Genomic DNA, 57,671 nt, shown 5'->3' with positions numbered 1-57,671 from the left:
AGACCGGCCGTACGACGGCCGGCCTGGCGCCCGCGTCGTCGGCGGCGGCCGGCTGCGCGAGCGGGGCGGCGGTGGCGAGGAGGACGGCGGTTGCGCTTAACAGTGCCCTGGGGCGTCGGATCACGAGCTGGTTCCTCATTCTCGTTGCGGTTTCCGGCAGGAACCTTACAACGGCAAGATCAACTCTGTGGGGTGATGATCACAAATGGCCGCTGACCTGGGCATCAGCGGAGCCGTTCCTTGACCAGGCCCTCCACGGGGCCGGCCCGGCGGGTGTGTGACAAAGGCGACAGGCCGAGCGGGCGACGGCCCGGCGCCTGCGGATTGACGTCGGACGTACCGATCGGTACGGTGCTTAGTACCGATCGGTACGCATGGAGGAGCACGATGGGGCTGACACCGGCGGGAGAACGCGTCTGGGACGTCGCCCGCGAGATCTTCTACCAGGAGGGCGTCCGGAGCACCGGCGTCGCCGAGATCGCCGAGCGGTCCGGGGTGGGCAAGCCGAGCATCTACCGGGCCTTCGGCTCGAAGGACGAGCTGGCCGTGGCGTACCTGCGGGAGAAGGGCGTCTCGCCGCAGGAGATCGTCGAGACCGTCCGCGCGGCCTACCCCGGCGATCCGCGCGCGCAGCTGCGGCGCGTGGTCGCGGAGATCGCCGAGGCCATCGCAGCACCCGGGCATCGCGGGTGCCCGCTGGCGAACACCGTGGTGGAGTTCCCCGACCGGGCCCATCCGGTGCGCGTGGCGGCCCAGGAGCAGAAGCAGCGCTACCTCGAGCTCTTCACCGAACTCGTCGAGCCACTGCCCTTGGCCGATCCCGGGCAGGTCGCCTACCTCATCCAGATGCTGGTGGACGGCGCCCACATCACCAGCCAGGTCTTCGACGCCGGCCGCTCGGCCGCCGGCCTGGTGACGGCCGTCGACCGGCTCCTCGACACCTTCATCGACCAGGAGGAGAGCGATGTCCACTGACGTTCTGCCGCCCGAGTACGCCGAGCGGTTGATCCGCGATCGGCGTGCCGGGCAGCGCCGTCCTGACCGGCCGGGCTCCCCTTGAGGAGACCACCCGCTTCTGGACATGATCGTTCGCGTCATGCCAGACTTGTCTGGAAATATCAGCAAAAGCTGGTCAGCGCCTGGTCGGTCGGTGGAGTGCGCTGGCGTGCTCGCTCGGTCGCGGGCATGGCCGGTCACGCCTCCAGGCGGGGTCACGGTCGTGTACGCGCCGAGCCGTACACGAAAGGATCACCATGTCCACCGACCAGTTCGGGCTCGCCGGCGGCGGCTACGTCCCCGACCCTGATCGCGACACGACGCTGCTGCTCGACGCGTTCTACGACCAGCTCTCCGAGTACCCGACGGCTGCCATGCGGGCGCGTCAGGACGAGCTCGAAGCGGCCAACGAGCACCTGATCGTCGACGAACCCGCCCGGCACAACCTGCGCCTGACCCTGGCCCTCGTGGCCGCCTACGAGGTGCTCCTGCCCAGGCTGGGCCGGGAGCAGGCCATCGATGCCGTACGCGCGGCCTTCGTCGAACCGCTCGGCGACACCATGGAGCAGGGCACCCGGGCGATGCTCGACGCCGCGCCGGACGCCTTCCACGCCATGGTGGAGCTGAGCAGGTCGCGCGAGGAGTACGCGTTCGGGAAGGGGTTCGTCTTCGAGCGGCCGGTCGATGACGGCACCCGCTATCACCTCGACGTACGCCGGTGCTTCTACCACGACGTCCTGGTCGCCAACGGGGCGCCGGAGCTGACGCCGGCGATGTGCGCGTTCGACGCCAACTGGATCGAGGCCATCGATCCCGACCGGCATGGCTTCCGCTTCGAGCGCCGCACCACCATCGGCACGGGCGGCACGCACTGCCCGTTCCACTTCAGCCGCGACGACGGCTGACGTCCCTACGTCACTGCTCTGTCCGCTCTGTCCGCTCTGTCCGCTCTGTCGCCGCGAGCCCTCGCGGCGACAGAGCCGGTCATGACGATCGTGGCAGTGACCAGGAGCACGCAGCTCACCGCGATCGCCGCGACCACTCCGTGCACGCCGATCCAGGGTGCGGCGACCGGCAGCGCCGCGACCACGGCGGCGAAGGCCCACAACACCAGGGGAGGCACCGCAGGCCGCGCGGCGATCAGCCTGTACACCGCCCCGAGCAGCAGCAGGAACACCGCCACCGGGATCGCCACGGCGTACCCCGAAGTCAGCGGCCCGGCGACACCATGCCCACCCTCCTCGGTCGCCGCCTCCAGCCCGGCGCCCAGCGCGGCCAGCGCCGCGAAGATGCCGTAATGCCCGTACCCCCACAGATAGGACCGATCACGCCGCCCGCTGAGCCCGTCCCCGGCCTCCACCAGGAAGTACAGCCACCACAACGCGAACAGCACCACGAGCCCCGACACCGCGACCACCACGAACCGGCCGCCGACCTCGCCCGCCTCCATCGCCGCCGCCACCCCTCGGGACACCGCGAGCACGCTCTCACCGAGCAGGATGATCGTGAACAGCCCGTACCGTTCGGCGATGTGGTGCGGATGCCAGGTCGTGGGCCGCTCGCGCTCCGCCCACAGGGGCACCGCCAGCTCCAGCAGCGCCAGGACGACGAAGAGCGGCAGCTCGGCGCTCACCGGCGCGAGCACGGAATGGTAGAGCCAGCCCGCCGTGACGACGGAGATGCCGGCGGCGTACCGCAGCGCGGTGCGGCGCCGCGCCGGGTCCCCCGAGGCGGCCCGCAACCACAGCAGGACCAGCCCGATCCGCATGATGACGTAGCCGAGGGTGACGAAGCCGTAGTCGGCGTGCTCGGCCGCGACCGGCACCCCGGCGGCCAGCACCAGCACGCCGGCCATCTGCACCATGGTCAGCACCCGGTAGCCGACGTCGTCGGTGTCGTAGGACGAGGCGAACCAGGTGAAGTTCATCCACGCCCACCAGATGGCGAAGAACACCTGCAGGAACGGCGCGATCCCGCCGGCCGCGTGCCCCTCGACGATCGCGTGCGCGAACTGGGCGGTGACGGCCGCGACCGCGACCACGAAGGTGAGGTCGAACAGCAGCTCCAGCGGGCTGGCCACACGGTGCGGCTCGTCGATGGGCCGCGCCCGCATCCGAACCCTGATCCTCATGCCGTCTCCTGTCACTTTCCGGTACGTCCGTCCTGCCTCTTGAGACAGGACGGCGCCCCGAGTTGTGACAGCGCGGATGATCGGCGACCGGCCGGGAGGTTGGGTTTCAGAGAATCGGAGGTCAGACGCCGGCCGTCAGGGTGACGCCGGCGCCGACGGAACGTTGAGTGGTCACGTCGGTGACGAGGTTGCCCGAGGAGGCGACGGTGAGCTGGTTGCTGCCGCGCTGGTACGACGCGAGCCCCCGGCCGCGGCGCCGCGGATCGCGATCTGATCATCGCGTCAGGGGATCGGTTCCCGGCTGAGGCCCAGGTCGGTGCCCTTCGGCTCTTTGACGGCGGTGACGGCGGCCAGGGAGACGACGCAGAGCACCATGATGTACGCGCCCACGGACAGCGCCGACCCCGTGCCCTGCACCAGGGCCTGCGCGATCGTCGGAGCGAAGGCGCCGCCGAGGATGGCGCCGAGGGCGTATCCGATCGCCGCTCCCGAGTAGCGCACCGAGGCGGGGAACATCTCGGCGTACATCGCCGACATCGGCCCGTACGACAGGCCCAGGCCGACGGTCAGGACGATGATCGCCGCGGCGAACAGCCAGATGTCGCGGGTCTCCATCAGCAGGAACAGCGGCAGCATCCAGACGAACACCAGCGCGTACCCGATCTGGAAGGTCCTGACGCGGCCGATGCGGTCGGACAGCGCGCCGCCGTACAGGGTGAAGATCAACCACGTGGCCGAGCCGGCGACGGTGGCGAGCAGGACGGACGGGCGGGACAGGCCGAGCGCTGTGGTGCCGTAGCTGATGAAGTAGGCGATGAGCAGGTAGCCCGCGGCGTTGTTGGCGACGAAGATCAGGGCGGTGAGCAGGACGTTCTTGCTGTGGCCGCGGAACAGGTCGCGCAGCGGCGCGGAGGACGTCTTGGTGCGCTGCTGCAGCTCCTTGAAGACGGGGCTCTCCTCGACGGCGCGGCGCACGAGGTAGCCGATGACGATCAGGGTCAGGGAGAGCAGGAACGGCACCCGCCAGCCCCACGCCTGGAACTGCTCGGGGGTGGTCACCGTACTCATGATCCACAGGACGCCGGTCGCCAGGATGAGGCCGATCGGCACGCCGATCTGCGGGAATGTGCCCCACCAGCCGCGGCGCTCGCGCGGCGCGTGCTCCACCGCCAGCAGCGCCGCGCCGCCCCACTCGCCACCCGCGGAGAAGCCCTGCACGATGCGCAGCAGGATGAGCGCGACGGGCGCCGCGACCCCGATCGACTCGTACGCCGGCAGCAGGCCGATCAGCGTGGTGGCCCCGCCCATGAGCAGCAGGGTCATGACGAGCATGCGCTTGCGTCCCAGCCGGTCACCGTAACGGCCCGCGACGATCGCGCCGAGCGGGCGGAACAGGAAGCTGATGCCGATCGTGGCCAGCGAGATGAGGGTGGCCAGGCCGGGTGCCTGCTCGTTGACCGGGGCCAAGAAGAGCGGCCCGAACACCAGGCCGGCGGCTTGGGCGTAGATGAAGAAGTCGTACCACTCGATGGTGGTGCCGGCCAGGGTGCTGGCGAGGACCTTGCGGTCGTCGCGGGTCATGGAGCGCGGTTGGCTCGTCACGTCGACTCCGTTCGTGCTCGTGGGGGGCTGGTGGGGCTGTCATCGGCCACGGTGGATCACCCCGCCGCGTGGCCGGCGCCTGGCCACGATCACCATTCAAACCCGCGCATGGTGATGTGTCAGACCCCTCTTCGCCGGATCAGCGGTCAGCCTCCGCACCTTGGGGTCAGCGCCTCGACGCTGCTGTATCTCGTCCCCGCGCTGCTGCAATCGCGGAGACCGTCTTCTTCCTCGCCTCGCCCGGCGCCCGGCACATCTTCGGCCAGACCATCCACGTGAACGACGGCGCCTTCACGACCCGCTGAAAACATGACACGCCCTGTCGGGTTTCCTCGTTACGTTCAGCCGTATGAGCAACCTGAAGGGCAAGATCTGCCTGGTCGCGGGCGCGACGCGGGGCGCCGGCCGGGGCGTCGCCGTCGAGCTGGGCGCGGCCGGCGCCACCGTCTACGTGACCGGCCGCACCACCCGTGAGAAGAGATCCGAGTACGACCGCGCAGAGACCATCGAGGAGACCGCCGAGCTGGTCAGCGCGGCCGGCGGCCACGGCATCGCCGTACCGGCCGACCACCTCGACCGCGACCAGGTCAGGTCGCTCGCCGAGCGCATCGGACGCGACCACGGCCACCTCGACGTCCTCGTCAACGACATCTGGGGCGGCGAGCTCCTCGCCCAGTGGGACACCCCGCTGTGGGAGCACGACCTGGACGCCGGCCTACGCCTGCTCCGGCTCGCCGTCGACACCCACGTCATCACCAGCCACTTCATGCTGCCCCTGCTGATCAAGCGGCCGGGCTGCCTGGTGGTGGAGATGACCGACGGGACGAAGGAGTACAACGACCACAACTACCGCATCTCGTTCTTCTACGACCAGGCCAAGAGCGCCGTCATCCGGCTCGGGTACGCGCAGGCGCACGAGCTGCGCCCGTACGGGTGCGCGGCCGTGGCACTGACCCCCGGCTGGCTGCGGTCGGAGATGATGCTGGAGCACTTCAAGGTGACGGAGGAGAACTGGCGCGACGCCACGGCCCGCGAGCCGCACTTCGCCATCTCGGAGTCACCCCGCTACGTCGGCCGCGCGGTCGCCGCGCTGGCCGCCGACCCGGACGTGATGCGGTGGAGCGGGCGGTCGCTGTCGAGCGGGCAGCTGGCCCTGGAGTACGGCTTCACCGACGTGGACGGCTCCCGCCCGGACTGCTGGCGCTACCTGGTGGAGGTCCAGGACCCGGGCAAACCGGCCGACGTCACGGGCTACCGCTGACCGCGCCGGCCAGGGACGGCCCAGCGCCCGGTACGTCCAGCCGGCTCCACGCCACCGCTCGGCGGCCAGGATGTTGCGCGCGTCGATGATGGCGCGGGCCCTGACCAGCTTCCCCGCCTCCTCCGGGTCCATCTCGCGGAACTCACGCCACTCGGTGAGCAGCGAGCGTCTCGTGGGCCAGGTCGACGCGGTTCTGCTCGAGGGTGATCAGGCGGCGCGGGCCGGCCGCTCCAGCAGCGGCTCGGTGTCACCGCCGCCTGTGTGCCGCTCGGCGCGGTCGACCGGGCGGCGGGTGTCCTGGCCACCACGGCATGCCGAACACCTCGTCGCCCGGCCGGAAGAGGGTCACCCCGAAGCCGGTCTCCGCGGCCTCCCCCGAGACGTCCCAGCCCAGCACGAACGGCGGGTCGCCGAGCACCGCCGCCTGGTCACGGACGGTTGAAGCGGGGTGGGGTGAAGGAGATGTAGCGGGCGGCGGGGTCGGCGGTGCGGGCGTTCATCGCGGGCGCGGACGTCGCCGGCCACCTTCCCGTGCGCAGGCGGTCGAACATGACGGTCAGCGCGGCGTGCTGCTCCGCCGGTGTGAAGTCGCAGTGGCCGGCGCTGCGCGTGTACGTCTGGCGCAGCAGGGACGCCGATCCCGCCCGGCGTGCCTTCGCCTCGTACGACTGCTGCTGGGCGACGGTCGAGATCTGGTCGCCGATGTTCGACAGGGTGAGGACGGGGATGCGCAGCTTGCCGTCCAGGACGATGCCGCGGGCGAACCGGTCCACGGCGTCCTGGTCGGCGGCGATGCGAGGTGCCTTGGCCAGGGTCTTCAGGTCGTCCGTCAGCTTCAGCCCCGCCTGCTCGTACAGCTTCCCGACCGCGCGCCGCAGGGCGGGGTCGGCCCCACGAAGCTGCTCGGCGTAGTCCACGCCGGTGTTCCAGGACGGGTTGCCGCCCACCACCTGCATGATCTGGCGGCGGCTGCTCATGGCCTGCCCGACGTACGGCAGGGGGCCGCCGGCCAGCGCGAGGTACGCGCCCTGCTCCAGGCCGGCGGCGTCACCGGGGGCGGGAGGCGGCGGGGTGGTGCCGTCGGGGTTCCTGCCCCAGGCGGGGAGCTGGCCGATCGCGGCGGCCAGCGCTATCCGGGCCCGGCCCTCGGGGGTGCGCTGGGCGGCGGCGAGGGCGTCGATCCACGCCTGGCGGGCCGACTCGACGTCCTCCGGGATGTCGATGACCGGGAGTCCCGGCGCGACCAGCCGTTCGAGGACGAAGATCGTGTCGAGCTTCTGGTTCCACTGGGCGACCGAGCCGCTGAGCCCGCCGCACATGGGGACGGCAGCGTCGAACTTCCCGGGGTGGACCTGGGCGGCGCCGGCGGAGACGAAGCCGCCCATCGACGTCCCTGAGGCGATGGCTCTGCGGGCCTTGCCGTACGCCTGCTCGAACCGGGACAGGGCCTCGGCCTGGTTGTCGATGGCGGCGCGGATGTTCCAGCCGGTGACCGTCCGGCTCGTGCCGCCCCGGGCCACGCCGTCGGCCAGCAGGCGCGCGGTCAGCTGCTCGGTGCGGCCGGGGCCGGCGAAGTCGAGGGCGACGACCACGGTGCCTTTCCAGCGGGCGGGGACGACGAACTCGTACGGCGTGCCGTCGTCGAGGGTGCCGCTGATGCAGGTGGGACGGGACGGCGAGTCCGGCAGGCAGGGCGTGCCACCAGGGGCGCCGGCGGCGACGGCCGGCGTGGGACCGCTCTCGGCGATGGCGGGAAGGCCGGCGGCGGTGGTCGTCACCACGATGGCCAGGGAGACGATGGCGGCGCGGCGGATCACAGCGACAGTCCCTTCGATTCGACGGTCCAGCCGTCCTCGGTGCACAGCCCGCAGTCGGGGCCGATGAAGCGCGCCCCGGCGGTGCGGTCACCGCGCAGGACGTAGTCGAACCAGTCCGCGGCCACCTGCCAGCCCTTCGTCGCCTGGAGGCCCGCGATGAGGCCGACGTGCCCGGCCGTCGCGTCGGAGGCGAGCACGGCGGGGACGTCGAGGAGGGCGTAGTTGTCGATGCTGTTCTGGTACGCCACGTCGTCCGGGCCGCCGTTCACCAGGAGCGTCGGGGTGTGCAGGCCGGCGAGGCGGTCGCGCCCGAAGCCGCCGAAGAAGGGCTCGGGGAGGTAGCCGGTGTTGAAGCCGGCGACCGCGTCGATCATCGGGTCGGTTCCTGCGGCGAGGGCCTCGACGCCGCCGCAGCTGTGCCCGAGCACGCCGACGCGGGTCGTGTCGGCGCGTCCGTCGAACTGCTTGCGTGCCTGCTTCGACTCGGTGGCCCAGCGGGCGGCGGCGAGCAGCGCCTCCGGGTGCGCGATGGTCTGCTCAGGGGTGCTCGGGACGGGGAAGTCGGCCACGCCGCCGTTGGCCACCACGATGTATCCCTGGGAGGCCAGGCCGGTGAGGAAGGTGATGCCTTCGAGGTTGCTCGCCGCGCAGGCGCCGTTGCCGTGGACGATCACGGGGAGGCTGTTCTTGCGCAGTTTCGTCAGGTCGGCGGGACGGTAGACGGTGTGGCCCGGGAGGCCGTCGGCGGCCTCGCGGACGGTGGGCAGGATGGCCGGAGCCGGGGCCGGTGGTCCGGACGGTGGCGGGTTCTCGGGGGACGAGGCCGTCGCGGTGCCGGAGCCGGCCAGGACGACCGCTCCCAGGGTCGCCGCCAGCATGATCCGGGCGGTCTTGAAGGGGGCCGACATGGGTGGTTGCCTCCACAATCGATGGGCGAAGCCGGCACGAGGGTGCCGGAACGGGGGGTGGGAACGAAGGGCGTGGCGGACGACCGCGGGCCGGCGCGCCGGGGTCAGGTGCGGGGGACGAGGCGGAGCGGTGCGGACTTGGGGCCGAACTCGAGCCAGTTGAACATCTCCACCTCGCCATCCGGTTCGACCCGATCGGTGCCCGCGAGCAGCTCTCCGAGCGCGGCGGCCAGCTCCATGCGGGCCATCGCCGCGCCCGGGCAGCGGTGCGCGCCGCGGCCGAAGGCGAGGTGGCGGTTGGGCCGCCGGTCGAGGTCGAGCCGGTCGGCGTCGTCGAAGACCGTCTCGTCCCTGTTCGCCGAGGGGAAGATCATCGCGATCGGCTCTCCTGCGCGTACCGTCCGTCCGCCCAGCTCGACGTCGCGGAGTGCGGTGCGGGCGAACACGCGGTACGGGGCGTACAGTCGCAGGAGCTCCTCCATGGCCGCCGGCAGCAGGGTGGGGTCGGCGCGCAGCCGGTCCTGGAGCTCGGGGTCGCGGGACAGGTGGACGGCGGCGCTGCCGAGCACGGCGTGCGGCGCGCCGATGCCGGCCACGACGGTCTGCCGCACGGTGGCCACGACCAGGTCGGGCGGGATCGGCCGCTCGGGGTCACCGGACGCCTCCAGCAGGCTGGACACCAGGTCCTCGTCCGGGTCCTTGGGGTCGGCGCGGCGGTCCGCGACGATGGTGCGGGCGATGGCGTACAGTTCCTCGCTGGCCGTCATGATCCGGGCCCGGTCCATCTCCTGGATGGCGAAGCTGTACTCGACGCCGATCCGGCGGATCTCCAGCACCTGCTCGACCGGCAGACCGAGGAAGATCGCGAAGCACTGCGCCGCGTACGGCAGCGCGAACTCCTTGGCGTAGTCGCCGCCGCCGCGCGCCAGCAGCGGTTCCAGCAGTTCGCGGGCCGCCTGGGCGAAGGCCGGTTCGAGGCGCCTGAGCACGGCGCGGCGCAGCACCCGGTCCATGGGGGCGCGGTAGATCCCGTGCTCGGGCGGGTCGTAGTGCAGCGGCGGCCGGCGCTGGGTGCGCGGCACGTGCGGGACGACGTTCTGCGTGGCGGTGCTGAACGTCGCGCTGTCGCGGGCCACGCGCACGACGTCCGCGTAGCGGGTGGCCGCCCAGAAGCCGCCGAAGGCGTCGCTCCACGGCACGGGGCAGCGTCGCCGCAGGTCGGCGTAGACACCGTGGGAGCTGTCGAAGGTCTCGGGCGCGGTGGGGTCCCAGTCGGAGGCACGTTCACAGCCCGCAACGGGGTTCCGGTCCGTGGTCATGATGAGGTCCCTTCGTCGGCGACTCGTCCGGGGACGGTCACAGCAGGTGGCGGCGGGCGGTCCGGGCGAGGGTCTCGATGGCGTACACGACGACGGCGATCGCGATGACGATCGCGGCGGTGGTGTCGTAGCGGAGGGTGGCGATCGACTCCTGCATGAGGTAGCCGACACCGCCCGCGCCCACGATGCCGAGCACGACGGACTCGCGCAGCGCCAGGTCGGCGACGAACAGGCCGTTGCCGGTGAAGGCGGGCACGAACTGCGGCCACGTCCCGGCGGTGAACGCCTGCCACCTGCCGGCGCCGACCGAGGTCAGTGCCTCGCGCGGCAGGGGGTCGAGCTGTTCCAGGGAGTCGGTGAAGAACTTGGCGGCCAGTGCCGTGGAGGAGATCCACAAGGCCAGGAAACCCGCGAACGGTCCCAAGCCCAGCGCGGCCACGAAGAGCAGCGCGTACACGAGGTCGGGGATGCCTCTGACCACCACGAGCAGCACCCTGAGTGCGGCGGCGAGCGGGCGCCAGGGGGCGGTGCCGGTGGCGGTCAGCAGGGCCGCCACCAGGCCGCACGCGGCGCCGGCCGCTGCCGCGCCGAGCGCCATGAGCAGGCTCTCCAGCACCGCCATGAGCAGGTCGGTGGAGAAGGCGGGCGGCCACATGCCGGTGAGGACGCTCTGCAGGTTGGGCCAGGCGGTGGCCAACCGGCCCGGGTCGGGGCTCAAGGACCACAGCGAGGCCAGGAAGATCACGCCGGTGCTGGTCGCGCCGGCCACGCGCAGCACGCGGGCCCGGTCCCAGCCGACGTCGTACGGGGTCCGGCCGGCGGGCAGCGCCGTGCCCTCCGTCTTCCCGCTGGTTCGGCGGCGCAGGGCCACCGACAGCAGTTCGAGCAGCAGGACGAGGGCGACGATCACGCAGATGATGCCCGCGGCGCGGTGGTAGTTGAGGCTGCCGAGCGCGGTCTGCAGCGCCACGCCGATGCCGCCGGCTCCGACGATGCCGAGCACGGCGGAGGCCCTGATGTTGATGTCGAGCCGGTACAGCACGATGGCGACCAGCGCCGGGAACACGCGGGGCAGGACGGTGGCCGCGGCCACCTGCGCCTCGCGGGCGCCGCACGCTCGGGCCGCCTCGGCGGGTGCGGGGTCGGCCTCCTCGATGGCGTCGGCGAGCAGCTTCGCGATCATGCCGACCGAGTGCACGGCGACGGCGAGCGCGCCCGCCAGGGGGCCGAGGCCGAAGATCCGTACGAACAGGATCGCGAACGCCAGCGTCGGCACGGCCCTGGTCAGCACGATCACCGCCCGGGCGACCGGCCGCAGCCACGGGGTGCCTCGGTGGGTACGTGCGGCGATGAACGCCAACGGCACCGACGCCAACGTGGCGAGCCCGGTCCCGGCGACCGCGATGAGCAACGTCTCAACGATCATCGCCGCGACGTCCGCGGCGGCGGGCAGGGTGGGCGGCCACATCCGCCCCAGCAACCGCGCGGTGTCATCAAGCCCGGCGACGAGCGTGGCCGGCGACAACCCGATCCACCAGAACGCCACCCAGGCAACGGCCACCGCCGAGGCGAGCAACCCACCCGCCACGAGGCCCCGGACGCTCACGGGCGGCCGGAGGGGACCGGGGTCCTTGGGGGTGGGAGAAGGCGGGGCGGAGGCTGCGCCGGCGACCGGGCTCCGCTGCGCGGACGGCGCCGCAACGTCAGCCGCCCCGCTCGCTTGCGCGGACGCGGCGGATCCGGAACCGACCACCCCGCTCCCCTGCGCGGATCCCGGCGTGGGGGTGTCAGGCATCGTGCTCACCTGTCGGGCGGTAGATCTCGTGGAGGCGGGCCGGGGTGAGGGTGGTGGCGGGTTCGTTGAGGATCAGGTGGCCGTTCCGGAGGGCCACGATCTGGTCGGCGGTGGTGAGGGCGAGTTCTACCTGGTGCAGGCTGCACAGGACGGAGATGCCGTCCTCGGTGCTGATGCGCTTGAGGGTGTCGAGGACGAGGACGCTCGCGGCCGGGTCGAGGGAGGCGACCGGTTCGTCGGCGAGGATCAGTTCGGGGCTCTGCAGCAGGGTGCGGGCCACCGCGACGCGCTGCTGCTGGCCGCCGGAGAGCGTGTCGCAGCGCTGGAAGCGCTGGTCGGCCAGGCCGACGCGGTCGAGTTGCTCGACGGCGCGGACGCGCAGGGCACGGGGGTAGCTCATCACCCCGTAGCGGGGCAGGCGCAGCGTGGCGAGGGCGCCCATCAGCACGTTCTCCATCGCGGACAGGCGTCCGACGAGGCCGAACTGCTGGAAGACGAACCCGACCCTGGCCCGCAGGGCGCGCAGGCGGCTGCGGGAGCAGGCGGCCGGGTTCTCCCCCAGCGTGCTGACGGTGCCGCGGTCCGGCAGGTGCATGCCGTTGGCCAGCCGCAGCAGGGTGGACTTTCCGGCTCCCGAGGGGCCGGTCAGTGCGACGAAGCGGCCGCGCGGCACCTCAAGGGAGACGCCGTCGAGGACGGTGACGCCGTTGAAGCTCTTCCCGACGTCCGACAATCGCAGGACGGGCTCGCCCTTCACCAAGCCGCCACCAGGGCTGCTCGCCGAGCCGGTCTCAGGGCTGTTCACAGGGATTCGCTCAGCCACCGGAGGTGCACACCTCGGCCTTGGTGATCTCGCAGATGCGGGTGATCGGCTCGTACGTCGCGTCCGTGGCCTTGACGAACGTCCATGCGGTGGAGGTGCCGAGGGTGCAGGCGGGGGCGCCGGCGTGCTGTCCCCAGGTCTTCGGGCCCTTGATCTCGCCGCCCTTGCACAGCCCGGCGGAGGCGGCGCCGGCGGCGGTCAGGCCGGTCACGGCGGCGGTGATCTTGTCGCGCATGTCCTGCGGAAGCCAGGTGCCGGCGACGATCGGCGGCCCGGGGATGAGGGGTGAGGTCCACACCTTGGTCACCTGTCCCGGCTTGAGCTGGCCGCGGGCGGGGAGCAGCTGGTCGATGAAGACGTCGCCGACGAACGCGATGTCGCAGTCGCCGGCCAGCAGCGAGGCGACGGCGGTGTCGTGGCCGTGGGTGAACACGGTCTTGACGTCCTTGTCCACGTCCACGCCGGCCTCCCGCAGCGAGGCGAGGGGCTGCAGGTATCCGGTGGTGGAGCCCGGGTCGGTGAAGCAGACGTCCTTGCCGGCGACGTCCTTGAGCGAGGCGATGCCGCTCTCGTCGCCGCGGGTGACGCCGTAGGCGTAGGCGCCGGGCTCGCCGTCGGGTGCGGCGATCGGGACGGCGACGGGCTCGACGTCGGCGCGGGTGCGGGCCAGGTAGTAGCTGAAGGCGCCGTAGACGGCGACGTCCACCCGCTTGGCGACCTGCGCCTCGACGACGGCCGCGTTGCTGGTGACGGCCTGGAAGCGCACCGGGATGCCGAGCTCCTTGCCGAGCGCGGAGATGATCGGGGCGAACGACGCCTCCAGGTCGTCGCTCTGCTCAGAAGGGATGGCGGCGAAGACCAGCTCGGTGGGCCGGCCGCCGTCGCCGGACGCGCTGCGGGTGCTTCCGGGGCCGGCGCCGCAGGCGGGCAGGAGTGCGATCGCGGCACAGGCCGCGACGGCGCCCAAAGCTGACTTGCGGAACATCGAGGCTCCTCACATGCAGGTGGTCGGGCCAAAGTAAGCAGCACCGGCACCATTGTCAACACTTATGTGACGACCGTAGGATTTGTGTCTACTAACATCGGCGGCTCATTTTGGACGAGCGTCCAGCGATGTGTTGTCTTTCTCGCGTTGGCAGCTTCCCACCCTTGGAGGCGGACATCAATCCCCGTACAGTGATCAAACGGGCATCTCGCGCCATGACCGTGGCCTCGGTCGCGGCGACCGCGCTCGCCCTCACGCCACCGGCGTCTGCCGCAACGGGTGCGCTCAGCCTCTCCGGCGTGCACCCGGGCGGCGCCACGTACGCCATCGAGGTCCCGCGCGGCTGGAACGGCACCGTGCTGACGTTCACCCCCGGCTACGGCCGGGGCGCCGGCCCGGACCACCTGCCGGCCGACCTCGGCGGCGACGCCGCCTCGCGCGCGTGGCTGCTGGCCCACGGCTACGCGCTCGCCGGCTCCCGGCCCTACGGGGACGGCTGGGCCGTCGAGGAGACGCTCGAAGCCTCGGCCGACACCTTGGCGACGTTCGCCGAGAAGGCCGGCGACCCCGCCATCACCCTGGCATGGGGCGCCTCGATGGGCGGCGCCATCGCGGCCGGACTGGCCGAGCTCCGGCCCGACCTGATCGACGGCGCGCTGCCGTACTGCGCCTCGGTCGCCGGTCCTGTGGCGATGCTCAACCAGTCGCTGGACGCGGCGTTCGCGTTCAAGACCCTGCTCGCCCCCCGCGAGGACGCGATCAAGCTCGTCCGCCTGGCCTCGGCGGAGGAGGAGGCGCGCAGCACCACGGCCGCCCGCACCGTCCTGGACGCCGCCCAGCAGAGCGCGGCCGGCCGGGCCCGCATCGCGCTGGCGGCGTCCTTCGCCCAGGTCTCGGCCTGGTCCGTGCCCGGCACCGATGAGCCCGCGCCGCGCGACTGGGAGGCCCAGCAGGCCCAGGAGTACGCGGCCTTCATGCCGACCGTCTTCTCTCCCCGCCATCCGCTGGAGCAGCGGGCCGGCGGGAACTTCTCCTGGAACACCGGCGTCGACTACCGCAGGCAGCTGCGCGAGTCGGGGCGCCTGCAGCAGGTGCGCGCACTCTACGACCGCGCGGGCCTGAACCTGGACGCCGACCTCGCGGCCCTGGCGAAGGCGCCCCCCGTGGCCGCCGATCCCCGCGCGGTCTCCTACATGGAGGACTTCTTCACCCCGCGCGGCCGGCTCGGCGTCCCCGTCCTGACGATGCACGAGCGCGGCGACAACTACCCCACCGTCACCCAGGCCCGCGCGTACGCCGACGTGGTCCGGCACGCCGGGAGGAACCCACTGCTGCGGCAGGCGTTCGTGGACCGGCCCGGCCACTGCCGCTACACCGGGGCCGAGTTCGTCGCCGCCGTCCGGACGTTGCGCGACCGGGTGGCCACCGGCCGGTGGCCGGACACCGGCGCGCACCGGCTCAACCGGCTGGCCGCCGCGTACCCGGAGCTGGGCACGGCGGAGTTCACCGCCTACCATCCGGGCCGTTTCCTGCGCCCGCACGTGCCGCGGTGAAGGGGGTGCGCGTCATCGGTGAAGACGTAGGATTCACGCAAGCCGAGCCCGGCGAGCCCGCCCGTGGCCGGGACGGCCGTCCCGGCCGAGGAGCCTGACGATGGGGGGACACCTGGTGGCCGCGTCGCCGGAGCCCGGATCCCTGCCCAGAGCCCGCCAGGGCGCCGAGCCCCAGCGCCTGCTGACCACGCTGCTCGGCGACTACTGGTTCTGGCGGCAGGAGCACATCCCGTCGGCGGCGCTGGTGCGGCTGCTGGAGGAGTTCGGCATCACTCCGGCGGGCGCCCGCGCCGCCCTGCGGCGGGTCACCTCGCGCGGGCTGCTGACCAGCTCGCGCAACGGCCGCACGACCGCGTACGGGCTGCCGCCCAGGGCGCACGACGTGATCGTGGCGCACATGCGGCGGTTGCTGACGTTCGGCGCGGCCACGCCGCTGTGGGACGGGCGGTGGACGGTCGTCACGTTCTCGGTGCCCGAGGACCAGCGCGACGTCCGCCGCCTGCTGCGCGACGGGCTGCGCCTGCTGCACTTCGGCATGGTGTTCGACGCGGTGTGGGTGTCGCCGCACGACCGGGCGGAGGACGCCGTCGCGCTGCTGGGCAGGCTGGGCGTGCGCGGGGCCGCGGTGTTCCGCGCCCGCGAGGTCGCCGGCGGCGATCTCGAGCCGGTGCTGGAGCGGGCCTTCGACGTGGGCGCGCTGCGCGAGCGCTACGCGCGCTTCATCGAGGCCCATCGGCCGGTCGCCGAGCGGCTGGCCGGCTCGAGCCCGGCGCCCGCCGAGGCGCTGCGGCTGCGTACGGCGATCATGACGGACTGGCGGATGTTCCCCGCGCTCGATCCTGACCTGCCCGCCGAACTGCTGCCCGCGGGCTGGCCGCGCGACGAGGCCAGGCGGCTGTGCGTGCGGATCTACGACTCCCTGGGCAAGCCGGCGGAGGAGCGGTTCCGCGAGATCCTCGCCGGGTTCGACCCCGCTCTGGCCGGCCTGGCGGCGCATCACACCTTCGCTCAGGTGTCCGCCCTGGAGTCGCCGGCGGCCCACCGCCGCACGACCTTTGACGAGACGACGGACCGGGCTCGCCTCGACCTCCTCGCCGACGGCTGACCGCATCACAAAGCATGACAACATGGCAACGAGCGCACGCGTAAACGTTGTCAATATACTCGGGATGTGAATGACCGGAAACTGGCCGAAGCTGTAGACGTCGACTTTCCGCGCTACCAGGTGGGCGCGCCCCCGCAGCACCTGATCACCACGTTGCTCGGCGACTACTGGATCAGCCGGCCCGAGCAGCTGCCGTCGGCGGCGCTGGTGCGGCTGACCGAGGAGTTCGGCGTCTCGCCCGTGGCCGCGCGGGCCGCGCTGAGCCGCCTGACCAAGCGGGACCTGCTGGTGTCGTCGAAGTCGGGACGGCGCACCTACTACCGGCTGACCGACCAGGCCGCCGCGGTGCTGCAGGAGGGCCGGCAGCGGATCATGTCCTTCGGCCTGGAGCAGGGCGCCTGGGACGGCAGGTGGGTGATGGCCACGTTCTCCATCTCCGAGGAGCAGCGCGACCTGCGCCACACGCTGCGGGCGCGGCTGCGCTGGCTGGGCTTCGCCCCGCTCTACGACGGGCTGTGGGTCTCGCCCAGGGCCGACGCCGACAGCGCGGCGGCGGTGCTGAGCGAGCTGGAGATCCCCATGGCGACGGTCTTCCGCGCCGAGGCGCTCGACCTGCCCGGCATGCGGGCGCCGCAGGAGGCGTGGGACTTCGAGCAGCTGCGCCGCACGTACGAGGGTTTCCTCGCCCAGTACGCGCCCCTCCTCGACCGCGTGCGCAAGGGCACCGTCGGCGCGTCGGAGGCGCTGGTGGCGCGCTCGGGGATCATGGACACCTGGCGGACGTTCCCCAACCACGACCCCGACCTGCCCGCCGAGCTGCTGCCCGCCGACTGGCCGCGCGCCGCTGCGCGCAAGCTCTTCGTCGAGATCTACGACACCCTCGGGCCGCTCGCCGAGTTCCGCGTCAGGCAGATCGTCGCGGAGTTCGATCCGGCGCTGGCCGGCCTGGTCTCCCACCACGGGACCGGCTCCATCCTCACCCCCTCCTGACCGTCCCCGCCGCACAGTGGGCCCTTGACAGGTGTGCACCCTGAGATGTGACACTTGCCCCAACGACCGCAAAACTAACTGCATCATTAGCCGGTCGCGGAAGGACCACCATGAGACTGTCCAGGACCATGCTCGCGGGCGCGGCGGCCGTGACGCTCGCCTCCGCCTCGGCCTGCGGCGGAGGCGGCGGTGAGCCGCAGCGGCCGGCCGGCGCGACGGCTCTGTACGACGCCCTACCCGATGCCGTGAAGGAGGCGGGCGTCATCCGATTCGCCGGTGATTCGCATCCGCCCTACCGGATCGTCGCCAACGACGGCAAGACCGTCACCGGCATCGACAAGGAGCTGCAGGACGCGCTCGGCAAGGTGCTGGGAGTCCGCACCGAGATCTCGATCGTCAACGGGCTTCCCGCGGCGCTGTCCGGCATGCTGGCCTCCCGCTACGACGCCTTCAACGGCCCGGTCAAGGACACCGCCGAGCGCGAGAAGCAGTTCGACGCGATCGTGTGGATGGTCACCAGGACCTCCTACCTGATCCCCAAGTCCGCGTCCGCGGCCATCAAGAGCTCGGCCGACCTGTGCGGCAAGCGCGTCGCGGGCACCGCGGGCAGCATCGTGGAGGACCAGGCCAAGCGCCTGACCGACTGGTGCGCCAAGCAGGGCAAGCCGAAGATCGAGTTCATCGGCCTCGCCGACACCAACGGCACCATCCTCGCCGCCAGGTCGGGCCGCGCCGACGCCGCGGGCATGACCGAGAGCGCCGCGCTCGACGTGCTGGGCAAGGAGAAGGACGCCTTCACCTACGTCACCCAGACCGACGAGCAGGGCGCCGGCGTCGACCGGCTGGCGATGCTGGTGCCCAAGTCGAGCGGGCTCGGGCCGGTCATGCTCGACGCGTTCAAGGAGATCTTCAAGAACGGCGAGTACAAGAAGATCATGGACAAGTACGGGCTCCAGAACGTCGCCGTCGAGGAGCCCGCGCTGAACACGGCGGGCGCGCAGTGAGTCTCGCGCCCGCAGAAGCCGGCATGGACGCAACCGTGGACATCGCGTCCGCCCGGCCTCGCGTCCGTCCCCTGCGCTGGGTGGCCGGAGCCGTGCTGCTCGTCCTGGCCGCGCAGTTCGCCTGGTTCCTGCTCACCAACCCGCGTTTCGAGTGGGCGGTGGCCGGCACATACCTGTTCGACCCGAACATCCTGCGCGGCCTCGGCATGTCGCTGCTGCTCACCGTGATCGGCATGACGTTGGGCAGCCTGCTCGGGGTGCTCCTCGCGGCCGGCCGGCTGAGCGGGTTCAAGCCGGTGGCCTGGGCCTGCGGGATCTACGTGGCGGTCTTCCGCGGCATCCCGCCGCTGGTGCAGCTGATCTTCTGGTTCAACCTCGGCTACCTGCTGCCGCGCATCTCGCTGGGCATCCCGTTCGGGCCGACGTTCGTCTCGTGGCCGACCAACTCCGTGATCAGCTCGCTGACCGCGGCCATCATCGGGCTCACCCTGCACGAGGCCGCGTACATGGCGGAGATCGTCAGGGCGGGCATCCTGGCCGTGGACCACGGGCAGCGTGACGCGGCCCGCGCGATGGGGTTCACCGCCGGGCAGGGGTTCGTCAAGGTCGTGCTGCCCCAGGCGATGCGGGTGATCGTGCCGCCCACCGGCAGCCAGTTCATCAGCCTGCTCAAAGGCACCTCGCTGGTCAGCGTGATCGCGATGGCCGACCTGCTGTACTCCGTGCAGGTGATCTACAACAGGACGTACGAGATCGTGCCGCTGCTGATCGTGGCCTGCGCCTGGTACCTCGCGGTGGTCACCGTGCTCTCGCTGGGCCAGCGACGCCTGGAGCGGCACTTCGGGAAGGGGCAGCGGTGAGCGACACGCCGGTCCTGCACGTCCGTGACGTGCGCAAGCGGTTCGGCGGCCACGCGGCGCTCGACGGGGTGAGCCTCGACGTGCACGAGGGCGAGGTGGTCACCGTCATCGGCCCGTCCGGGTCGGGCAAGTCCACGCTGGTGCGCTGCGTCCACCAGCTGGAGAGCATCGACGGCGGGGCGATGTACCTCGACGGGGAGCTGCTCGGCTACGAGAGGCACCGGGGCCACCTGCGCCCGCTGCCGGACCGCAAGGTGGCCGCCCAGCGCAGCCGCATGGGCATGGTCTTCCAGCAGTTCAACCTGTTCGGCCACTGGAGCGTGCTGCGCAACGTGGTCGAGGCCCAGGTGGCGGTGCACGGCCGCGACCCCGGGCAGGCGCGCGCGGAGGCGCTGCGGCTGCTGGAGCGCGTGGGGCTGGCCGGCAAGGCGGACGCCCATCCCCGGATGCTCTCCGGCGGCCAGCAGCAGCGCGTCGCCATCGCCAGGGCCCTGGCCACGAACCCGCGGATCATGCTCTTCGACGAGCCGACCAGCGCTCTGGACCCCGAGCTGGTGGACGAGGTGCTGAGCGTCGTCCGCGACCTGGCGCGCGGCGGCATGACCATGATCATCGTGACGCACGAGATGAGCTTCGCCCGCGAGGTGGCCGACCGCTGCGTCTTCATGGAGGAGGGCCGCGTGGCCGCGACCGGCACGCCGGAGGAGATCTTCGACGCCCCCTCGTCGCCCCGCCTGCGCGCCTTCCTGTCGCGCTTCACCGGCCAGGCCGGAAAGACCCCTGTAGAGGAGAGCACGTCTTGAGTCTCACGGTGATGGCCGTCGGCGACCTGGTCGTCGACGAGCCCGATCCCGCGTCCTTCTTCGTCCCCGCCCGGGAGACGCTGGGCCGGGGCGGCGTGGTGATCGGCCACGTGGAGGTGCCCCACAGCACGTCCACCGCCCAGGTCAGCACCGACGTGCCGGCGCCGCCCGCCGACCCCGCCGCGCTGCGCGCGGTCGCCGAGGCCGGTTTCCACGTGGTGACGCTCGCCGGCAACCACGTCTACGACGTCGGCGACCAGGGCGTGGCCGACACCATCAAGTACGCGACGGAGGCCGGGATGGCCACCGCCGGCGCCGGGATGACGCTGGCCGAGGCCCGCCGTCCCGCGATCGTGACCCGCGACGGGCTGCGGGTCGGCGTGCTGAGCTACAACTGCGTCGGCCCCCGCGAGTCGTGGGCGACCAGCCGCAAGCCGGGCTGCGCGTACGTCAAGGTGCTCACCCACTACGAACTCGACCACGCCAGCCCCGGCGGCCCGCCCGAGATCTACACCTTCGCCGACCCGGCGGGGCTGGAACGGATGGCGGCCGACGTCGAGGCCCTGGCGGCCGAGGCCGACGTGGTGCTGGTGTCGCTGCACAAGGGCGTCGGGCACACGCCGGCGGTGCTCGCGATGTACGAGCGGCCGGTCGCGCACGCCGCGATCGACGCGGGCGCGCAGGCGGTGTTCGCGCACCACGCCCACATCATGCGGGGCGTCGAGATGTACCGGGGCAAGCCGATCTATCACGGGCTGGGCAACTTCGTGACCGTCACCCACGCGCTGACCCCGAAGTCGGGCGACGAGGGCGAGCGGGCCGAATGGGCGCGCCGCCGGGTCGAGCTGTACGGCTTCGCCCCCGACCCGGACATGCCATACTACCCGTTCCATCCGGAGAGCCGCAACACCGCGATCGCGCTGTGCCGCTTCGACCGGAACGGCCTGGTCTCGGCCGGTCTCGTGCCGTGCTGGATCGACGACGCGGGCCGTCCGGTGCCGCTCGGCGACGACGAGGAGGGCCGCAAGGTGGTGGCCTACATCGAGCGCATCACGCGGCAGGCCGGCCTGAAGACGGAGTTCCGCTGGGAGGGTGACGAGGTGGTGCTGCATGGCTGAGCGCCCGCTGGCCGGCCGTACGGTGATCGACCTGACCACCGCGCTGTCCGGCCCGTACGCGACCCTGCTGCTGGCCGGGCTCGGCGCCCGCGTCATCAAGGTGGAGAACCCGCTGACCGGCGGCGACAGCTCCCGCAACAACGCCCCTTACCTCGGCGCGGGCGGGCTGTCGCTGGCCCGCGGCGCGGAGGACGACATGTCGGTGTCGATGCTCCTGCGCGGCCGCAACAAGCAGAGTGTCACGCTCAACCTGAAGCATCCCCAGGCGCGTGACGTGCTGGGCAGGCTGGTCAAGGTCTCCGACATCATGATCGACAACTACAGCGCGGGCGTGACGGCCCGGCTCGGCATCGATCACGACTGGGCGAGCGCGATCAACCCGCGCATCGTGTGCACGTCGATCAGCGGTTTCGGCGGGCAGGGCGGCCCCGGCTCCGGCAAGGCGATGGACACCATCATCCAGGCGCTGAGCGGCGTGATGATGACCGCGGGCGCGCCCGGCGAGCCGCCGGTCCGCTTCGGGCTGCCGGTGGGCGACCTGGTCGCGCCGCTGTACGCGGTGATCGGCACGCTGGCCGCGGTCCTGCGGGCCGACGCGACGGGCCAGGGCCAGCACGTGGACGTGTCCATGCTCGGGGCGCTCACCTCCCTGGTGGCGTGCGAGCCGTTCGACGCCTACGAGAAGCTGGGACTGCCCATGCGGACGGGGGCGACCGTGCCCAGGCTGGCGCCGTTCGGCACGTTCAGGGCCGCGGACGGCTGGTTCGCGCTGTGCGGGCCCACCGACGCCTTCGCGCGCGGCCTGTTCACCGCGATGGGCCGCGACGACCTGGCCGCCGACCCGCGCTTCGCCTCCCGCGACGCGCGGGTGGCCAACGCCGGGGAGCTGCACGAGCTGGTGGGCACGTGGGCGGCGGACCGACCGCTCACGGAGGTGCTCGACCTGCTGGCGCGGCACGGGGTGCCGGCCGCCGAGGTGCGCGAGCCGGGCGACGCCGTACGCGACCCGCTGGTGCTGGAGCGCGAGGAGGTCGTGCCGCTGACGCATCCCCGGCACGGCGACCCCGGCGACCTGTACGGCACGGGCGTGCCGATCCGCTTCTCCGGCTCGGAGGCGGCGCTCGACCGGCCGGCGCCTGGGCTCGGCGAGCACAACGACGAGGTCTACGGCGGGCTGCTCGGCTACTCGGCCGAGGAGCTGAAGACGCTGGCCGACGAAGGGGTGATCTGACGTGGGCGGCGCACTGGCCGCGCTTGAGGAGGCGTACGCCCGCGGCGGCCGGCAGGGCGCTGCCGTTGGGTACGTCGGCGCTGACGTGCCGGTCGAGCTGCTGACCGCCGCCGGGCTGCGCGCGATCCGGCTCACCGGCGACCCGGAGTCCGGCTCGGAGCTCGGCGACCGCTACCTGGGGCGCGGGGTTGACCCGGCGGCTCGCTCGGTGCTCGCCCGGCTGCTCGACGGCGCCTTCGGCGACCTGGACCGGGTGGTCGTCAGCCACGACTGCGAGGCGTCCCTGCGGCTGTTCTACGCGCTGCGCGAGCTGCGCCGCGTGGAGCCGGGCCGAGGGCTGCCCGAGGCGTACCTGGTGGACCTGCTGCACCTGCCGCACCGCACGACCGCCCGCTACAACCGGCGCAGGGTCGGCGAGTTCGCCGCCCGTCTGGAGGCGTGGAGCGGCCGGGGGCTCGACCTCTCCGGGGCGGTGGCGGCGCACGACGAGCGGCGCCGGCTGCTGGCCGCCGTCGCCGAGCTGCGCAGGATCGTGCCCGCCCGGCTCACCGGGCGGCAGTTCCTCGCGGCGGCGAACGCCGCCCTGCCGGTGAGCGAGCACATCGCGCTGCTGGCCAGGCTGCTGTCGGAGGCGGACCGGCTCGACGAGCACACCGGGCGGCGGGTCTTCCTGAGCGGCAGCGCCCACGACACGCCGCACGTGTACGAGGCCATCGAGGCCGAGGGCCACGTGATCGTCGGCGAGGACCACTCCTTCGGCGACCTCGCCGTGACCGGCCCGGTGGGCACGGCGAGCCTCGACGCGCTGGCCGAGCACTACCATCGCGGCACCCTGACCGCGCACCGTGCCACGCCGGGCGCGCGGGCCGCGTACGCGGCGACGGCCGTCCGCCGCTGCCGGGCCGAACTGTTCGTCTCCTACTGCCGCGAGTCCGACGAGGCACCGGCGTGGGACTTCCCCGCGCAGCGCGCGGCGCTGGACATCCCGGCCGTGCTGCTCGAACACCAGGAGTACGGGCGCGCCGACCTGGCCGCCCTGCGGAAGGAACCTGCATGCCCGAAGTGAGCTCGCGCAGCGTGAAGTCCCTCGCCACGGCGGCGGAGGCGGGCAGGCACCAGCGCGAATGGTTCGCCGACCTGCGCCGCCGGGTCGCCGCCGGTGAGCCGTTCGCGCTGCTCAACGCGGACGTCCCGCACGAGATCTTCCGCACGATGGACATCCCGTACGCGGTCGGCCAGTGGTGGGCGTCCCTGGTGACCGCCAAGCAGCGCTCGGGGCACTACCTCGACCTCGTACGGCGGCGCGGCTACCCCGACTACTCCGAGCAGTACAACGCGGTCACCCTCGGCTCCGCGTTCGACCCCGACCCCGACGCGGGCCCGTGGGGCGGCCTGCCGAAACCGGACATCATCGTCGGCGACGCCACCGGCGACGTCACCCGCAAGATCTTCGACGTCTGGGGGCACGAGCCGGGCGTCACCTTCTTCCCCCTGGAGAGCGCGGCCGAGAACGAGGTCCCGGTCAACTGGTGGGAGCTGATGCCGCACCGGTGGGAGGAGGCCGTCGGCCCGGCCCGGCTCGACCTGCTCACCGCGGAGCTGGAGAACCTCGTCAGGTTCCTGGAGACGACCACCGGCAGGCGGTTCGACGAGTCCCGCTTCCGCCAGGTGATGGCCCTGGTCAACGAGCAGGAGGAGTGGAACAGGAAGACGCGCGACCTCATCGCCCGCGCCCGCCCCGCGCCGCTCGGCGTGGTCGACAGCATTCCCAGCGTCATGCTGCCGCAGTGGCACCGCGGCACCGAGTGGGCCCGCGACCTGGCCAGGAGCTTCTACGAGGAGGTGCGCGAGCGTGTGGACGCGGGCGTCGGCGCCTGCGAGAAGGAGCGGGCCAGGCTGATGTGGATCGGCCGCGGCCTCTGGTACGACATGGGCTTCTACCAGCGCTTCCAGGAGGAGTACGGCGCGGTCTTCGTCTGGTCGATGTACCTCGCCATCGCCGCCGACGGCTACATCCGCTACGGCGACGACCCCATGCGGGCGCTGGCGGCGCGCTTCGCCGCGTTCGGCGACCAGCTCTACACGCCGCCGTGGTCGAGCGAGTGGTACGTCAAGGAGGCCCGCCTGCACGGCATCGACGGCGTCGTGCACCTGGTCTCCGACGACCCCAGGGGCAGCTACTTCACGGCCAGGGCGCTGGAGTCGGCCGGGTTCCCGGTGATCGAGGTGCACGCCGACAACGTCGACACCCGCACCTTCGGCGGCGACGTGGCGGAACAGGTCGGTCAGTGGCTGGAGACCGTGGTCCTGCCGCGCTCGGGGTCGTCGGACGTCTCGACGATCTCCGACGCGAGCTTCGCCGCGGGCGGCTCATAGACGCGGGCCAGCCGGTGGAAGACCTGCTCGGCGCGGATCGCCGGCCAGCCGGGCGGCAGGTGCTCGGCGGGCAGGTGCGGGTCCTGCCGGATGAGCTGCAGCCAGTCGGTGTGCAGGAGGAGCTGGCGGGCGAGGTCGTCGGCCGCGTCGGGCGCCGGATGCTCGGTGTCCCACCGGTCGAGGAAGGCGCGGTAGCGGCCGGCGATCTCGTCGATGGCGAACGCCTTGCGCACGATGTCGGCCGATTCCGTGGGGCCGAGCGCCCTGGCCTGCAGCACGGTGACGTGGTCGGAGACCCGCAGGCCGCTCGCCTCCAGGGGGGCGAGGATGCCGCGCACGTCCTTGGTGCCCGGCGCGATCCACAGGCCGCTCTGCAGCAGGCCGAAGCCGGCCCAGATGAGCTGGGAGCGCAGGTCGTGCCGGGTGGAGCTGTCGGGCAGCGAGAACCCGACGAGCGTCCAGGTGCCGTCCCACGCGCGGTTGACCGCGCCGGTCTCCCAGACGCGCCTGCGCCCGTCCTCCAGCACCTCCTCCGCGCGTTCGGTGAGTCCGAAGTACGTCTTGCGCCCCCGCCGGTGGCGGGCCAGCAGGCCGCGCTTGGCCATGCGGGCCAGCGTGGACCTGACCGCCTCCTCGGAGACGCCGAGCCGGGCGAACACCTCGATGAGGCTGCCGGAGTAGACGGCGACGCCCCGGCCCAGGACGTAGACGCCCAGAAAGCTGAGCAGCAGGGACTGCGGCCGCGCGGCCGCCTGTCGGGAGTCGTTCCCCTCGGTACGCGTCACAGCACGAGCGTAGGCAGACCCCTAACGTTGGGCAAATCTTTGACGCCCGTCAGAACAGTGACATATATTCGCTTTCGTCCGCCTTATCACTTCAGGGGGAATCCCATGGATCTTTCCGGCAAGGTCGCCGTTGTCACAGGTGCGGGCCGCGGGCTCGGCCGCGCGTACGCCGAGGCGCTGGCCGCGGCCGGAGCGGCGGTGATCGTCAACGACGTGGACGCCGAAGCGGCGGCCCAGGTCGTCGCGGGCATCACCGGCAAGGGCGGCCGGGCCCGCGAGGTCGTCGCCCCGGTCGGCTCCGCCAAGGCGGCCGAGCAGCTGGTCGAGACCGCCGTCAGCGAGTTCGGCCGGCTGGACGTGATGGTGACCAACGCCGGCATCCTGCGCGACAAGGTGCTGTGGAAGATGTCGGACGACGACTTCGACGCCGTCATCGACGTGCACCTGCGCGGCACCTTCACCTGCGCGCGGGCCGCCGCCGTCAAGATGCGCGAGCAGGGCGAGGGCGGGCGGCTGATCCTCATCTCCTCTCCCGCCGGGCAGCGCGGCAACTTCGGCCAGACCAACTACGCCGCCGCCAAGGCTGGCATCGTGGCCATGGCGCGGACCTGGGCGATGGAGCTGGCCAGGGCGAACGTCACGGTCAACGCGGTCGTCCCGGTCGCGGCGACGGAGATGACCAAGACCATCCCCGCCTTCGCGCCCGTCATCGAGGAGGCCGAGCGGACCGGCGAGCCGTTCCCCGCCTGGCTGCGCAGGGACGAGGGCATGGGCACCGTGGAGGACGTCGCGGAGCTCATCGTCTTCCTCGCCTCGGACGCCTCCGCCGGGATCACCGGCCAGGCGATCGGGATCGGCGGCGACCGCCTCGCGCTGTGGTCGCACCCCGCCGAGAAGGCCGTCGCCTTCGCCGACGGAGGCTGGACGGCCGACGCCATCGCCGAGTCGTGGCAGACGGGCGTCGGCGCCGAACCCGAGACGTACGGGATCCCCGCCCCCAAGGCGCCCGCCGGCTCCGGGCAGGGTGCCTGAGATGGCGGCCATGGACGTGGCCGGCCTGGTCGCGATCGACGTGCACACCCACGCGGAGATCTCCAAGGACGGCCACCGCTCGCTCAGCCCCGAGCTGTTCGGCGCTTCGGAGGAGTACTTCAAGGCCCACGGCCACCGGCAGCCGACGATCGCCGAGACGGCCGCGTACTACCGGGAGCGGAAGATGGCCGCGGTGGTGTTCACCGTGGACGCCGAGCACGCCACCGGGCACCCGCGCATCGCGAACGAGGAGGTCGCCGAGGGCTGCGCCGAGCACGCCGACGTGCTGATCCCGTTCGCCAGCGTCGATCCCTGGAAGGGCAGAGCGGGGGTGCGCGAGGCGCGGCGGCTGGTCAACGACCACGGCGTGCGCGGCTTCAAGTTCCACCCCAGCATCCAGGGCTTCTCCCCCAACGACCCCATGGCCTACCCGCTGTACGAGGCCATCGAGGAGCTGGGCGTGCCCGCCCTGTTCCACACCGGGCAGACCGGCATCGGCGCGGGCGTGCCAGGCGGAGGCGGCATCCGGCTCAGGTACAGCAACCCGCTGCTGGTGGACGACGTGGCCGTGGACTTCCCCGAGCTGCGGATCATCCTCGCCCACCCGTCGTTCCCCTGGCAGGACGAGGCGCTCGCGGTCGCCACGCACAAGCCGTACGTCTACATCGACCTGTCCGGCTGGTCGCCGAAGTACTTCCCGCCGCAGCTCGTCAGGTACGCCAACTCGCTGCTGAAGGACAAGGTGCTCTTCGGCTCCGACTACCCCGTGATCACCCCGGACCGCTGGCTGAGCGACTTCGACAAGCTCGAGATCAAGCCCGAGGTCCGCCCGAAGATCCTCAAGGACAACGCCGCCCGCCTGCTCGGCCTGAAGGAGAATGCCTGATGACGACCACCGCCCACGGACTGACGGAGCTCAAGGCCCTGGCCGGCAAGGACCTCGGCCACAGCGCCTGGCTGGAGATCTCCCAGGACCGCGTCAACACCTTCGCCGACGCCACGAACGACCACCAGTGGATCCACGTCGATCCGGTCAGGGCCGCGGACGGGCCGTTCGGCGGGACGATCGCGCACGGTTACCTGACGCTGGCGCTGCTCATCCCGCTGTTCACCGAGCTGCTCGACATCCAGGGCGTCAAGATGAGCATCAACTACGGCCTGGACAAGGTGCGCTTCCCCAGCCCGGTCAAGGTGGGCGCGCGGGTGCGGCTGGGCGCGGTCGTCGCCTCCGTCGAGGAGGTCCCGAACGACGGCGTGCAGATGCACCTCGACTTCAAGGTCGAGATCGAGGGCTCGGACCGGCCGGCCTGCGTCGCCCGCGCCATCTACCGCCACTACGCCTGACCCGCCGATCCTGGTCGATCCCCCCTCGCCGACAGGAGGCCGAACACCGCATGCGCAACACCGGACTGGGATGCTGGCCCGCCCGCCGGGCCATGATGACGCCGGAGCGGACCGCGTTCGTCTTCGACGGCCGTTCCGTCACCTACGCCGAGGTCCACGACAGGACGACGCGGCTGGCGTCCCAGCTGCGCGCCTCAGGAGTGGGGGCGGGTGACCGGGTCGCCTACCTCGGGCGCAACCATCCGGCCTTCGTCGAGACGATGTTCGCCGCGCACCTGCTCGGCGCGATCTTCGTACCGCTGAACTTCCGGCTGGCGGCGCCTGAAGTGGCGTACATGCTGGACCATTCGGGCGCGGAGACGCTGATCTACGCGCCCGAGTGCGCCGACGTCGTCCACGCCCTGCCGGAGGGGCCGCGGCGCCGGGTCGCGCTCGGCGATGGGCAGTACGAGAGCTGGCTCGCCCAGGGCGACCCCACCCCGATCGACACGCCCGTGGACCTCGACGACCCGGCGCTCATCCTCTACACCTCGGGCACGACGGGCCGCCCCAAGGGCGCCACGCTCACCCACGGCAACCTGGTGTGGAACTGCTTCAACCTGCTGCTCGGCGTGGACGTCACCAGCGACGAGACGACGCTGATCAGCGCTCCGCTGTTCCACGTCGCGGCCCTCAACCAGACGCTGCTGCCGACCTTCCTCAAGGGCGGCCGCTCGGTGATCATGCCGTCGTGGGAGGTGGACGCGTGCTACGACCTCATCGAGAAGCACGGCGTCACCTGGATGTTCGGGGTGACCACGATGTTCGCCGCGTTCGCCGGCTCGCCCCGGTGGGCCGGGGCCGACCTGTCGTCGCTGCGGCACCTCATGGCGGGCGGGGCGTCGGTGCCGGCCGCGCTGATCCGCACGTACCAGGAGCGCGGGCTGGTGTTCTGCCAGGGCTACGGGCTCACCGAGACCGCTCCCGGCGCCACCTTCCTGGAGGCCGACCAGAGCGCGCGCAAGGTGGGGTCGGCGGGTGTGCCGGTGTTCTTCTCGGACGTCCGGGTCGTACGGCCGGACGGCGCCGACGCGGCGGCCGGGGAGCCGGGCGAGGTGCTCATCCAGGGTCCGAACGTCACCCCCGGCTACTGGCGCGACCCCGAGGCGACCAGGGCCGCGTTCTCCGGCGGCTGGTTCCGCTCCGGCGACCTCGCCGTGCTGGACGAGGACGGTCACCTCTATGTGGTGGATCGGGTGAAGGACATGTTCATCTCGGGCGGGGAGAACGTCTACCCGGCCGAGGTGGAGGCGGCGATCTTCGAGCACCCGGCGGTCGCCGAGGTGGCCGTGCTCGGCGTGCCGGACGCCAAGTGGGGCGAGGTCGGCCGCGCGTTCCTGGTGCCGCGTCCCGGGGCGCACGTCACGGCCGGTGAGCTGCGGGACTTCCTGCGCCCGCGCCTGGCCGCGTACAAGATCCCCGCCCATGTCGACGTCGTGGACGAGCTGCCGAAGACCGGCTCCGGCAAGATCCACAAACCCCGCCTGCGCGGTCTCCCGCTGCCCGCCGACGCCCTCAGGCCAGGACCTGGAGGAGGTCACGGATCCGGCGGGTGAGGTCGTCGGGGCCGGCGTCCTTGAGCGCGTCCGTGCCGATGACGCTGCGCATCAGCCACACCCCCGCCTGCAGGGCCAGCATCAGCTCGGCCCGGACCGCCGCCCCCTCCCCCGCCAGCTCCTCGGTGAGGTGCCTGCCGGGGTGCCGGGCGATCGCCGCCCGCATGATCTCCGTAGCCCTGGGGTCGGCCGCCGACCTCAGCATGAGCAGGAACGGCCCCAGCTCGTCCGCGCCGGGCGCGGTCCGCGCCACCAGCGTGCGCGCCGTCTCCCCCGCCAGCTCCGCGCCGGTGCCGGAGATCACCGTACGCGGTGCGAAGGCCGCGTCCACCGCCTCGGCGAACAGCTGCTCCTTCGACCCGAAGTAGCGGTTGATGAGCATCGCGGTCACGCCCGCCTTCGCGGCGATGTCGCGGACGCCCACGCCGGCGTAGCCGTGCGCGGTGAAGGCCGCGATCGCCGCCTCCAGGATCGCCTGCCGGGTGGCGGCGGCGTCGCGCCGTCGTTTCACGGGCGCCTCGGGAGCCATCATGTCTACAACCGTATACTCTGGTCGTAGTATACGACTGTAGACATCGTGTGTGCCCTGGTCAGAAGGGCACGACCTGAGGAGCACCATGGAACTCCACCTGGCAGGCAGGCGCGCCCTCGTCACCGGCTCCAGCTCGGGGCTCGGCGCGGCCATCGCCACCGCCCTGGCCGCCGAGGGCGCCGGGGTCGTCGTGCACGGGCGCGACGCGGCGCGTGCCGAGGCGGTCGCCGTCACCATCAGGGCCGCGGGAGGCAGCGCCGACGTGGCCGTCGGCGACCTCGCCACCGACGAGGGGGCCGATGCCACGGCCGCCGCCGCGCTGGCGGGCGGGCCGATCGACGTCCTGGTCAACAACGCCGGCTCCTACCCGCACCGGGGGTGGGAGGCCACGGCCGAGGAGTGGCGGCGGACGTACGAGGTGAACGTCGTCTCCGGCGTCCGCATGATCCAGCGCCTGCTCCCCGGCATGCGCGAGCGCGGGTGGGGGCGGGTCGTCCAGATCGGCGGCGGGCTGGCCCTGCAGCCGGGCGCCGACCTGCCGCACTACACCGCCACTCTGGCCGCCCGCCACAACCTCGCGGTCTCGCTGGCGCGGGAGCTCGCGGGCACCGGGGTCACGTCCAACACGGTCGCGCCCGGCGCCGTCCTGGTCGACTCCGTCCAGCGCCTGCTCACCGATCTCGCGCCCGCGCGGGGGTGGGGCGAGACGTGGACGGAGATCGAGCGCAACGCCATCGCCGACCTGGTGCCCAACGACGCCGGCCGCCTGGGGCGTCCCGAGGAGATCGCCGCCGCCGTGCTCTATCTGTGCGGCCCGCTCGCCGGCTACGTCACGGGCACCACGCTCCGGGTGGACGGCGGCACGATCCGCGGCGTCCACTGACCCCGGTCAGGAGATCGGCCCGAAGCCCTCCCCCTCCGGCTCGATGCCGCGATTGCATCAGGGCTGCGGATCATCAGGCCGGGAAATAAGACACAAGGTGTCGGCTTTTTGGGCGAACATGGTCGCATCGGTCCGCGAACCGCGGCCTCCACATAGGTAAGGACTCTCATGCGCGAAACACCGGAAGACCTTCAGCAGCTTCAGGAGCTGCTCGACGCCTCGCTGTCCCGCTCCACCTCGCATCTCCAGTCGATCGTCACCGACCGGACCCTCACGGCGGAGCAGCTCACCCAGGTCCTGAAGGGCATGTGCACGGTGGCCCTGTCCACCGTGACGGCCAAGGGCGAGCCGCGGATCAGCGGCGCGGACGGGCACTTCCTGCGCGGCAAGTGGCACTTCGGCACGGCGCGCACCGCCGCCAAGGCCCGCCACCTCGCGGCCCGCCCGGCCGCCAGCGTCGCGCACATGCGGGGCGAGGACCTGGGCGTGTTCACGCACGGCACGGTGGAGATCCTCAACCCGCTGGACGGCGAGCCCGCCGCGGACTGGCCCGACCTGCTGGCGTACTTCCAGGACTTCTACGGCGCCGACGCCTTCGACTGGGACAACGAGGTCGTCTACTACCGGCTGCACCCGCACTGGATGACCGTCTACGCCGCCGACCCCGCCAAGCTCACCGCCACCTGATCCGTCCGATATGTTCTCTCCGGCATGTCCGTAATTTCGGATTGGGGGGCGCATGTCGGCACGCCGGACGCTGCTGGGTCTGGCCGTGGTCGCCGGGCTGGCCGGTTGCGGGACGCTGCCGCCGCCGGTCCCCGGGCTGGCCCGGCCGTCCGCCGTGGCGAAGGCCACCCACGCGCCGACCGCCCCGCCGCCCAGCCCCAGCCCCAGCGCGACCCCCACCCCCTCCCCCACCGGCTCGGCGCTGACCGCCGCGCAGGCCAGACAGGCGATGCGGGAGTGGCTGAGCGCGTACAACAAGACGCTCAAGAAGGCGAAGTGGTGGCGGAAGAACAGCACGCTGGACGCGCTGTTCGTGGAAGGCGCCCTGCATGAAGGCGTGCTCGAACGCAACTTCGAAGAACTCAAGAGTGAGCCGGGGCACCGGCCGATCAGCGTCCAGGGCACGCCGGTGATCTACCTGCCGCGGCCGGAGAACCAGCCGGAGAACAACGAGTGGTTCATGGCGAAGGCGACGTACAAGGACGTCAAGGGCCATGTCCGCGCGCACCTGCTGGCCTTCCTCCGCACCGATGGGCAGCCCTTCAGGCTGGCCGTCGCCACGCCGGTGCACTGGGGGCAGCGCGTGCCGAAGCCGAAGCTGGACGCCGACGGCTACATCACCGACATCGATGACGACATGGCCCGCGCGGTGACGCTGGAGTACCAGAACTTCTGGAACAACGAGAAGAAGGAGGGCGCCTCCGGCTACCGGCTGGCCAAGGACAGCTTCAGCCGCGAGGCGTTCCCCAGGGTCTACAAGGGCCTGTACGTCGCCTTCCGCGGCCGCGGCTCGGTCTTCGGCTTCCGTACGGCCGACGGCGGCTCGCTCTTCCTGTTCGCCATGCTGAACGACCCCAAGAGCGTCAACCAGGTGCTGAGCGAGGCGCTGTTCGTGCCCAAGGGCAGCAGGACGATCCAGGAGCTGGGCGCGAACTGGTTCTCCTGACCCCGGCTCAGCTCCACCAGCCGGGGACGACCTCGACGTCCTCGCGGTCGAGCGCCGCGTGCCAGACCGGGTCGCGCAGCAGCCGCGCCTCCCACGTGCGCACGACGCCGTCGGGGCCGGTGACGGCGTCCTCTCGGGAGGGGTGCAGGAACAGCTCGCTGGTGCCCTCCGGCAGGGCGGCGAGCCGGCGCAGGTAGTCGTCGCGGAGCCGTTCGTACGAGCCGAGGTCGGCGGCCGTGCCGCGGTTGGTGGCGATCGTCTCAGGCAGCGCGACGCCGAGCGCGTCGGCCAGCGCGATCGCGTTCTCGTGGGCGGCGGCGAGCGGCGGCGGCAGGGGCCCGCCGATGTACGGCGCGGGGTCGCGGGGCAACCGGAAGGCCAGGCCGTGGCGGGCGCACCAGTGCAGCGACTCGGCGAGGAACGACCTGCCGTGCAGGCCGTAGAGGGTGCCGGCGTGGGAGTCGGCCGCCACGGGCGCGAGGTCGTGCGCGCGCATCCAGCGCAGCTGGGCGTCGGCCTCGCGGAGCACGTCGTCGGCCTGGCCGCGGGCGGCGAAGGCGAAGGGGTCGTCGCTGAGCGTACCGTCGGCGTCGGCGATGCTCGCGGCGCCGTTGAGCGGCCGCCAGCGCGGCACCCCGCGTTCGCTGGTCAGCGTGACGTGCAGGCGCGGCAGCACGCCCAGCCCGCGCACCCGGCGCGCGGCCCGCTCGGCCTCGGGTGAGACGCAGATGAGGGTGGTGGCGCTGACGAGGCCCTCGGCGAGCAGGCCGGCGATGACCTCGGTCGTGCCGGGCTCGCGGCCGAGGTCGTCGGCGGTGATGACCAGGCGGCGGCTCATCGCGGCTGCTCCACGGCCGGCGCGCCGTCGGTGCCGGCCGGCTGCTGCACGGCCGGCGTCTCGATCGGGACGGAGACGAAGCGGGCCGCGACCGCGCCGACGGCGGTCAGCACGAACGGATAGACGCACAGGTAGATGCGGAACGCCAGCCCGGGGTCGCCGCCCGGGTCGTCGCCGGAGTTGTAGCCGAAGAACACGCCGAGCGAGGTGAGCGCGAGCCCGGTGACGACGCCGTTGAGCCGGGAGAAGAAGCCGAACGCCGACAGGAAGAGCCCTTCGCGGTGCTCGCCGTCGCGTGCCGCGTCGGCGTCGAGGACGCGCGCGACGATGAGGTCGTTGGTGGCCAGCATGCCCGACCAGCCGGCGCCGACCAGCACGCCGGCGGCGATCGCGGTGACGAGGTCGGTGGCGAGGAAGAGACCGGCGAAGCTGACGGCGAGCACCGCGAAGGCCAGCCGCCAGGTCCACAGCGCCCCGCGCCGGGCGACGACGCGCGTCCACGCGACCAGGCCGCCCGCTGAGACGAGGATGACGATCCCTTGCAGGTAGAGCGCGTGGCCGACGGGCAGGCCGAGCGAGTAGCGCACGTACAGCTGGATGCCCGACAGCACGAGCGCCATCGCGATGCCGTAGCAGGCGCCGGTGAGCCCGACCGTCCAGAACAGCCGGTTGCGCAGGATCGACCAGACGCTGCGCAGCAGCATCGGGCGTTCGCGGGTGGCGTAGCGGGGGTTCTCGCGGGCGCTGAGCGCCATGAACGCGATCACCGCGACCGCGATGACGCCGTAGATGATCGCCGTGGTGCGGAAGCCCTGAGTGGCGGTCTCGGTGCCGAACACCTGCGTCGTCAGCACCGGCGTGACCGCCAGCGAGATCACCAGCGCGACGAGCTGGAAGCCCTGGCGCAGGCTGTTGGCCACGGCCCGGTCGCGCTCGCGCGGGTAGAGCTCGGGCAGCAGCGCGCCGTAGTTCGCGTTGAGCATCGAGTCGAAAGCCTCGCACAGGATGGCGAACACCGCGAACCACAGCAGCAGGCTCATGCCCTCCAGCGACTCCGGCGCCGAGAAGAACGCGATCATGCAGGCCGCCAGCATCGGCGCGCCCACCAGCAGCCAGGGGCGGCGGCGGCCGAAGCGGGTGCGGGTGCGGTCGGACAGGTGGCCGAGCACCGGGTTGTCGATGGCGTCGATGACCGCGTAGATCACCATGACCACGCCGTAGGCGCGTACGTCGAGCCCGAGGATGTCGACGTAGAACAGGATCATCGATCCCTTGATCATGTTGATCGGGATGGAGGTGCCGAACATTCCGATGGCGTAGCGCCAGGCGGGAGTCCGTCCCGGGGCGGGGGCCGGGCCGGGGAGGGACACGCGATCACCTTCTCTGCCGTCGCGACTGCGGCGCCGATGCGCCGCACGGCGTCACGTTCGCAGGGCGAGGCGAACGGCGGGTGAGGCGCGGGGGTGCCGGACGTCGACGGACAGTGTCGCGCGCGGGGATCGCGAGCAGGTCACGGAATCAGCCCTGACACTGCTCGGGCGCTGCCCTGACACTGCTCGGGCGCTGCTGGGGCGCTGCTGGGGCGCTGCTGGGGCGCTGCTGGGGCGCTGCTGGGGCGCTGCTCGGGCGCTGCTGGGGCGGCGCTGCCGTGATGCCGCCCCGGACGCGCGAGCGCCGCCGTGGGCCCGTTGTGGGGCTCCGCGGCGGCGCGCGCTCCGGTCAGATGGCCAGCAGGTCGAATCCCCCGTTGGCGAGCTGCCCCGTGTTGGTGTCGTACACGTTGACGGTGATGGTGTTGTACCGGTAGCACGTCGTGGACGGGTTACGGTAGGCGATGTTCGGCAGCCTCCGCGGTTCGCGCGGAGTGAGCTGGATGAGCGTGTGGGGCGCGGACACCGAGTGATCGAGCTGGACGCAGTACCTGCCAGTGCCCGCCCGCCACGACCGCAGGACGTTCGTCCCGTTGTTGAGGCTGCCGTCGGAGTTGATGATGGCCGCGGCGGAGTCGTAGAAGTCCGACGGGCTCTGGGATTCGGCGAGCGCGGGAGACGCCGCTGCCGTGATGAGACCGGCGACCGTCAGAGCGAAAGCGCCTGACACAGTACGACGGAGCATGTGTTTTCCTTTCGATCGCGTCCCGATAGGAAGCAAGAAAGAAAGTAAGTCCGCGTGTGCCGGGACGCCGCTCGCCACCCCGACAAAGATGATCAAGAAACCTTGGTGGTTCGTAAGAGAACCCGTGACCAAGCCCCGAGTGGCATCCGTTCCCCACAACCGTCACAGGCGAATCCATGGGAAATCACGGCGACGGTAAAAGAACGTTTCCGAGTCTCCCCTTTTTGCCCCCGCAGGCCATTCGCGCCCCTATTCGGCGGCCATTCCGGCTGTCCCGCGAATTTCGTCTCCTTGACGTGTCCTCGCGGCTCTGTACGCCCGTCCCCCGCGCCGTTACCGTAGGGCTGGGAACTTCTCGTGGTGGGGGAGGATGCCCGTGCCGGAACTGACGTTCGCCACGCAGCGGCTTCCGGGGGTGAGCGTGATCTCCGTGGCGGGCGAGGTCGACGCCGTAACGGCCGTCCTGCTCGACCGTCATCTGCGCGCCACCCGCCGAGCGCCCCATGAGCACCTGGTCATCGACCTCAACGACGCCCACTTCCTGGGCAGCGCCGGGCTGCGGGTACTGCTCAACACCCATGCCTTCGCCCGCCAGCACGGCGGCACCCTGCACCTGGCGGCGCCGCATCCCCGGCTGGCGGCGATGATGCGGATCACCCGCGCGCACACGGTCCTGCACGTGCACGACACCGTCGAAGAAGCCGTACTGGCCGCCCTGCGCCTGCCCGCCCCCGTGACGCAGCCGGCCATCGAGGCGGCCCCTTGACGCCTCAGCCTCGGGTCACTCGGTGACCTTCTCCGGCTCCGGGCTCGCCAGGTCGTGCTGGGTGAACACGTCGATGAGGAGGCGGACGGGCAGGTCGGCCTCGGTCGGGTAGCGGAAGCGGGCTTCGGGGTTGAGGCTGTACTCGTTGCGCCGCCCCACACGGTCGATGGTGACGTAGTCGGCCTGCTGGAGGTCGGAGACGATGCCCTGGACGGCGCGCTCGGTGATGCCGATGCCCGCGGCGATGTCGCGGACGCGGGCGCGCGGGTTGCGGGCGATCTCCACCAGCACGCGGGCGTGGTTGGTCAGGAAGGTCCAGGAGCCGGACCGATTGGTGGACGTGCTCACGAAAACTCAAGTTGTACCAGATATGAGCACGTCAGGCGCGCCGGGCCAGGAAGATCACACGAAAGGTGCTTCCGGCATTGTAATTCGGGCATTATGCTTCAGCTCCAGAGAAGCACGCCAGATCGACCATGACCGGGAGGACGCCATGCACCTTCACATCGCCCACCGGCCTGGCGACGGCCTCGGACCCGCCGCGTCGCCCCTGACCCTCGACTCCCTGCGGCACGACGCCGGCCTGGTGATCACCGTGCTGGGCGAGGTGGACATGACGAACGCCGCCCTCCTGGAGGAGTACGTCCGCGAGCAGGCGGCGCCCGGCGAGCGCGTGGTGCTCGACCTGACCATGCTCACGTTCATGGACAGCAATGGCCTGCGCGCCTGCGAGAGCCTGCACAACGCCTTGCGCGACGGCGGCGGTTCGCTCCGCCTGACGGGCGTCCACGGCGTGCTGGGCCGGCTGCTGGAGATCACCGGCCTGCGGGAGGTCCTGGACATCCACGAGGGCCCGGCCGGCGACGCGCTCGCCGGCCGGTGCGGCCCATGACCCTCAGCTCGCCGAGACCGAGAAGCTGTTGGTACGGAAGCCGGGACCGCCGCTCGACGAGGTGATCTCGTAGCCGAACTGCACGTCGCCGAGCGTCACGTCGCCGAACCAGTTCCGGTCGCGCAGCCAGGTGAGCACGGCCTTGATGTCGACGGTGCCGGAGCATCGGCGCCTCGCGGAAGGAGACAGCGCCGAGCAAGGCTTCTTCACAGCCCCAGGTCAAGCCGGATTCCGGGTGGAACTTTCAGCACGGCGGGCCACGGCCTGACCGGCGGCAGCTCTCCTGCCACCACAGGACCACGTCCACCAGGTCAGACCTTTCGAGCAGGCCGTACCAGGACTCGTCAGACCAGGGATCTCACCCGGGAGTAGGCGGGGGTGCGGAGGTGGCCGGTCAGGGAGGCGGCGATCTCGCCTACGCGGACGGCGGTGTTCGAGAGCAGGGTCGAGGTGAGGCCGTGGGTGTGTTCGCTGGCGCCCTGGACGTAGATGCCGCAGCGCAGCTCCGGCGAGGTGGCGATGCGGTAGTCGCGGCCGAGGCGGACGCCGCCGCCGGGGAGACGCTCGCACAGCCCGCCGGTCTCGCCGAGGAGGGTGAGCGGGTCGGTGGGGCGGTAGCCGGTGGCGTAGACGAGGACGTCGGCCTCCAGCAGGGTGCGCTCGCCCGTGGGCAGGAACTCGACCGTGACGCGCAGGCCGCTGGAGTCGTTCTCGACGCCGGCCAGGCGGGAGGCGTTGAAGATGCGCAGCCGCTCCTTGCCCTGCACTTTCTCCTGGTAGTGGCGGCGGTAGAGCTCGTCGATGAGCTCCAGGTCCACCACGGAGTAGTTGGTGGAGGCGTGGTACGCGCGCAGGCGCTCCTTCACCTCGTCGGGGGCGGTGTAGAAGTGGTCGACGGCCTCGGGGTCGAAGATGCGGTTGGCGAACGAGCTGTCGTCGGCGGGGGTGTAGCCGTACTTGGCGAAGACGGCGCAGACCTCGGCGGCGGGGAAGGCTCCGTGCAGGTGGCCCGCCACCTCGGCGGCGCTCTGCCCGGCCCCCACCACGACGAACCTGCGCGGGTCGCGCAGCGTGGGCAGCTTGGCGAGCAGTTCCTCGCTGTGCCAGACGCGCTCGTCGCTCACGATGCCGTCGGGCAGGACGGGCTCGAGGCCGGCGGCGAGCACGAGGTTGCGGGCGCGGCGGGTGACGAGCGTGCCGTCGCCCTGCCGGGCCACCACGTCGAGGAACTCGATGGCGCCGTCCGCTTCGACGGGGGTGACGGCGACGACTTCGGCGGCGTACTCGACCTGGTCGGTGAAACGCGCTGCTGCCCATTCGAGGTAGTCGTGGAATTCCAGCCGGGACGGGAACATCGTCTTGTGGTTGATGAAGTCGAGCAGCCGGCCTTTTTCCCGCAAGTAGCACAGGAAGCTGAACTCGCTGGCCGGGTTGCGCATGGTGACCAGGTCCTTCAAGAACGAGACCTGCATGGTCGTGTCTTCGAGAAGCATGCCGCGATGCCAGCCGAAGGCGGGCTGTTTCTCCAGGAAGACCGCGTCGACTCCGTCACCGTGACGCTCTTTGAGCGCGATGGCCAGGGCCAGGTTGGAGGGCCCGAAGCCGATGCCAATGAGGTCGTGGACGTGCTGCTCCGCTGACATGGAGGCCTTTCTAGACGACCGAACCGGGGGTGGAGACGAGGCCCAAATTAGGTTAGCCTTGCCTAATTAAGGTCACCCTAACCGAAGCGGTTCCTCTCGACAAGGAGACACCATGCGGGTCGTGATGTTCGGCTACCAGACCTGGGGGCATCGCACGCTCCAGGCTCTTCTGGACTCCACGCACGAGGTCGTGCTGGTGGTGACGCACCCCAGGAGCGAGCACGCCTACGAGAGGATCTGGAACGACTCGGTGGCCGAGCTGGCCGAGGCCCACGGCGTGCCGGTGCTGCTGCGCAACAGGCCCGACGACGACGAGCTGATGGCCCGGCTCAAGGAGGCCGAGCCCGACCTGATCGTCGCCAACAACTGGCGGACGTGGATCCCGCCGGAGATCTTCGCGCTCCCCCGCCACGGCACCCTCAACGTGCACGACTCGCTGCTGCCCGCGTACGCCGGTTTCTCCCCGCTGATCTGGGCGCTGATCAACGGCGAGAAGGAGGTGGGGGTGACCGCGCACATGATGAACGAGGAGCTGGACGCGGGCGACATCGTCGTGCAGCGGGCCGTTCCCGTCGGGCCTCAGGACACCGCCACCGATCTGTTCCACCGCACGGTGGATCTGATCGGGCCGATCGTCACCGAGGCGCTCGGCCTCATCGACTCCGGCACGGCCGTCTTCACCCCGCAGGACCGCTCGAAGGCCAGCTTCTTCCACAAGCGCTCGGTCGAGGACGGCAACATCGACTGGACCTGGCCCGCCGAGGACATCGAGCGGCTGGTACGCGCCCAGTCCGACCCGTACCCGAACGCCTTCACCTACTACAAGGGCGAGCGGGTCCGCGTCACCAAGGCGTCGGTGTCGCAGGGCATCTACGGCGGCACGCCGGGCCGGGTCTTCATCCGCGAGGGCGACGGGGTGGTCATCGTGGCGGGCGCCGAGGCGCGCAAGGGGCGTGGTCACGGGCTGGTGATCGAGCGGGTCCGTACGGAGGACGGCGCCGACCTGCCCGCCACCGAGGTGTTCCGCGCCATGGGCGGCTACCTGACCAGGCACGCCTAGGACCCGAGCACCCAGGCGACGTCTCTGAGCAGGGCGTGCCGCCAGCCGGCCCGGTCGTGTTCCGACGGTGAGCGCGACACGCGCACGGTGGCGCCCGCCCGCTCGACCAGGCTCTCGACGCGTTCGCAGTGGGGCAGCATGCGGTGCTCGTGCTCCCCCAGGTCGAACGCGACCCGCAGGCCGGACAGGTCGGGGCGGTCCCGCTCCAGGCGGGCGGCGACGGCTCCGCCCGCCGGGCCGCCGAGCGGGTCGGCGCGCGACTCGGCCCCCAGCTCCCACCAGAACGAGCCCGACTGGCAGGCCACGCCGGTCATCAGGCCGGGGAACTCGATGGCGGCGTACAGGGCGGTGAGCCCGCCGAGGCTCTGCCCCGCGACCACCAGCGTGCCGTGGTCGGCGGGCACGCCGCTGCCGGCGACGAGGGGCAGCAGCTCGTCGCGGACGGCCCGCCACAGCTCGGGGCGGCAGGCGTACTCGTGGGAGCGGTCGCGGGCGGGCAGGAAGACGAGCGTGACGGGCGGCAGCGCGCCCGCGGCCACGGCGGCGTCGAACGCGGTCATGGCCGGGTGCAGGTGCAGCCAGTCGTCGCCGTCGAGCAGCAGCACGACGGGCCCGCCGCCGCCCGCGGGATGCACCCGCACGGTACGCCGCCCGCCCAGCACCGCACTGGCCCAGCGCAGGCGGGTGCCGGGGAGCGGCAGCACGTCGTCGGGGCCGACGCAGGGCCAGTACGGCTGCCCGGCCACGTCGGGCGTGGCCGCGATCGACCGCTCGCCACCGGCCCCGACCGGGTTGAGGGGGTCGGCGTACGCGCCGTCGCCCGTCTCCACCTGGTACGTCACCCGCAGCCGGGCGGGCATGGCGACCTCGGCGTACCAGCAGTCGGTCCCGCCGAAGCGGGCCAGCGGCACCGGCTCCGACCAGCTCTCGAAGACGACGCGCGCCGGCCCGCCGCGCCACAGGAAGAGCGTCGTCCAGCCCTCGCCGTCCGATGCGACGGCGGGCGAGCGCGCGGCCCGCCAGAACTCCTCGGTGCCGGGTTCGCCGGTGAGCCCGTACCTTGCGAACGTCTCCCCCATGCGCTCCCGTACCCTTTCCTTTGACCGTCAGCTAAGGATAGCTTTACCTAAGTCGAACGATAAGGACCCATGAGCACGAGTGTGGTGAAACGGGCCCGCCGGCGGCGGGCCGTCGGCGCGGGCACGCTCGCGGTGGCGCTGGTGGTCGTGGCGGGCGCGTCACTGGCCGTCGGGGCGCGCGCGCTGAGCCCCGGCGAGGTGTGGCACGGCCTGTTCGCGGCGGCGGGCGGCGATCAGCGGCTCACCGAGATCACGCTCATCGTGCAGACCGTCCGCGTGCCGAGGACCGTGCTGGCCATCGCGGCCGGCATCGCGCTCGGCGTCGGCGGCGCGCTGATCCAGGGCTACACCCGCAACCCGATCGCCGACACGGGCCTGCTGGGAGTGAACGCGGGCGCCTCGTTCGCCGTGGTCACGGTGATCATTCTGTTCGGCCTGGCCAACCCGTACCAGTACGTGTGGTTCGCCTTCCTGGGCGCGGCGGCGGCAGGGGTGGTGGTGTTCGGGCTGGCCAGCATCGGCCGGGGCGCGGGCAACCCGCTGACGCTGGCGCTGGCCGGGCAGGGCATCGCGGTGTTCCTGGCGGCGATGACCACGGCGATCGCGCTGACCGACCAGACCTCGCTGAACGCGCTGCGGTTCTGGAACGCGGGCGGCGTCGCCGGGGTCGGGTTCGACGTGATCTGGCCGGTGGTCGTGTTCATCGGGGCGGGGCTGGTGCTGGCGGCGACCACGCTGCCCGCCATCAACCTGCTCAACCTGGGTGACGACGTGGCCCGCGCGATGGGCGTGAACATCGCCCGCAACAGGACCGTCGGCGTCGTCGCCATCACCGTGCTGGCGGGGGCGGCGACGGCGGCGTGCGGGCCGATCGCGTTCCTCGGTCTCATGGTGGCCCACGTCGCCCGTTACGTGACCGGGCCCGACTACCGGTGGCTGGTGCCGTTCGCCGGACTGCTCGGCGCGGTGATCCTGCTGGCCTGCGACATCCTGGGGCGCGTCGTGACGCGGCCGGGTGAGCTGCCGGCGGGCGTCGTCGTCGCCCTGGCCGGCGCCCCCTTCTTCGCGGCGCTCGTGTGGCGCGGAAAGTTCAGGAAGACGTGATCGCGACGGTGGTGCGCGGCGTGCGGGTCGGCCGCGCGTCGTTCGTGTGGCGGCCGTGGATGGTGTGCGCGACGCTGCTGCTCGCGGCGGCTGCGTTCCTGGTGTTCTGCCTGTCGATCGCGCTCGGCGACTTCCCCATCGCCCTGCCGCAGGTGGTGGCGACGCTGTTCGGGCAGGGCGAGCGGGTGGACGAGTTCGTGGTGATGGACCTGCGGATGCCGCGCGCGCTGGCCGGGCTGGTGGTCGGGGTCGCGCTGGGCGTGTCGGGGGCGATCACGCAGTCGATCGCGCGCAACCCGCTGGCCAGCCCCGACGTGCTGGGCATCACCGGCGGCGCGAGCATGGTCGCGGTGTTCCTGGTGACGGTGACGGGCGGCGCCGCCTCGGCGATCGTCGGCACGGTGGGGCTGCCCGCGGCGGCGCTGGGCGGCGGCCTCTGCACCGGCCTGCTGGTGTACTTCCTGGCCTGGCGGCGCGGCATCGACGGCATGCGGCTGATCCTCATCGGCATCTCGGTGAGCGCCGTGGCGGAGGCCATCACGGTGTGGCTGCTGGCCACGGCGGACATCCGCGACGTGGCGCGGGCGCAGGCGTGGCTGGTCGGCTCGCTGGACTCGCGCACCTGGGAGGAGGTGCTGCCGGCGGCGTGGTGCCTGCTCGTGCTGCTGGCCGTGGTGGCGTACGTGGCCTTCCATCTGAAACCGCTGCACTTCGGCGACGAGGTGGCGGCTGGGCTCGGCGTGCGGTTCTCGGTCGTGCGGGGCGTGCTGCTGCTCTGCGCGGTGCTGCTGGCCGGGGTGGCGGTGAGCGCGGCCGGCCCCGTGGCGTTCGTGGCGCTGGTGGCGCCGCAGGTGGCGATGCGGCTGACGCGGTACGCGACGCCGCCGCTGGTGGCTTCCGGTCTGATGGGGGCGGTGCTGCTGATCGGCGCGGACCTGCTGGCGCGCACGGCGCTGCCGGTGGTGCTGCCCGTCGGCGTGGTGACGGCCGCGATCGGCGGCCCGTTCCTCGTGTACGTCCTGGTGCGGGCCAACCTCAGGAGAGCCGGAGGACGCTGAAGCGTTAGGTTAGCCTCACCTAACCTCTTCGTGTTACGGTTTGCCTGCCCACGTCGGTGGTGCAGCCAAAGCACGACAGCAAGGGACTTGCGGATGCTCTCCCCACGAACGACAGTTGCGAAGACCCTGCGGCGGTTAACGGTGGCGTTGTCCGCCGTGTTGTCCGCCACGGCCCTCCTCGCGGGGTGCGGTTCCGGAGCCACGGAGCAGCCGGGCGCGACCAGCGCCGCCACTCAGGCCGCCGGCACGGGCGGCGCGTTCCCCGTCACCGTGGAGCACGCCTTCGGCACCACGGAGATCACCAAGGCCCCCGAGCGGGTGGTCTCCGTCGGCTACACCGACGACCAGGCCATCCTGGCGTTCGGCATCAAGCCGGTCGGCATGGTGGACCAATACCCCAACCCGCCCGGCAAGACGCCCGACATCAACACCCAGTGGCCCTGGGTGAAGGACAAGTGGGGCGCCACGCAACCCGAGGTCATCATGACCAACGGCGACTCGGGCCCCAACTACGAGAAGATCGCCGCGCTGCGGCCCGATCTGATCATCGCCGTCTACTCGGAGATCGACCAGGCCGCCTACGACCGCCTGTCGAAGATCGCGCCCACCGTCGGCCGCACCAAGACCGAGAAGGAGCCGTTCAGCGCGCCCTGGCAGGACAACGCGCTGCACATCGCCAAGGCGCTCGGCAAGGCCGAGGAGGGCGCCACGATGGTCGCCGGCATCGACGCCAAGCTCAAGGCGGCGCGTGAGGCGCACCCCGAGTGGGCCGAGAAGACGGCGGTCGCGCTGTCCTGGTACAAGAACTCGGTCGCGCCCTTCACCACCACCGACGTGCGCGGCCGGATGGTGACGGGCATCGGCTTCAAGGGGCAGCCGGAGATCGACAAGATCGCCGGCGGCAGCTTCTACACCGTGCTGTCCCCCGAGCGCATCGACCTGGTGGACGTCGACCACATCTTCGTCATCGCCGACCAGGCCGACCAGGACGCGCTGAAGAAGTTCAAGCTGTTCACCAACCTGCCCGCGGTCAAGGAGGGCAACGTGTCGTGGCTGCTGGACAGCGAGGGCCCGGCGATCGGCGCGGCCATGTCGCAGGGCACGCTGCTGTCGCTGCCGTACGCGATCGACGAGCTCGTCAAGTCGGTCCAGTCGTGACGGCGGCGCCCCTTCCCCCGCCTGCGGCGGTCCTGGTGTGAGCACCGGCACCGCATCCGCCCCCGCCATCCTGCGCACGGCGAGCGCGCGCGAGGCCGCTCGGTGGGTCGTGGCGCACTGCCGTGACACGCCGTGGCTGACCGCCGCCACCGTCGTGACCACGGTGGCGGGGGCGGCGCTGCAGGTCCTGCCGGTGTTCCTGCTCGGCAGGGTGGTGGACGGCGTGGTCGCCGGCGCCGGGAGCGGCGAGGCGCGGGAGCTGCTGGTCACGGTCGGCGTGCTGCTGGCGGTCGCCCTCCTGCTCGGCACGGTGGCCGCGGCGGCCTCGACCTACCTGATCGGACGGCTCGGCGCCGACCTGCTGGCGCGGCTGCGCGAGGGCGCCGTACGCGCGGTGCTCGGCCTGCCCAGCGCCAGGATCGAGCAGGTCGGGCACGGTGACGTGCTGTCGCGGGTGGGCGACGACGTGGCCGTGGTGTCCAAGGGCATCCGCACGGCCGTCCCCATGCTGTTCTCGGCGGCCGTGCTCGTCGTCATCGCCACGATCGGCATGTTCGGGCTCGACTGGCGGCTGGGGCTGGCGGGGGCGGGGGCGCTGCCCGCGTACGCGCTGGCGCTGCGCTGGTACCTGCCCCGCTCCGCGCCGATCTACCGGCGCCAGCGCGAGGCCCAGGCCGACCGGGCGCAGGCTTTCATCAGCGGCCTGAACGGGATCGAGACCGTGCGGGCCTACCGCCTCGAACCTCTCTTCCGCGAGCGGGTGGCCCGCGAGTCGTGGCGGGTGCGCGACCTCGGCATCGAGGTGTTCCGCTTCTTCGGCCGCTTCGTCGGCAGGGAGAACCGCGCCGAGTTCATCGGGCTCGTCCTCATCATCGTCGTCGGGTACGTGCTGCTGGAGACCGGCTCGGTCACCCTGGGCGAGGCGGCGGTGGCGCCGCTGCTGTTCCACCGGCTGTTCAACCCGCTCGGCTCCATCATGTTCACCTTCGACGAGGCGCAGAAGTCGGGCGCTAGCCTGGCCCGCCTGGTCGGGGTGCTGGGCGAGGCCACGCAGGAGCGGCTCGCGGGCGGCGTACCCGCCGGTTCCGGCTCGTACCCGGTGACGGTGGAGGGGCTGACGTTCGCCTATCCCGGCTCCGAGCGGCCCGTCCTGAAGGACGTGAACCTGACGATCCCGGCCGGCGGCTCGCTGGCGCTGGTCGGAGCCACGGGCGCGGGCAAGACGACGCTGGCGGCGCTGATCGCCGGCATCGGCACGCCGCAGGCAGGCTCGGTGCGCGTCGGCGACACCCCGATCTCCGGCCTGGACGAGGCCGACGCGCGGGCGCTGGTCAGCATCCTGACGCAGGAGACGCACGTGTTCTCCGGCACGCTCGCCGAGGACCTGCGGCTGGCCGCCCCCGGGGCGGGCGACGCCGAGCTGATGGACGCGCTGCGCACGGTGGGCGCCGGGCCGTGGGTGACGGCGCTGCCCGACGGGCTGGACACCCTGGTCGGCGAGGGCGGCGAGCGGCTCGACGGCACCAAGGCCGCGCAGCTCGCGCTGGCCCGGCTGGTGCTGGGGCGGGCGCCGGTGGTGGTGCTGGACGAGTCGACCGCGGAGGCGGGCAGCCAGGGGGCGGCCGAGCTGGAGCGGGCGGTGCTGGCGGCGTGCCAGGGGCGTACGGCGCTGTTCGTGGCGCACCGGCTGACGCAGGCGATGACGGCCGACCGCATCGCGGTGCTGGACGCGGGCCAGGTGGTCGAGGAAGGCACCCATGAGGAGCTGGTGGCCGCGGACGGCCGGTACGCGCGGCTCTGGCGGGCCTGGCGCGAGGCTGGTTAGCCGATCGTTGTTAGGTTAGGCTTACCTTACTAGTGTCTGAAGGGGCGGCTGAGGTCTTCATGCTGGAACCAAGCACTCGTGTGGTATCCCTCTCTCCCGAACGGCTGGACGGCCTGCGCCGCCGTGCCGGGGACCATCCCGACGGGGTCCTGCTCGAAGCGTGCGCGATCGGGTTGGCCTTCTGGGCGGACGGGCTGAGCCCCGACGGGCTCGACCTGTCGCCGGCCACGCTCTTCGCCGACGTGGTGGCGTGGGCGGCGGGCGGCGGGCGCGCCCCCGGCGGCTGGCGGGTGGACGGCGCCGGCTTGTCCGTCCCCGAGCACGTCGACCCGGCGGACGCGCGGCTCGCGCTGGACGACCTGGCCGACTTCCCCGACCGGCCCATCGGCACCATCGCCCCGTCGAGCGTCGAAGCCCGGCTCGCGCAACTCGCCCGATGGAACGACACCCACGCGGACCGGGACAGGCCGACCCTCGTGGAGCTGTTCCACGAGCAGGTACGCATCCGTCCCGACGCCGTCGCCATCGTGGACGAGCGCCGCACGCTCACCTACCGCGAGGCCGCCGAGCTGGCCCGCCAGCTCGCCCACCACCTCCTCGAACGCGGGCTCGCCGCCGAGCAGACCGTCGGCGTCTCCCTGGACCGCTCGGCCGAGATGGTGATCGGCCTGCTGGCGGTCCTCATGGCGGGCGGCGCTTTCGTGCCGCTCGACCCGCGCTGGCCCGCCGAGCGGCGGGCGCTCGTCATCGCCGACGCCGGGCTCGTCGCGCAGCTCAACCGCACCGGCGAGCACGACCCCGCCGAGCCGGACGCCGTCGCCGTGGACCTCGACGCCTGGGGCTACGGCTGCTACCCCACCACCCCGACGGGGATCGAGCCGCCCGGTCCCGCGCTGGCGTACGTGATCTTCACCTCCGGCTCGACCGGCCGGCCCAAGGGCGCGATGATCCGGCACGAGGCGATCAGCGAGCGGCTGCTGTGGCAGTCGCGCGAGATCCTCGGCTTCGGGCCCGACGACGCCTCGCTGTTCAAGGCGCCGCTGTCGTTCGACATCTCCATCAACGAGATCTTCCTGCCGCTGGTGTGCGGCGGGCGGCTGGTCGTGCTGCGGCCCGGCGGCGAGCGCGACCCCCACCACCTGCTCAGCGTGATCGCCGAGCAGCGCGTGACGTTCACGTATCTGGTGTCGTCGATGCTGGACGTGCTGCTGGAGATGGCCGGCGACTCCGGCCGCCTCGACAGCCTGCGGCACGTGTGGTGCGGCGGCGAGGTGCTCACCCCCGAGCTGTACGAACGCTTCCGCACCCGCCTCGGCATCCCCCTCTACCACGGCTACGGCCCCGCCGAGGCGACGATCGGCGTCTCCCACGTCATCTACCGGGGCGCGGCCGAGCGCCTGTCCACCTCGATCGGCAAGGCCAACCCCAACACCTGCCTGTACGTGCTGGACGACGAGCTGCGGCCGGTCCCCGCCGGGGTGGGCGGCGAGCTGTACGTCGGCGGTTTCCTGCTCGGGCGCGGCTACGTCAACGCGCCAGGACTGACCGCCTCCCGGTTCGTGGCCAACCCGTTCGCCTCCGACGGCTCCCGCCTCTACCGGACCGGCGACCTCGCCAGGTTCGCCCCCGACGGGTCGCTCGACTTCCTCGGCCGGGCCGACAACCAGGTCAAGATCCGCGGGATGCGGCTGGAGCTGGAGGACGTCGAGGCCGCGCTGGCCGAGCATCCAAGGGTGCGGCACACGTGCGTCATCGCCAGGAAGCACGCCTCCGGCGGCACGTACCTCGTCGGGTACGTCATCCCGGCGGCCGGGCACGAGGACCTGCGGCCCGACGACGTCACGGCGTGGGCCGCCGAGCACCTGGTCGAGTACATGGTGCCGGCGCACGTCGTCGTCATGACCGCGTTCCCGCTCACCCCCAACGGCAAGCTCGACCGCCGCGCCCTGCCCGAGCCCGAGCTGCGCGCCTCCCGCGTCGTGGCGCCCGCCACCGACGAGGAGCGCGCGGTGTGCGCGGCCGTGGCCGGGCTGCTGGGCCTGGACGAGGTCGGCGTGGACCGCAACTTCTTCCGCCTCGGCGGCGACAGCATCCTGGCGATCTCGCTGATCAGCGCCCTGCGCGAACGCGGCCTCCACGTCACCGCCGCCCAGGTCTTCGCCAGCCCCACTCTGGGCGCCCTGGCCGCGGTCGCCACCCGCGAGGGGTCGGCCGCCGTGGACTCCGCCGACGTCGCCACGGGCCCGATCACCGGCTCCCCCATCGTGCGCTGGCTCGGCGAGACGACCGACGCCATCGACGGCTTCGCCCAGTCGGTGGTCCTCAACACCCCGGAGGACCTGACCCCCGGTGCCCTCGACGCCCTGCTCACCACCCTCCTCGACCACCACCCCATGTTGCGCGCCCACCTGACCCGCGGCCCCGCCTGGGGCTTCGACGTCCCCGGCTCCATGCCTGTCCAGAAGGCGTGGGAGGAGAGCGACCGCGGGCTTGAGGAGTGTGTGGAGCGGGCCGTGGGCTCGCTCGATCCCGATCGGGGCGTCATGGTGCGCGCCGTTTGGCGGCGGGCGGAGCGGCAGCTGGTTCTCGCTGCTCACCACGTGGTGATCGATGGGGTGTCGTGGCGGATACTCATGGAGGATCTCGCCACCGCGTGGCGGCAGCTCTCCTCAGGTGAGCCGATCGTGCTACCGCCGGTCGGGACCTCGTTCCGGCGGTGGACGCAGGTGCTGGAGTCGGCGGCGTTCGACGGCGACCGGGCGTACTTCGCCCGGCCGCTGCCCGGCGTGGATCTGCCTCTGGGCAGGCGGGAGCTGGAGGCGTCGGACACCGTGGCGCGGGAGCGGGCGCACGTCGTCACCGCGAGCCCTGAGGTGACCGCTGCGGTGCTGGGTGAGGTGCCTGCGCGGTTCCACGCGAAGGTCAACGACGTGCTGCTGACCGCGCTGGCCGTCGCACTCGCCCGGCGGCGGCGGGAGCTGGGGCAGGGGCAGACATTCGCGCACGTCGAGCTGGAGGGTCACGGGCGCGAGGCCCGGTTCCTCGCCGGGGCGGCCGGATTCGAGCCGGAGCTGTCGCGGACGGTCGGGTGGTTCACCACGTTGTTCCCGGTGACCGTGGACCCCGGCGCGAGCGGCGACCTCACCGACCCCGCGTACCTGGCGGCGGCGTTGAAGAAGGTGAAGGAGGACCTGGCCGGGGTGCCGGGCAACGGCATCGCCTACGGGGTGCTGCGCCATGTGCACGGCGTCGCGTTCGACGCGCCCGCGCCGCAGGTGCTCTTCAACTACCTCGGCAGGTACGAGGCGGGCACGCGGTCGGACTGGCGGCTCGCGGTCGCGACCGGGCAGCTGGGCGAGCGGCGCGACCCGGGGATGCGGCTGCCGCGCGCCCTGGAGTTCAACGCCATCGCCGAGCCCGGGCCGACGGGCGCGTACGAGCTGGTCACCACCATCTCCTGGCCCGACGGCGTGTTCACCGGCGAGGACGTCGAGGCGCTCGCCGGCTACTTCCGCCAGGCGCTGGAGGGCCTCGCCGCGCTCGACGGCGGCGGCCACTCCCCCAGCGACTTCCTGCCGCTCGCCCTCACCCAGGCCGACGTGGACGCCCTGGACGGCCCGAACCTGCGCGACGTCCTCCCGCTGACCCCGCTCCAGGAGGGCCTGTACTTCCACTCCGTCTTCGACGACGACTCGGCGGGCAGCTACGTCGAGCAGCAGGTGCTCACCCTGGACGGCCCCGTGGACACCGACCGGCTCGCCACGGCGGCCACCCGGCTGCTCGCGCTCTATCCCAACCTGGCGGCGCGGTTCGTGGCGCTCGCCGACGGCCGCGTGGTGTCGGTGCTGGAGGACGGCGTGCGCGCGCCGTTCACCACGCTCGACCGGCCCGGCATCACGGACGAGGAGCTGCGCGACCTCGCCGAGCGGGACCGCCGCGCCGGGTTCGACCTGGCCGTGAGCCCGCTCATGCGGTACACGCTCCTCCGCCGGGGCCCCGATCGGTACGTTCTGGTGCAGACCGTGCACCACATCGTGGCCGACGGCTGGTCGGTGCCGGTGATGCTGCGGGCGCTGCTGGCCGAGTACCACGCGCCCGGCAGCGGGTACGCGCAGGACGGCTTCGCCGTGTACGTACGGGAGCTGGCCGGGCGGGACGACGCCGAGAGCGAGCGGGTGTGGCGGGAGCAGCTCGCCGGGCTGCCCGGTCCTTCGCTGGTCGCCGAGGGGCACACCGCGTCGGAACACTTCGCGGACGTCAGCGAGGCTCCCGAGGTCGACGTCGATGACGCCGCCAGGGCCGCGGGGGTGCCGCTGAGCGTGGCCGTGCACAGCGCGTGGGCGGCCACCCTGGGCGGCATCCTGCACAGCACGGACGTGGTGTTCGGCTCCACGGTGTCGGGACGCGAGGCGGACTTCCCTGGCATCCAGGACATGGTGGGGCTGCTCATCAACACGATCCCCGTACGCGCCCGGTGGGACGGCACCACCACGGCGGGCGAGCTGCTCGCCTCCGTGCACGAGCACCAGAGCGCCGTACGGGACCACCAGCACGTCTCACTGTCCGCGATCGGGCGGCTGGCGGGCGCCGGGCCGCTGTTCGACACGCTGGTGGTGTTCGACGTCGCCACCGACGTGGCCGGCCTGCGGCGGCCCGGGGACGAGGTGGTCGTCACCGAGGTTCTGAACGAGGGCGCGCCGCACTACCCGCTGACCCTGGTGGTGGAGCGGGAGCCCGGCGGCGGGCCGCGCTTCACGCTCATCCACGACGGCGCGCTGCTGCGGGAAGGCGGCGCCAGGACCATCCTCGCCACCTTCACCCGCACGCTCACCGCGCTCCTCACCCGCCCGGACACCCCGGTGGGCCGGATCTCCCCGGCGGCGAACCCGCTCGGCAGCGGGTGGCCGCGAGCGCGCGAAACCACGCTGGGCGGGTTGTTCGATGCCGCCGCGGCGCGGTATCCCGATGCGGTCGCCGTCACCCAGTGCGGGATCGACGGGGGCGCGCGGTCGATGACGTACCGGGAGCTGCGGGAGGCCAAGGAGCGGGTGGCGTCGGCGTTGCGGGCGGCCGGGGTGGGGCCGGGTGAGCGGGTCGCGGTGGCGGTGCCGCGCTCGCTGGAGCAGGTGGTCGCGCTCATCGCGGTCGTCTCGGCGGGCGGCGCGTACGTGCCGCTCGACCCGGCTTACCCGGACGAGCGGCTGGCGTACCTGCTGGCCGACGCCGCGCCCAAGGTGGTGCTGGTGGACCGGGAGCAGCGGGACCGCATGGAGCGGCTGACCGGCGGGCGGGCGCGGGTGCTCGTGCAGGACGACGACCTGCCGCTGGACGGCACCAGGCCGGCCGTCGGGCCGCACGACCCCGCGTACGTGATCTACACCTCAGGCTCCACCGGCCGGCCCAAGGGCGTGGTGGTGCCGCACTCCGCGGTCCTGTCGCTGCTCGCCGGGACGTGGCCGGACCTGCGGTTCGGGCCGGACGACGTGTGGGTGCAGTTCCACTCCGCGTCCTTCGACTTCGCGGTGTGGGAGCTGTGGGGCGCGCTGGCGCACGGCGGCGAGCTGCTCGTCCCCGAGTACGCGCTGACCCGCTCCCCCACCGACTTCCACCGCGTGGTGCGCGAGCGCGGGGTGACCGTGCTGAACCAGACGCCGTCGGCGTTCTACCAGTTCGCCGAGGCCGACCGGCACGCGGCGGAGCCGGTGGAGTCGCTGCGGGTGGTCGTCTTCGGCGGCGAGGCGCTGGACCTCGGGCGGTTGCGCGGCTGGGCCGAGCGGTACGGCACGCGTTCGCCCGAGCTGGTCAACATGTACGGCATCACCGAGACCACCGTGCACGTCACCCACCGGGTGCTGACCGGCGAGGACTTCGCGGAGGGCTCCGCCTCCCCCATCGGGCGGGCGATCCCGGGGCTGGTCACGTACCTGCTGGACGACCGGCTGCGGCCGGTGCCGCCCGGCCGGGTCGGCGCCATCTACGTGGCGGGTGCGCAGGTGTCGCTCGGCTACCTGGGACGGCCGGGGCTGACGGCCTCCCGGTTCGTGGCGGATCCGTTCGCCGGTGACGGGTCGCGGATGTACCACACGGGCGACCTGGCGCGGCGGACGCTGGACGGCGAGCTGGAGTTCGTCGGGCGGGCCGACGACCAGGTGCAGCTCAAGGGGTTCAGGATCGAGCTCGGGGAGGTGGAGTCGGCGATCCGGGACCTGGACGGGGTGGTGGACGCGGCCGTCACCGTGGCTCCGTCGGGCGACCACCTGGTGGCGCACGTGGTGGGCCGGGTGCCGGACGGCTGGGCCGAGCTGCTGGGGGCGCGGCTCCCGGCGTACATGGTGCCTGGTCAGGTGGCGCCGATCGACGCGCTGCCGCTGACCGTCAACGGCAAGCTCGACCGCGCCCTGCTGACCACCCGCGCCCCACACCCCTCTGCCACCGCGCCGTCCCCGACCGCGCGAGGTGGTGAGCAGGCGCTGGTACAGGTGTTCGCCGAGACGCTGCCCGGTGCCGAGGTGGACGCGGACACCGACTTCTTCCGTGCCGGGGGCGACAGCATCGTGGCCATCGCGCTGGTCAACCGGGCCAGGGCGCTCGGGCTGCCGATCACGCCGCGCGAGGTGTTCCTGTACAAGACGCCGCGCGCGCTCGCCGAGCACGTGGGGACGTCCGCGGAACCCGCGCCGATCGCGCGCGCGGACGGCCCGCTCGCGCCGACCCCGATCATGTTGCGGCAGCGTGGGCTGGGCGGCTCGCTCGCCAGGTTCGCCCAGGCCAGGACGCTGGTGGCGCCCGAGGGCACCGGGTTCGCGGACGCCGAGCGGGCCGCGAACGCGGTCGTCGCCGCCCACCCGGCCCTGCGGATCCGCCTGAGCACCGAGCACGGCGTGTGGACGCTGCGGACCGAGCCGTCCGGGCCGGTCACGGTCGTCCGGGCCGACGGGGCCGACGGGGCCGACACGGCGGCGAACGAGGCGGCCGACCGGCTCGACCCCGAGGCCGGGAAGATGATCGCGTTCGCGTGGCTGGAGGCGAGCAGGACGCTGGTCGTCACCGCGCATCACCTCGCCGTGGACGCGGTCTCCTGGCTGGTGCTGCTCGACGACCTGGCCGCCGCGATGCGGGGCGCCGCGCTCGCGCCGGAGACCACGCCCTTCGCGGACTATGCCGATGCCCTGGCCGCGACGGCGACCCATCACACCGGCACGCTCGACCGATGGCTCACCACGCTGGCCGCGCCTCCGCTGCTGCCTGTCCCGCCGGCACGACGGCGGGAGGTGATGGTGGAGGTGGCTCCCGAGGTCAGTGCGGTGGTGACGCGGGAGGCGCCCGCTGCGCTCGGCGTCGGCGTGACCGAGCTGCTGTGCGGGGCGTTGCGGGCCGCCTTGACCCGGGTTCAGGAGGTGCCGGGCGACCTGGCCATCGATCTGGAGCGGCATGGACGGGTCCCCGTGCTGCCGCACCACGACTACACGCGGACGGTCGGCTGGTTCACCTCCATCGCGCCCGTCCGGCTCAGCCCGCGCACCGACCCGATACAGGCGGCACGTGAGGTGGCCGAGCGGCAGCCGGACGAGCGGGCGCACCTCGCGTACGGACAGCTCCGCCACCTCAACCCGCAGACCGCCCCGCTGCTGACCACGAGCCCGCAGGTGCTGTTCAACTATCTCGGCCAGGGCAGCGAGTCGCAGGCGGTGACGATCACGGGCGCGGACGCAGGCGGCCCGTACGCGGTCGAGGTCGACGCCTGGCTGGACGCGGCGACCGGGAGGTTGCGGGCCACGTTCGCGCTGGCCGGCGACATCCCGGACGAGCTGCCCGAGCGCTGGCGGGAGGCCGTGGCGGAGGTCGCGCGCAAGGCCGGGACGGCGGAGCGGACGGCACCGGTGACGCCGCTGCAGAAGGGCCTGTTCTACCAGGCGCAGCTGGCGGGCCCGGCCGGTGACTACGTGGCGCAGAGCTGCTTCACCTTCGACCGCCGTCTCGACCCCGAGGCGCTGGCCGACGCGATGGCGTACGTGATCGCCCGGCACCCCGGCGTGGGCGCGGGGTTCACGACCGGCGCTGACGGCGACCCCGTCCAGGTGCTCGCGGCGGGCCGCCGGGCCGCCGTCCGCACGCTGGACGTGGCGTCGGACGCCGAGGTCGAGGCTCTGCGCACGCGGGATCGGGCGACCGGCTTCGACCTGGAGGCGCCGCCGCTGATCAGGATGACCGTGCTCCGCCTGCCGGGCGGCGGGGACGTGCTGCTGCTGAGCTACCACCTGCTGCTGTGGGACGGCTGGTCGCGCGAGATCGTGCTGCGCGACCTGTTCACCGCTTACGAAGCCGCGCTCGCCGGGGAGCCGCTCGACCCGGAGCCGGCGACGCCGAGCTTCGAGGAGCACGCCCGCGCGCTCGACGCCAGGGATCTCGCCCCGGCCCGGCGTTTCTGGGCCGGCCAGCTCGCCGGGCTGTCCGGCCCGACGCTGCTGGCGGGTCCCGCGCCCGCGCTTCGGGACGAGCTGCCGCGCGCGCTCGTCCGTACGCTGCCGGCCGAGCAGTCGGAGCGGCTGCGCGAGGCGGCGAAGCAGCACGGCGTCACCTTGAACACGGTGCTGACGGGCGCGTTCGGCCTGCTGCTCGGCTCCCGCACCGGCCGCTCCGACGCGGTCTTCGGCGTCACGGTCTCGGGCCGCGACGGCGAAGGGCCGGGCGGCCGGGCGCTGGACGACATGGTGGGCGTGCTGCTCAACACCGTCCCGATGTGGACGCGTCCCCGCCCGGCCGACACCGTACGCGACTATCTGTCCGGCGTGCAGGCGGCCAGGGTAGCCGCGATGGAGCACGAGCACCTGGGGCTGGGCGACATCCAGCGCGACACCGGCCACGACACCCTGTTCGACACCCTCTTCGTCCTGCAGAACTTCCTCGACCTGGACGCGCTCGGCGAGATCAACGCCCGCCACGGCATCGTCGAGGTCATGGCCGACGACTCGACGCACTACCCGTTCACCTGGGTCGTCACGCCGGGTAAGCAACTGACGGTGAAGCTGGAGTACCGCGACGGCGACACCGGCCGCGCCGAACGCCTCCTGGACGACTACCTGCGCCTGCTGGACGACCTGACCCGGGCGAGCGGCCCGGTCGGCGCGCTGCCGGGGCTGGGCGCGGTGCCGGTGCCAGGGCCGCGCGGCGACGTCGGCACCGACACGGTGGTGGACAGGTTCGACCGGGCGGCCGAACGCTCACCGCACAGGACGGCGCTCGTCGCGGGCGGCGCGAGCATGACGTTCGAGCAGCTCAGGGAGCGCAGCAGGGCGGTGGCAGGAGTGCTCGCCCAGCGCGGCATCGGCCCTGAGCGGACGGTCGGGCTGGCCATCCCGCGCTCGCTCGACTCGATCGTGGCGCTGTTCGCGGTGCTGCGGGTGGGGGCCGCGTACGTGCCGCTGGAGCTGGACCACCCGGACGAGCGGATCGCCGCGATCGTGGCGGACGCCCGCCCGGACGTCATCCTCACCGTCGGCTCCGTCGCGCCCAGGCTGAGCGGCGAGCTGATCGAGCTGGACCGGCCGCTGCCGGAGGCGGAGCCGTTCGTGACGTTCGCCCCGGACGACCCCGACCGGCTGCGGCATCCCGCGTACGTCATCTACACCTCGGGCTCGACGGGCCGGCCGAAGGGCGTGGTGACGGAGTACGCCGGGCTGACGAACATGCTCATCAACCACCAGCGCCGCATCTTCGAGCCGGTGCTGGCCGAGCACGGGCACCGGGTGTTCAGGATCGCGCACACCGTCTCGTTCGCGTTCGACATGTCGTGGGAGGAGCTGCTGTGGCTGGCCGACGGCCACGAGGTGCACATCTGTGACGAGGAGCTGCGCAGGGACGCGCCGCGGCTGGTCACGTACTGCCTGGAGCACGGCATCGACGTCGTCAACGTCACCCCCACCTACGCCCAGCAGCTGCTGGCGGAAGGGCTGCTCGACGACCCGGCGCGGCGGCCGCCGCTGGTGCTGCTGGGCGGCGAGGCGGTGACGCCCGGCCTGTGGCGGCGGCTCGCGGAGACGGAGGGCACGTGCGGCTACAACCTGTACGGGCCCACGGAGTACACGATCAACACGCTCGGCGTCGGCACGTTCGAGTGCGCCGACCCGGTGGTGGGCGTGCCGATCGACAACACCGACGTGTACGTGCTGGATCCATGGCTGCGCCCGGTCCCCGACGGGGTGCCCGGCGAGCTGTACGTCTCCGGCGTCGGCATCGCCCGCGGCTACCTCAGGCAGAGCGGGCAGACCGCGCACCGGTTCGTCGCCTGCCCGTTCGGCGAGCCGGGCGAGCGCATGTACCGCACGGGTGACCTGGTGCTGCGGCGGCCGGACGGGAACCTCGCCTACCTGGGACGTACCGACCAGCAGGTCAAGATCCGCGGTCACCGGGTGGAGCTGGGCGAGGTGGAGGCGGCGTTCGCGGCGCATCCCGCCGTACGGTTCGCCGCCGCGGTGGCGCAGCCCGGCCCGGGGGTGGACGGGGCGTACCGGCTGGCCGCCTACCTCGTGCTCGACGGCGCCGACCTCGCGGCCGTCGCGGCCGAGGTGTGCGCCGCGCTGCCCGACTACCTGCGGCCCACGCACTACGCTCAGGTCGCCGCGATCCCGCTGACCGTGAACGGCAAGGCCGACACCAAGGCGCTGCCGGAGGCCAAGCCGCTGGGCGCGCTGACGTCGTCGGGCGAGCGCGGGCCGGCGACCGAGACGGAGGCGGTGGTGTGCGAGCTGTTCGCCGAGACACTCGACCTGGACGACGACGAGGTGAGCGCGGTGAGCGACTTCCTCGCCATGGGCGGGCACTCGATGCTGGCGCTGCGGCTGGCCGGGCTGCTGCGCCGCGAGTTCGGCCCGATCGTCACCGTACGCGACCTGTTCACCCTGCGAACCCCGGAAGCGCTGGCCCGACACATCGATGAGCAGTCCTGACGTGAACGACGCGCGCCCGGTCCGTACGGGCTCCGACGTGCTGCGCGCCGCGCTGCGCCGCAACGCCGGCGCGATGGCCGCGGGCACCCTGCTCATGGGGATGTACCAGGCGGCCGAGACCGCCTTCCCCATCGCGCTCGGCCTGATCGTCGAGCACACGCTGCGGGAGCGCGGCCTCGACTCGCTGGCGCTGTCGATCGCCGCGCTGGCGGTGATCATCACGACGGTGTCGCTGTCGTGGCGGTTCGGCATGCGCATCCTGCAGAAGGCCAACACGACCGAGGCGCACCGGTGGCGGGTCAGGGTCGCCTCCTGCGCGCTCCAGCCGGTCGCCAGGGACACCGACCTCAAGTCCGGCGAGGTGCTGACCATCGCCACCGAGGACGCCGACCAGACCGCCGACATCATCGAGGTGGTGCCGCTGCTGGTCAGCTCGCTGGTCGCGGTGGTGGTCGCCTCGGTCGCGCTCGGCCTGGCCAGCCTGCCGCTCGGCCTGCTGGTGGTCGTCGGCACGGTCGCGATCCTGTCGGCGCTCAGCGTGCTGTCCCGCCGGATCGGCTCGGGCACCCGCGAGCGGGGAACGGGGGCTTGAGCCGGGGTTGACCTCTGTAGCCTTCGAGCGAGTCCAGCAGCGCCGTCTCCTCGCCGCAGATGTAGGCGCCCGCGC

General features: G+C 72.4%; 47 protein-coding genes and 1 pseudogene. 29 read left to right on the top strand and 19 right to left on the bottom strand.

What is annotated here, in order from left to right:
* The first annotated feature begins 387 nt into the window (after positions 1 to 387).
* Together ABZW11_RS33740 and ABZW11_RS33735 are read left to right on the top strand one after the other, a co-directional pair.
* Positions 388 to 975, top strand: coding sequence for a TetR/AcrR family transcriptional regulator (locus ABZW11_RS33740; RefSeq protein ID WP_355426106.1), 588 nt, complete (start codon positions 388 to 390; stop codon positions 973 to 975).
* A gap of 278 nt (positions 976 to 1,253) precedes the next feature.
* Positions 1,254 to 1,901: an L-2-amino-thiazoline-4-carboxylic acid hydrolase gene (locus tag ABZW11_RS33735; RefSeq protein ID WP_355426103.1), complete on the top strand. Its 648-nt coding sequence runs from the start codon at positions 1,254 to 1,256 to the stop codon at positions 1,899 to 1,901.
* A 5-nt stretch (positions 1,902 to 1,906) separates the two neighbouring features.
* On the opposite strand, the gene ABZW11_RS33730 is transcribed toward ABZW11_RS33735, so the two are convergent.
* Both ABZW11_RS33730 and ABZW11_RS33725 read right to left on the bottom strand, forming a co-directional pair.
* The gene (locus ABZW11_RS33730) at positions 1,907 to 3,127 is read right to left on the bottom strand and encodes a low temperature requirement protein A (protein WP_355426100.1); all 1,221 of its coding nucleotides are present in this window, start codon (positions 3,125 to 3,127) and stop codon (positions 1,907 to 1,909) included.
* Between the two features lie 282 nt (positions 3,128 to 3,409).
* Entirely contained in the window at positions 3,410 to 4,708 is a 1,299-nt protein-coding gene (locus ABZW11_RS33725) for an MFS transporter (RefSeq protein ID WP_355426143.1), read from the bottom strand.
* A gap of 370 nt (positions 4,709 to 5,078) precedes the next feature.
* Here ABZW11_RS33725 and ABZW11_RS33720 point away from each other — a divergent pair, with 370 nt between their 5' ends.
* Positions 5,079 to 5,990 (top strand): SDR family oxidoreductase, encoded by a 912-nt coding sequence (locus ABZW11_RS33720; protein WP_355426097.1) that lies wholly within the window; start codon positions 5,079 to 5,081, stop codon positions 5,988 to 5,990.
* Positions 5,991 to 6,002: 12 nt separating this feature from the next.
* Here the strand turns inward: ABZW11_RS33720 and ABZW11_RS33715 are convergent.
* From ABZW11_RS33715 to ABZW11_RS33680, 8 genes and pseudogenes are all read right to left on the bottom strand, one after another.
* Positions 6,003 to 6,152, bottom strand: a pseudogene (locus tag ABZW11_RS33715) (UDP-glucose 6-dehydrogenase); the annotation flags it as partial.
* Between the two features lie 85 nt (positions 6,153 to 6,237).
* Positions 6,238 to 6,408: a hypothetical protein gene (locus tag ABZW11_RS33710; RefSeq protein WP_355426094.1), complete on the bottom strand. Its 171-nt coding sequence runs from the start codon at positions 6,406 to 6,408 to the stop codon at positions 6,238 to 6,240.
* Between the two features lie 10 nt (positions 6,409 to 6,418).
* Positions 6,419 to 7,807: an alpha/beta fold hydrolase gene (locus ABZW11_RS33705; RefSeq protein ID WP_355426092.1), complete on the bottom strand. Its 1,389-nt coding sequence runs from the start codon at positions 7,805 to 7,807 to the stop codon at positions 6,419 to 6,421.
* Entirely contained in the window at positions 7,804 to 8,715 is a 912-nt protein-coding gene (locus ABZW11_RS33700; RefSeq protein ID WP_355426089.1) for a hypothetical protein, read from the bottom strand. Before ABZW11_RS33700 ends, ABZW11_RS33705 begins: the two co-directional genes overlap by 4 nt.
* A 104-nt stretch (positions 8,716 to 8,819) precedes the next feature.
* Positions 8,820 to 10,034, bottom strand: a complete 1,215-nt coding sequence (locus ABZW11_RS33695) for a cytochrome P450 (protein ID WP_355426086.1) — start codon at positions 10,032 to 10,034, stop codon at positions 8,820 to 8,822.
* Between the two features lie 37 nt (positions 10,035 to 10,071).
* Positions 10,072 to 11,640, bottom strand: a complete 1,569-nt coding sequence (phnE, locus tag ABZW11_RS33690; RefSeq protein WP_355426083.1) for a phosphonate ABC transporter, permease protein PhnE — start codon at positions 11,638 to 11,640, stop codon at positions 10,072 to 10,074.
* A 181-nt stretch (positions 11,641 to 11,821) separates the two neighbouring features.
* Positions 11,822 to 12,652 carry a phosphonate ABC transporter ATP-binding protein gene (locus ABZW11_RS33685; protein ID WP_355426080.1) on the bottom strand — a complete coding sequence of 277 codons (831 nt, stop codon included), beginning with the start codon at positions 12,650 to 12,652 and terminating at the stop codon, positions 11,822 to 11,824.
* A complete protein-coding gene (locus tag ABZW11_RS33680; protein ID WP_355426077.1) occupies positions 12,645 to 13,637 on the bottom strand; it encodes a phosphate/phosphite/phosphonate ABC transporter substrate-binding protein in 993 nt (330 codons plus the stop codon). Before ABZW11_RS33680 ends, ABZW11_RS33685 begins: the two co-directional genes overlap by 8 nt.
* A 215-nt stretch (positions 13,638 to 13,852) precedes the next feature.
* On the opposite strand from ABZW11_RS33680, the gene ABZW11_RS33675 reads away from it, so the two are divergent.
* The 10 genes from ABZW11_RS33675 to ABZW11_RS33630 all read left to right on the top strand — a co-directional run bounded on the left by ABZW11_RS33675 (position 13,853) and on the right by ABZW11_RS33630 (position 24,677).
* The gene (locus tag ABZW11_RS33675; protein ID WP_355426074.1) at positions 13,853 to 15,190 is read left to right on the top strand and encodes an alpha/beta hydrolase; all 1,338 of its coding nucleotides are present in this window, start codon (positions 13,853 to 13,855) and stop codon (positions 15,188 to 15,190) included.
* Positions 15,191 to 15,290: 100 nt separating this feature from the next.
* The gene (locus ABZW11_RS33670) at positions 15,291 to 16,295 is read left to right on the top strand and encodes a PaaX family transcriptional regulator C-terminal domain-containing protein (RefSeq protein WP_355426072.1); all 1,005 of its coding nucleotides are present in this window, start codon (positions 15,291 to 15,293) and stop codon (positions 16,293 to 16,295) included.
* A gap of 66 nt (positions 16,296 to 16,361) precedes the next feature.
* A complete protein-coding gene (locus tag ABZW11_RS33665) occupies positions 16,362 to 17,285 on the top strand; it encodes a PaaX family transcriptional regulator C-terminal domain-containing protein (protein ID WP_355426069.1) in 924 nt (307 codons plus the stop codon).
* Between the two features lie 110 nt (positions 17,286 to 17,395).
* Complete coding sequence (locus tag ABZW11_RS33660; RefSeq protein ID WP_355426066.1) at positions 17,396 to 18,289, top strand: transporter substrate-binding domain-containing protein; 894 nt, start codon at positions 17,396 to 17,398, stop codon at positions 18,287 to 18,289.
* Between the two features lie 23 nt (positions 18,290 to 18,312).
* The gene (locus ABZW11_RS33655; protein WP_355426064.1) at positions 18,313 to 19,149 is read left to right on the top strand and encodes an amino acid ABC transporter permease; all 837 of its coding nucleotides are present in this window, start codon (positions 18,313 to 18,315) and stop codon (positions 19,147 to 19,149) included.
* Complete coding sequence (locus ABZW11_RS33650) at positions 19,146 to 19,952, top strand: amino acid ABC transporter ATP-binding protein (protein ID WP_355426061.1); 807 nt, start codon at positions 19,146 to 19,148, stop codon at positions 19,950 to 19,952. Before ABZW11_RS33655 ends, ABZW11_RS33650 begins: the two co-directional genes overlap by 4 nt.
* Positions 19,949 to 21,070, top strand: a complete 1,122-nt coding sequence (locus tag ABZW11_RS33645) for a CapA family protein (RefSeq protein WP_355426058.1) — start codon at positions 19,949 to 19,951, stop codon at positions 21,068 to 21,070. The genes ABZW11_RS33650 and ABZW11_RS33645 overlap by 4 nt, the downstream gene beginning before the upstream one ends.
* A complete protein-coding gene (locus ABZW11_RS33640) occupies positions 21,063 to 22,301 on the top strand; it encodes a CoA transferase (RefSeq protein WP_355426056.1) in 1,239 nt (412 codons plus the stop codon). The genes ABZW11_RS33645 and ABZW11_RS33640 overlap by 8 nt, the downstream gene beginning before the upstream one ends.
* Before the next feature lies 1 nt (position 22,302).
* Positions 22,303 to 23,367, top strand: a complete 1,065-nt coding sequence (locus ABZW11_RS33635; protein ID WP_355426053.1) for a 2-hydroxyacyl-CoA dehydratase family protein — start codon at positions 22,303 to 22,305, stop codon at positions 23,365 to 23,367.
* Complete coding sequence (locus ABZW11_RS33630; RefSeq protein WP_355426050.1) at positions 23,355 to 24,677, top strand: 2-hydroxyacyl-CoA dehydratase family protein; 1,323 nt, start codon at positions 23,355 to 23,357, stop codon at positions 24,675 to 24,677. Before ABZW11_RS33635 ends, ABZW11_RS33630 begins: the two co-directional genes overlap by 13 nt.
* On the opposite strand, the gene ABZW11_RS33625 is transcribed toward ABZW11_RS33630, so the two are convergent.
* Positions 24,587 to 25,462 carry a PaaX family transcriptional regulator C-terminal domain-containing protein gene (locus tag ABZW11_RS33625; RefSeq protein WP_355426047.1) on the bottom strand — a complete coding sequence of 292 codons (876 nt, stop codon included), beginning with the start codon at positions 25,460 to 25,462 and terminating at the stop codon, positions 24,587 to 24,589. The genes ABZW11_RS33630 and ABZW11_RS33625 overlap by 91 nt on opposite strands.
* Before the next feature lie 105 nt (positions 25,463 to 25,567).
* Here ABZW11_RS33625 and ABZW11_RS33620 point away from each other — a divergent pair, with 105 nt between their 5' ends.
* From ABZW11_RS33620 to ABZW11_RS33605, 4 genes are read left to right on the top strand one after another with little or no spacing between them, the layout of a single operon-like run.
* Positions 25,568 to 26,494: an SDR family NAD(P)-dependent oxidoreductase gene (locus tag ABZW11_RS33620; protein ID WP_355426044.1), complete on the top strand. Its 927-nt coding sequence runs from the start codon at positions 25,568 to 25,570 to the stop codon at positions 26,492 to 26,494.
* 10 nt (positions 26,495 to 26,504) lie between these two features.
* Complete coding sequence (locus ABZW11_RS33615) at positions 26,505 to 27,380, top strand: amidohydrolase family protein (protein WP_355426140.1); 876 nt, start codon at positions 26,505 to 26,507, stop codon at positions 27,378 to 27,380.
* Positions 27,380 to 27,838: a MaoC family dehydratase gene (locus ABZW11_RS33610; RefSeq protein WP_355426041.1), complete on the top strand. Its 459-nt coding sequence runs from the start codon at positions 27,380 to 27,382 to the stop codon at positions 27,836 to 27,838. Before ABZW11_RS33615 ends, ABZW11_RS33610 begins: the two co-directional genes overlap by 1 nt.
* A 50-nt stretch (positions 27,839 to 27,888) precedes the next feature.
* The gene (locus tag ABZW11_RS33605) at positions 27,889 to 29,433 is read left to right on the top strand and encodes a long-chain fatty acid--CoA ligase (protein WP_355426038.1); all 1,545 of its coding nucleotides are present in this window, start codon (positions 27,889 to 27,891) and stop codon (positions 29,431 to 29,433) included.
* Here the strand turns inward: ABZW11_RS33605 and ABZW11_RS33600 are convergent.
* Entirely contained in the window at positions 29,393 to 29,965 is a 573-nt protein-coding gene (locus tag ABZW11_RS33600; protein WP_355426035.1) for a TetR family transcriptional regulator, read from the bottom strand. The two genes, ABZW11_RS33605 and ABZW11_RS33600, sit on opposite strands and share 41 nt — an antisense overlap.
* 85 nt (positions 29,966 to 30,050) lie before the next feature.
* On the opposite strand from ABZW11_RS33600, the gene ABZW11_RS33595 reads away from it, so the two are divergent.
* The 3 genes from ABZW11_RS33595 (at position 30,051) to ABZW11_RS33585 (ending at position 32,520) form a co-directional block, all read left to right on the top strand.
* Positions 30,051 to 30,848 carry an SDR family NAD(P)-dependent oxidoreductase gene (locus ABZW11_RS33595; RefSeq protein ID WP_355426033.1) on the top strand — a complete coding sequence of 266 codons (798 nt, stop codon included), beginning with the start codon at positions 30,051 to 30,053 and terminating at the stop codon, positions 30,846 to 30,848.
* 168 nt (positions 30,849 to 31,016) lie between these two features.
* Entirely contained in the window at positions 31,017 to 31,535 is a 519-nt protein-coding gene (locus ABZW11_RS33590) for a pyridoxamine 5'-phosphate oxidase family protein (protein WP_355426030.1), read from the top strand.
* Between the two features lie 52 nt (positions 31,536 to 31,587).
* Positions 31,588 to 32,520, top strand: coding sequence for a hypothetical protein (locus ABZW11_RS33585; protein WP_355426027.1), 933 nt, complete (start codon positions 31,588 to 31,590; stop codon positions 32,518 to 32,520).
* Between the two features lie 7 nt (positions 32,521 to 32,527).
* On the opposite strand, the gene ABZW11_RS33580 is transcribed toward ABZW11_RS33585, so the two are convergent.
* From ABZW11_RS33580 to ABZW11_RS33570, 3 genes are all read right to left on the bottom strand, one after another.
* Entirely contained in the window at positions 32,528 to 33,358 is an 831-nt protein-coding gene (locus ABZW11_RS33580; protein WP_355426024.1) for a ChbG/HpnK family deacetylase, read from the bottom strand.
* Positions 33,355 to 34,728, bottom strand: a complete 1,374-nt coding sequence (locus tag ABZW11_RS33575; RefSeq protein ID WP_355426021.1) for an MFS transporter — start codon at positions 34,726 to 34,728, stop codon at positions 33,355 to 33,357. Before ABZW11_RS33575 ends, ABZW11_RS33580 begins: the two co-directional genes overlap by 4 nt.
* A gap of 349 nt (positions 34,729 to 35,077) precedes the next feature.
* A complete protein-coding gene (locus ABZW11_RS33570) occupies positions 35,078 to 35,473 on the bottom strand; it encodes a hypothetical protein (protein WP_355426018.1) in 396 nt (131 codons plus the stop codon).
* A 376-nt stretch (positions 35,474 to 35,849) separates the two neighbouring features.
* Here ABZW11_RS33570 and ABZW11_RS33565 point away from each other — a divergent pair, with 376 nt between their 5' ends.
* Positions 35,850 to 36,239, top strand: coding sequence for an STAS domain-containing protein (locus ABZW11_RS33565; RefSeq protein ID WP_355426016.1), 390 nt, complete (start codon positions 35,850 to 35,852; stop codon positions 36,237 to 36,239).
* A 15-nt stretch (positions 36,240 to 36,254) separates the two neighbouring features.
* Here the strand turns inward: ABZW11_RS33565 and ABZW11_RS33560 are convergent, their stop codons facing one another.
* Complete coding sequence (locus tag ABZW11_RS33560) at positions 36,255 to 36,587, bottom strand: helix-turn-helix domain-containing protein (RefSeq protein WP_355426014.1); 333 nt, start codon at positions 36,585 to 36,587, stop codon at positions 36,255 to 36,257.
* 145 nt (positions 36,588 to 36,732) lie between these two features.
* On the opposite strand from ABZW11_RS33560, the gene ABZW11_RS33555 reads away from it, so the two are divergent.
* Positions 36,733 to 37,131, top strand: coding sequence for an STAS domain-containing protein (locus ABZW11_RS33555; protein ID WP_355426011.1), 399 nt, complete (start codon positions 36,733 to 36,735; stop codon positions 37,129 to 37,131).
* Positions 37,132 to 37,134: 3 nt separating this feature from the next.
* Here ABZW11_RS33555 and ABZW11_RS33550 read toward each other — a convergent pair whose 3' ends face one another.
* Together ABZW11_RS33550 and ABZW11_RS33545 are read right to left on the bottom strand one after the other, a co-directional pair.
* Entirely contained in the window at positions 37,135 to 37,341 is a 207-nt protein-coding gene (locus tag ABZW11_RS33550; RefSeq protein WP_355426008.1) for a hypothetical protein, read from the bottom strand.
* Positions 37,342 to 37,475: 134 nt separating this feature from the next.
* Positions 37,476 to 38,774 (bottom strand): SidA/IucD/PvdA family monooxygenase, encoded by a 1,299-nt coding sequence (locus ABZW11_RS33545; protein WP_355426005.1) that lies wholly within the window; start codon positions 38,772 to 38,774, stop codon positions 37,476 to 37,478.
* Between the two features lie 112 nt (positions 38,775 to 38,886).
* Here ABZW11_RS33545 and ABZW11_RS33540 point away from each other — a divergent pair, with 112 nt between their 5' ends.
* The gene (locus ABZW11_RS33540) at positions 38,887 to 39,834 is read left to right on the top strand and encodes a methionyl-tRNA formyltransferase (RefSeq protein WP_355426002.1); all 948 of its coding nucleotides are present in this window, start codon (positions 38,887 to 38,889) and stop codon (positions 39,832 to 39,834) included.
* Here the strand turns inward: ABZW11_RS33540 and ABZW11_RS33535 are convergent.
* Entirely contained in the window at positions 39,831 to 40,913 is a 1,083-nt protein-coding gene (locus tag ABZW11_RS33535) for an alpha/beta hydrolase-fold protein (protein WP_355425999.1), read from the bottom strand. The genes ABZW11_RS33540 and ABZW11_RS33535 overlap by 4 nt on opposite strands.
* A gap of 69 nt (positions 40,914 to 40,982) precedes the next feature.
* Here ABZW11_RS33535 and ABZW11_RS33530 point away from each other — a divergent pair, with 69 nt between their 5' ends.
* The 6 genes from ABZW11_RS33530 (at position 40,983) to ABZW11_RS33505 (ending at position 57,596) form a co-directional block, all read left to right on the top strand.
* Positions 40,983 to 42,017: an iron ABC transporter permease gene (locus ABZW11_RS33530; RefSeq protein WP_355425996.1), complete on the top strand. Its 1,035-nt coding sequence runs from the start codon at positions 40,983 to 40,985 to the stop codon at positions 42,015 to 42,017.
* A complete protein-coding gene (locus ABZW11_RS33525) occupies positions 42,014 to 43,075 on the top strand; it encodes an iron chelate uptake ABC transporter family permease subunit (RefSeq protein WP_355425993.1) in 1,062 nt (353 codons plus the stop codon). Before ABZW11_RS33530 ends, ABZW11_RS33525 begins: the two co-directional genes overlap by 4 nt.
* Positions 43,076 to 43,231: 156 nt before the next feature.
* Positions 43,232 to 44,233 carry an iron-siderophore ABC transporter substrate-binding protein gene (locus tag ABZW11_RS33520; protein ID WP_355425990.1) on the top strand — a complete coding sequence of 334 codons (1,002 nt, stop codon included), beginning with the start codon at positions 43,232 to 43,234 and terminating at the stop codon, positions 44,231 to 44,233.
* A 37-nt stretch (positions 44,234 to 44,270) separates the two neighbouring features.
* Complete coding sequence (locus ABZW11_RS33515) at positions 44,271 to 46,058, top strand: ABC transporter ATP-binding protein (protein ID WP_355425987.1); 1,788 nt, start codon at positions 44,271 to 44,273, stop codon at positions 46,056 to 46,058.
* A gap of 80 nt (positions 46,059 to 46,138) precedes the next feature.
* Positions 46,139 to 57,004, top strand: a complete 10,866-nt coding sequence (locus tag ABZW11_RS33510; RefSeq protein WP_355425984.1) for an amino acid adenylation domain-containing protein — start codon at positions 46,139 to 46,141, stop codon at positions 57,002 to 57,004.
* A gap of 1 nt (position 57,005) precedes the next feature.
* Positions 57,006 to 57,596, top strand: a complete 591-nt coding sequence (locus tag ABZW11_RS33505; RefSeq protein WP_355425981.1) for a hypothetical protein — start codon at positions 57,006 to 57,008, stop codon at positions 57,594 to 57,596.
* The last annotated feature ends 75 nt before the right edge of the window (positions 57,597 to 57,671 follow it).

This window comes from Nonomuraea sp. NPDC004580, assembly GCF_040609855.1.
Taxonomy (GTDB): Bacteria; Actinomycetota; Actinomycetes; order Streptosporangiales; family Streptosporangiaceae; genus Nonomuraea; species Nonomuraea salmonea.
The sequence above is the reverse complement of the archived record's forward strand: the minus strand, read 5'-3'. Positions and strand labels throughout refer to the sequence as shown.

Coding starts and splice junctions, on each gene's coding strand:
- ABZW11_RS33600 (WP_355426035.1), bottom strand. CDS start 29,965: ATGATGGCTCCCGAGGCGCCCGTGAAACGACGGCGCGACGCCGCCGCC.
- ABZW11_RS33580 (WP_355426024.1), bottom strand. CDS start 33,358: ATGAGCCGCCGCCTGGTCATCACCGCCGACGACCTCGGCCGCGAGCCC.
- ABZW11_RS33740 (WP_355426106.1), top strand. CDS start 388: ATGGGGCTGACACCGGCGGGAGAACGCGTCTGGGACGTCGCCCGCGAG.
- ABZW11_RS33695 (WP_355426086.1), bottom strand. CDS start 10,034: ATGACCACGGACCGGAACCCCGTTGCGGGCTGTGAACGTGCCTCCGAC.
- ABZW11_RS33655 (WP_355426064.1), top strand. CDS start 18,313: ATGGACGCAACCGTGGACATCGCGTCCGCCCGGCCTCGCGTCCGTCCC.
- ABZW11_RS33725 (WP_355426143.1), bottom strand. CDS start 4,708: ATGACCCGCGACGACCGCAAGGTCCTCGCCAGCACCCTGGCCGGCACC.
- ABZW11_RS33605 (WP_355426038.1), top strand. CDS start 27,889: ATGCGCAACACCGGACTGGGATGCTGGCCCGCCCGCCGGGCCATGATG.
- ABZW11_RS33620 (WP_355426044.1), top strand. CDS start 25,568: ATGGATCTTTCCGGCAAGGTCGCCGTTGTCACAGGTGCGGGCCGCGGG.
- ABZW11_RS33535 (WP_355425999.1), bottom strand. CDS start 40,913: ATGGGGGAGACGTTCGCAAGGTACGGGCTCACCGGCGAACCCGGCACC.
- ABZW11_RS33735 (WP_355426103.1), top strand. CDS start 1,254: ATGTCCACCGACCAGTTCGGGCTCGCCGGCGGCGGCTACGTCCCCGAC.
- ABZW11_RS33670 (WP_355426072.1), top strand. CDS start 15,291: ATGGGGGGACACCTGGTGGCCGCGTCGCCGGAGCCCGGATCCCTGCCC.
- ABZW11_RS33555 (WP_355426011.1), top strand. CDS start 36,733: ATGCACCTTCACATCGCCCACCGGCCTGGCGACGGCCTCGGACCCGCC.
- ABZW11_RS33540 (WP_355426002.1), top strand. CDS start 38,887: ATGCGGGTCGTGATGTTCGGCTACCAGACCTGGGGGCATCGCACGCTC.
- ABZW11_RS33680 (WP_355426077.1), bottom strand. CDS start 13,637: ATGTTCCGCAAGTCAGCTTTGGGCGCCGTCGCGGCCTGTGCCGCGATC.
- ABZW11_RS33545 (WP_355426005.1), bottom strand. CDS start 38,774: ATGTCAGCGGAGCAGCACGTCCACGACCTCATTGGCATCGGCTTCGGG.
- ABZW11_RS33585 (WP_355426027.1), top strand. CDS start 31,588: ATGTCGGCACGCCGGACGCTGCTGGGTCTGGCCGTGGTCGCCGGGCTG.
- ABZW11_RS33700 (WP_355426089.1), bottom strand. CDS start 8,715: ATGTCGGCCCCCTTCAAGACCGCCCGGATCATGCTGGCGGCGACCCTG.
- ABZW11_RS33530 (WP_355425996.1), top strand. CDS start 40,983: ATGAGCACGAGTGTGGTGAAACGGGCCCGCCGGCGGCGGGCCGTCGGC.
- ABZW11_RS33720 (WP_355426097.1), top strand. CDS start 5,079: ATGAGCAACCTGAAGGGCAAGATCTGCCTGGTCGCGGGCGCGACGCGG.
- ABZW11_RS33610 (WP_355426041.1), top strand. CDS start 27,380: ATGACGACCACCGCCCACGGACTGACGGAGCTCAAGGCCCTGGCCGGC.
- ABZW11_RS33640 (WP_355426056.1), top strand. CDS start 21,063: ATGGCTGAGCGCCCGCTGGCCGGCCGTACGGTGATCGACCTGACCACC.
- ABZW11_RS33730 (WP_355426100.1), bottom strand. CDS start 3,127: ATGAGGATCAGGGTTCGGATGCGGGCGCGGCCCATCGACGAGCCGCAC.
- ABZW11_RS33660 (WP_355426066.1), top strand. CDS start 17,396: ATGAGACTGTCCAGGACCATGCTCGCGGGCGCGGCGGCCGTGACGCTC.
- ABZW11_RS33630 (WP_355426050.1), top strand. CDS start 23,355: ATGCCCGAAGTGAGCTCGCGCAGCGTGAAGTCCCTCGCCACGGCGGCG.
- ABZW11_RS33590 (WP_355426030.1), top strand. CDS start 31,017: ATGCGCGAAACACCGGAAGACCTTCAGCAGCTTCAGGAGCTGCTCGAC.
- ABZW11_RS33570 (WP_355426018.1), bottom strand. CDS start 35,473: ATGCTCCGTCGTACTGTGTCAGGCGCTTTCGCTCTGACGGTCGCCGGT.
- ABZW11_RS33595 (WP_355426033.1), top strand. CDS start 30,051: ATGGAACTCCACCTGGCAGGCAGGCGCGCCCTCGTCACCGGCTCCAGC.
- ABZW11_RS33675 (WP_355426074.1), top strand. CDS start 13,853: ATGACCGTGGCCTCGGTCGCGGCGACCGCGCTCGCCCTCACGCCACCG.
- ABZW11_RS33615 (WP_355426140.1), top strand. CDS start 26,505: ATGGACGTGGCCGGCCTGGTCGCGATCGACGTGCACACCCACGCGGAG.